The organism is uncultured Polaribacter sp. (genome assembly GCF_947495205.1).
Classification (GTDB): domain Bacteria; phylum Bacteroidota; class Bacteroidia; order Flavobacteriales; family Flavobacteriaceae; genus Polaribacter.
In genome coordinates this window covers 1-57,671 of record NZ_CANLXV010000012.1, presented here as the reverse complement: position 1 = coordinate 57,671, position 57,671 = coordinate 1, and the positions used below count along the sequence as shown (strand labels likewise).

Annotated in this window: 47 protein-coding genes and 1 pseudogene (1 of these 48 running past the window's edge); 31 read left to right on the top strand and 17 right to left on the bottom strand. The window is 31.5% G+C overall.

The features are described 5' to 3' along the window. Positions 1–314, bottom strand: the 5' portion of a protein-coding gene (locus Q0762_RS11855; RefSeq protein WP_298767114.1) for an alpha/beta fold hydrolase. It extends 442 nt beyond the left edge of the window; 314 of the gene's 756 nt are visible here — the first part of the coding sequence; its start codon is at positions 312–314; its stop codon lies off the left edge, out of view. A gap of 153 nt (positions 315–467) precedes the next feature. Here Q0762_RS11855 and Q0762_RS11850 point away from each other — a divergent pair, with 153 nt between their 5' ends. Next, on the top strand, positions 468–932 hold the full coding sequence (locus Q0762_RS11850; RefSeq protein ID WP_298767113.1) for a Na(+)-translocating NADH-quinone reductase subunit F: 465 nt from the start codon (positions 468–470) through the stop codon (positions 930–932). Positions 933–1,461: 529 nt separating this feature from the next. On the opposite strand, the gene nqrF is transcribed toward Q0762_RS11850, so the two are convergent. The 6 genes from nqrF to Q0762_RS11820 all read right to left on the bottom strand — a co-directional run bounded on the left by nqrF (position 1,462) and on the right by Q0762_RS11820 (position 7,594). Beyond that, a complete protein-coding gene (nqrF, locus tag Q0762_RS11845) occupies positions 1,462–2,772 on the bottom strand; it encodes an NADH:ubiquinone reductase (Na(+)-transporting) subunit F (protein WP_298767112.1) in 1,311 nt (436 codons plus the stop codon). A gap of 1 nt (position 2,773) precedes the next feature. Beyond that, positions 2,774–3,499, bottom strand: a complete 726-nt coding sequence (gene nqrE, locus Q0762_RS11840) for an NADH:ubiquinone reductase (Na(+)-transporting) subunit E (RefSeq protein ID WP_298767111.1) — start codon at positions 3,497–3,499, stop codon at positions 2,774–2,776. 94 nt (positions 3,500–3,593) lie between these two features. Further along, a complete protein-coding gene (locus Q0762_RS11835; RefSeq protein ID WP_298767110.1) occupies positions 3,594–4,238 on the bottom strand; it encodes an NADH:ubiquinone reductase (Na(+)-transporting) subunit D in 645 nt (214 codons plus the stop codon). 6 nt (positions 4,239–4,244) lie between these two features. Beyond that, the gene (locus tag Q0762_RS11830) at positions 4,245–5,033 is read right to left on the bottom strand and encodes a Na(+)-translocating NADH-quinone reductase subunit C (protein ID WP_298767164.1); all 789 of its coding nucleotides are present in this window, start codon (positions 5,031–5,033) and stop codon (positions 4,245–4,247) included. After that, positions 5,033–6,232 (bottom strand): NADH:ubiquinone reductase (Na(+)-transporting) subunit B, encoded by a 1,200-nt coding sequence (locus Q0762_RS11825; protein WP_298767109.1) that lies wholly within the window; start codon positions 6,230–6,232, stop codon positions 5,033–5,035. Before Q0762_RS11825 ends, Q0762_RS11830 begins: the two co-directional genes overlap by 1 nt. Before the next feature lie 12 nt (positions 6,233–6,244). Then, entirely contained in the window at positions 6,245–7,594 is a 1,350-nt protein-coding gene (locus Q0762_RS11820; protein ID WP_298767108.1) for a Na(+)-translocating NADH-quinone reductase subunit A, read from the bottom strand. Positions 7,595–8,284: 690 nt separating this feature from the next. Here Q0762_RS11820 and Q0762_RS11815 point away from each other — a divergent pair. The 4 genes and pseudogenes from Q0762_RS11815 to Q0762_RS11805 all read left to right on the top strand — a co-directional run bounded on the left by Q0762_RS11815 (position 8,285) and on the right by Q0762_RS11805 (position 11,051). Next, positions 8,285–9,502 carry a DUF5103 domain-containing protein gene (locus Q0762_RS11815; RefSeq protein WP_298767107.1) on the top strand — a complete coding sequence of 406 codons (1,218 nt, stop codon included), beginning with the start codon at positions 8,285–8,287 and terminating at the stop codon, positions 9,500–9,502. 50 nt (positions 9,503–9,552) lie between these two features. Then, entirely contained in the window at positions 9,553–9,939 is a 387-nt protein-coding gene (gene apaG / locus Q0762_RS11810) for a Co2+/Mg2+ efflux protein ApaG (RefSeq protein WP_298767106.1), read from the top strand. Continuing rightward, positions 9,927–10,232, top strand: a pseudogene (locus Q0762_RS14025) (DUF3667 domain-containing protein); the annotation flags it as partial. The gene apaG and the pseudogene Q0762_RS14025, both read left to right, overlap by 13 nt. An 87-nt stretch (positions 10,233–10,319) precedes the next feature. After that, on the top strand, positions 10,320–11,051 hold the full coding sequence (locus tag Q0762_RS11805) for a hypothetical protein (protein WP_298767105.1): 732 nt from the start codon (positions 10,320–10,322) through the stop codon (positions 11,049–11,051). Here the strand turns inward: Q0762_RS11805 and Q0762_RS11800 are convergent. Further along, positions 11,048–11,728, bottom strand: a complete 681-nt coding sequence (locus Q0762_RS11800) for an NRDE family protein (RefSeq protein ID WP_298767104.1) — start codon at positions 11,726–11,728, stop codon at positions 11,048–11,050. The genes Q0762_RS11805 and Q0762_RS11800 overlap by 4 nt on opposite strands. 151 nt (positions 11,729–11,879) lie before the next feature. On the opposite strand from Q0762_RS11800, the gene pruA reads away from it, so the two are divergent. Further along, positions 11,880–13,505: an L-glutamate gamma-semialdehyde dehydrogenase gene (gene pruA, locus Q0762_RS11795; protein ID WP_298767103.1), complete on the top strand. Its 1,626-nt coding sequence runs from the start codon at positions 11,880–11,882 to the stop codon at positions 13,503–13,505. Between the two features lie 94 nt (positions 13,506–13,599). On the opposite strand, the gene Q0762_RS11790 is transcribed toward pruA, so the two are convergent. Both Q0762_RS11790 and Q0762_RS11785 read right to left on the bottom strand, forming a co-directional pair. Then, complete coding sequence (locus tag Q0762_RS11790; RefSeq protein WP_298767102.1) at positions 13,600–13,971, bottom strand: DUF3127 domain-containing protein; 372 nt, start codon at positions 13,969–13,971, stop codon at positions 13,600–13,602. A gap of 15 nt (positions 13,972–13,986) precedes the next feature. Beyond that, positions 13,987–14,847 (bottom strand): flavin reductase family protein, encoded by an 861-nt coding sequence (locus tag Q0762_RS11785; protein WP_298767101.1) that lies wholly within the window; start codon positions 14,845–14,847, stop codon positions 13,987–13,989. 79 nt (positions 14,848–14,926) lie between these two features. Between Q0762_RS11785 and Q0762_RS11780 the strand changes: the two genes are divergently transcribed. Further along, entirely contained in the window at positions 14,927–16,078 is a 1,152-nt protein-coding gene (locus Q0762_RS11780; RefSeq protein ID WP_298767100.1) for a HAMP domain-containing sensor histidine kinase, read from the top strand. A 5-nt stretch (positions 16,079–16,083) separates the two neighbouring features. Here the strand turns inward: Q0762_RS11780 and Q0762_RS11775 are convergent, their stop codons facing one another. The 3 genes from Q0762_RS11775 to greA all read right to left on the bottom strand — a co-directional run bounded on the left by Q0762_RS11775 (position 16,084) and on the right by greA (position 17,398). Then, positions 16,084–16,296 (bottom strand): hypothetical protein, encoded by a 213-nt coding sequence (locus Q0762_RS11775; protein ID WP_298767099.1) that lies wholly within the window; start codon positions 16,294–16,296, stop codon positions 16,084–16,086. Positions 16,297–16,298: 2 nt separating this feature from the next. Further along, positions 16,299–16,688: an HIT family protein gene (locus tag Q0762_RS11770; RefSeq protein WP_298767098.1), complete on the bottom strand. Its 390-nt coding sequence runs from the start codon at positions 16,686–16,688 to the stop codon at positions 16,299–16,301. A gap of 236 nt (positions 16,689–16,924) precedes the next feature. Further along, a complete protein-coding gene (gene greA / locus Q0762_RS11765) occupies positions 16,925–17,398 on the bottom strand; it encodes a transcription elongation factor GreA (RefSeq protein WP_298767097.1) in 474 nt (157 codons plus the stop codon). Positions 17,399–17,555: 157 nt separating this feature from the next. Between greA and Q0762_RS11760 the strand changes: the two genes are divergently transcribed. The 5 genes from Q0762_RS11760 to purE are packed head-to-tail and all read left to right on the top strand — an operon-like array spanning position 17,556 to position 20,242. Beyond that, complete coding sequence (locus Q0762_RS11760) at positions 17,556–17,978, top strand: phosphoribosylaminoimidazole carboxylase (protein ID WP_298767096.1); 423 nt, start codon at positions 17,556–17,558, stop codon at positions 17,976–17,978. Between the two features lie 50 nt (positions 17,979–18,028). Continuing rightward, entirely contained in the window at positions 18,029–19,186 is a 1,158-nt protein-coding gene (locus Q0762_RS11755) for a 5-(carboxyamino)imidazole ribonucleotide synthase (RefSeq protein ID WP_298767095.1), read from the top strand. Between the two features lie 23 nt (positions 19,187–19,209). Next, the gene (locus Q0762_RS11750) at positions 19,210–19,389 is read left to right on the top strand and encodes a hypothetical protein (RefSeq protein WP_298767094.1); all 180 of its coding nucleotides are present in this window, start codon (positions 19,210–19,212) and stop codon (positions 19,387–19,389) included. Next, on the top strand, positions 19,386–19,760 hold the full coding sequence (locus Q0762_RS11745; protein ID WP_298767093.1) for a type II toxin-antitoxin system death-on-curing family toxin: 375 nt from the start codon (positions 19,386–19,388) through the stop codon (positions 19,758–19,760). Before Q0762_RS11750 ends, Q0762_RS11745 begins: the two co-directional genes overlap by 4 nt. 2 nt (positions 19,761–19,762) lie before the next feature. Beyond that, positions 19,763–20,242: a 5-(carboxyamino)imidazole ribonucleotide mutase gene (gene purE, locus Q0762_RS11740; RefSeq protein ID WP_298767092.1), complete on the top strand. Its 480-nt coding sequence runs from the start codon at positions 19,763–19,765 to the stop codon at positions 20,240–20,242. Between the two features lie 22 nt (positions 20,243–20,264). On the opposite strand, the gene Q0762_RS11735 is transcribed toward purE, so the two are convergent. Beyond that, complete coding sequence (locus Q0762_RS11735; RefSeq protein ID WP_298767091.1) at positions 20,265–23,411, bottom strand: LamG-like jellyroll fold domain-containing protein; 3,147 nt, start codon at positions 23,409–23,411, stop codon at positions 20,265–20,267. Positions 23,412–23,463: 52 nt separating this feature from the next. After that, positions 23,464–25,986, bottom strand: a complete 2,523-nt coding sequence (locus Q0762_RS11730; protein ID WP_298767090.1) for a T9SS type A sorting domain-containing protein — start codon at positions 25,984–25,986, stop codon at positions 23,464–23,466. A gap of 195 nt (positions 25,987–26,181) precedes the next feature. Between Q0762_RS11730 and Q0762_RS11725 the strand changes: the two genes are divergently transcribed. Next, positions 26,182–28,197, top strand: a complete 2,016-nt coding sequence (locus Q0762_RS11725) for a M3 family metallopeptidase (protein ID WP_298767089.1) — start codon at positions 26,182–26,184, stop codon at positions 28,195–28,197. A gap of 97 nt (positions 28,198–28,294) precedes the next feature. Here Q0762_RS11725 and Q0762_RS11720 read toward each other — a convergent pair whose 3' ends face one another. After that, on the bottom strand, positions 28,295–29,539 hold the full coding sequence (locus Q0762_RS11720) for a glycosyltransferase (RefSeq protein WP_298767088.1): 1,245 nt from the start codon (positions 29,537–29,539) through the stop codon (positions 28,295–28,297). Position 29,540: 1 nt separating this feature from the next. Continuing rightward, positions 29,541–30,014: a heme-binding domain-containing protein gene (locus tag Q0762_RS11715; protein WP_298767087.1), complete on the bottom strand. Its 474-nt coding sequence runs from the start codon at positions 30,012–30,014 to the stop codon at positions 29,541–29,543. 135 nt (positions 30,015–30,149) lie between these two features. Between Q0762_RS11715 and lpdA the strand changes: the two genes are divergently transcribed. The 18 genes from lpdA to Q0762_RS11625 all read left to right on the top strand — a co-directional run bounded on the left by lpdA (position 30,150) and on the right by Q0762_RS11625 (position 57,269). After that, complete coding sequence (lpdA, locus tag Q0762_RS11710; protein ID WP_298767086.1) at positions 30,150–31,550, top strand: dihydrolipoyl dehydrogenase; 1,401 nt, start codon at positions 30,150–30,152, stop codon at positions 31,548–31,550. 85 nt (positions 31,551–31,635) lie between these two features. Further along, positions 31,636–32,877: an acyloxyacyl hydrolase gene (locus Q0762_RS11705; RefSeq protein ID WP_298767085.1), complete on the top strand. Its 1,242-nt coding sequence runs from the start codon at positions 31,636–31,638 to the stop codon at positions 32,875–32,877. Between the two features lie 42 nt (positions 32,878–32,919). Next, complete coding sequence (locus tag Q0762_RS11700) at positions 32,920–34,224, top strand: anthranilate synthase component I family protein (protein WP_298767084.1); 1,305 nt, start codon at positions 32,920–32,922, stop codon at positions 34,222–34,224. Between the two features lie 23 nt (positions 34,225–34,247). Further along, positions 34,248–34,484 carry a hypothetical protein gene (locus Q0762_RS11695; protein WP_298767083.1) on the top strand — a complete coding sequence of 79 codons (237 nt, stop codon included), beginning with the start codon at positions 34,248–34,250 and terminating at the stop codon, positions 34,482–34,484. Next, entirely contained in the window at positions 34,484–35,794 is a 1,311-nt protein-coding gene (gene tilS / locus Q0762_RS11690) for a tRNA lysidine(34) synthetase TilS (protein ID WP_298767082.1), read from the top strand. Before Q0762_RS11695 ends, tilS begins: the two co-directional genes overlap by 1 nt. A gap of 41 nt (positions 35,795–35,835) precedes the next feature. Next, positions 35,836–37,809: a thioredoxin family protein gene (locus Q0762_RS11685; RefSeq protein WP_298767081.1), complete on the top strand. Its 1,974-nt coding sequence runs from the start codon at positions 35,836–35,838 to the stop codon at positions 37,807–37,809. 136 nt (positions 37,810–37,945) lie between these two features. After that, positions 37,946–40,525 (top strand): phosphoenolpyruvate carboxylase, encoded by a 2,580-nt coding sequence (locus Q0762_RS11680; protein WP_298767080.1) that lies wholly within the window; start codon positions 37,946–37,948, stop codon positions 40,523–40,525. Positions 40,526–40,613: 88 nt separating this feature from the next. After that, entirely contained in the window at positions 40,614–42,149 is a 1,536-nt protein-coding gene (locus tag Q0762_RS11675; RefSeq protein WP_298767079.1) for a YifB family Mg chelatase-like AAA ATPase, read from the top strand. Between the two features lie 545 nt (positions 42,150–42,694). Beyond that, positions 42,695–43,078: an HU family DNA-binding protein gene (locus Q0762_RS11670; RefSeq protein WP_298767078.1), complete on the top strand. Its 384-nt coding sequence runs from the start codon at positions 42,695–42,697 to the stop codon at positions 43,076–43,078. A gap of 617 nt (positions 43,079–43,695) precedes the next feature. Next, positions 43,696–45,261 carry a class I SAM-dependent DNA methyltransferase gene (locus Q0762_RS11665; RefSeq protein ID WP_298767077.1) on the top strand — a complete coding sequence of 522 codons (1,566 nt, stop codon included), beginning with the start codon at positions 43,696–43,698 and terminating at the stop codon, positions 45,259–45,261. Continuing rightward, complete coding sequence (locus Q0762_RS11660; protein WP_298767076.1) at positions 45,258–46,100, top strand: KilA-N domain-containing protein; 843 nt, start codon at positions 45,258–45,260, stop codon at positions 46,098–46,100. The genes Q0762_RS11665 and Q0762_RS11660 overlap by 4 nt, the downstream gene beginning before the upstream one ends. After that, positions 46,093–47,244, top strand: coding sequence for a restriction endonuclease subunit S (locus tag Q0762_RS11655; protein WP_298767075.1), 1,152 nt, complete (start codon positions 46,093–46,095; stop codon positions 47,242–47,244). Before Q0762_RS11660 ends, Q0762_RS11655 begins: the two co-directional genes overlap by 8 nt. A 42-nt stretch (positions 47,245–47,286) precedes the next feature. Beyond that, a complete protein-coding gene (locus tag Q0762_RS11650; RefSeq protein WP_298767074.1) occupies positions 47,287–47,766 on the top strand; it encodes a GxxExxY protein in 480 nt (159 codons plus the stop codon). 11 nt (positions 47,767–47,777) lie between these two features. Continuing rightward, a complete protein-coding gene (locus tag Q0762_RS11645; protein ID WP_298767073.1) occupies positions 47,778–48,806 on the top strand; it encodes a virulence RhuM family protein in 1,029 nt (342 codons plus the stop codon). Beyond that, on the top strand, positions 48,799–52,359 hold the full coding sequence (locus Q0762_RS11640; RefSeq protein WP_298767072.1) for an HsdR family type I site-specific deoxyribonuclease: 3,561 nt from the start codon (positions 48,799–48,801) through the stop codon (positions 52,357–52,359). Before Q0762_RS11645 ends, Q0762_RS11640 begins: the two co-directional genes overlap by 8 nt. 435 nt (positions 52,360–52,794) lie before the next feature. Further along, a complete protein-coding gene (locus Q0762_RS11635) occupies positions 52,795–53,115 on the top strand; it encodes a DUF6169 family protein (protein WP_298767071.1) in 321 nt (106 codons plus the stop codon). A 707-nt stretch (positions 53,116–53,822) separates the two neighbouring features. After that, positions 53,823–55,406, top strand: a complete 1,584-nt coding sequence (locus tag Q0762_RS11630) for a phosphatase (RefSeq protein ID WP_298767070.1) — start codon at positions 53,823–53,825, stop codon at positions 55,404–55,406. 15 nt (positions 55,407–55,421) lie between these two features. Then, a complete protein-coding gene (locus Q0762_RS11625) occupies positions 55,422–57,269 on the top strand; it encodes a cytochrome c peroxidase (protein WP_298767069.1) in 1,848 nt (615 codons plus the stop codon). Positions 57,270–57,671 lie beyond the last annotated feature (402 nt).

Below are 57,671 nucleotides of genomic sequence, written 5' to 3'. Positions count from 1 at the left end.
TCATCAAACTTACCTTTACTTTTACCATAACTTCTATAGTCATAAACTAGCACTTCATAATTACATTTTAGAAAGAAGTTTACCTTTTCTCCCCATTTCATCAAATTTCCTTTATTTCCATGATTAAATAGCACTACTCCCTTTGGATTTTTTAATTTAAAATGTAATGCATTTATACTACTAGATTTTGTTGTTATAAAAAGCTCTTCAAACTTAGAAGTAAACCGATAGGAATATTCCTTTGGAATAATTTTACCATTTAAAAAAATGAATTTTTCTTGAAAAACATACAAAAGCGAAAAAATTACTATCAAAAACAAGAGAAGAAAACCTATAAACACCATATTGTAAATCAATTTATGCGAAACTAATAATTTTTAACCCTTCTAGATTAAAATTTTAACAGATAGTGCTTTGGAACAATTCAATTAATATCTTATTTTTAGATTTATAAAGAGGCCCATAAAATGAATACTCCATATAGACTAGAACAAGCGCTAATTAAACTGTATAACGCTTTTCACAATAACAGACTAAATCCAGAAGATTGCACTGCTTGTGCTGTTGGTAATATTTTAGATAACCTAGACAGTTGGAAACACCTTTCAAATGATCATGGCTCATTAAATTTAAGTTATGTTGGTCGTGTTCATCAAAATCTTGGCAGAAAATTTAATGGTTATACACCTCTTGAGATTTTACAGATAGAAAAAGTATTTCTAGAAACTTGTGGTTTTGCCACACCCTTGTGCCATTATAACAAAAAGCCTGTAAACGCAAACACAAAAGAAACGCTCTTTAATGGTTTGTGTGCAGTTGTTGCCTATTTGTGTGCGTTAGAAAACATACCTAATGTAATGGATTACTCTAAACTATTTGAATTTGAAGATAATATGCCAAAATATCATTTAGATACATTACTTACCATCTAATCTACGGCCACTCAGAATCTACGTATTGTAATAATAAAAATGAATTGTTTTATTTAAGAATTCAAATTTCACTTACTTATTGGCTTTACTACCATTTTAAGACCTTTGAAATTATAGTGCATGAAGTATTAAATAACTGCTATTTTAAAATCTCTTTATAAGCTCCTTTACTAATCTCCAATATCTATTTTAAGAATTATACCTATTGCTTTCATAGCCGGCGTATATCATTCATTAAATAGCATAAACATATCATTTTAGGCTCATTTAAGAAATAATAACCTCCATCTAAATGAATATTAAATGACCTTCTAAAAGTGCTATTTTTCCTGTTTTAGTGCATTGAATTTAATATCCACTAGTTCCTTTATCAAATATTTTAAATTCTTTAGTGCCATATTAAAATCCCTTAAAACTTATGTGTCCTTCAATTTGATTGATAAGTATATCACTAAATTTACTACTTTCAATTCAAAAAAAAACCAATTCATTTCTGAATTGGTTTTACTAATTTATAAATGCCTATAGACTATCCTCCAAAGTCATCAAAACGGATATTTTCATCTGAAATACCAAAATCTTCACCCATCTTTTGAACAGCCTTGTTCATTAATGGTGGTCCACAGAAATACAATTCGATGTCTTCTGGTGATTCATGATGATTCAAATAATTTTCGATTACACAATTATGTATAAATCCAACAAATCCATCTCCTGATTCGTCATTAATATCTTTTTTAACTTTCCAGTTATCCACCTCTAAAGGTTCAGATAATGCTAAGTAAAACTTAAAATTAGGAAAATCTTTTTCTAATGCTCTAAAATGATCAATATAAAACAATTCAGCCTTAGATCGTCCACCATACCAATACGTTACTTTTCTACCGGTTTTAAGTGTTCTAAATAATTGATATAAATGCGAACGCATTGGCGCCATACCTGCTCCACCACCAACATACAACATTTCTGCGTCAGATTCATTGATAAAGAATTCTCCATAAGGACCGGAAATTACACATTTGTCTCCTTTTTTCAAGTTAAATATATAAGAAGATGCAACTCCAGGATTCACATCCATCCAGCCGCCTTTTGCTCTATCAAAAGGTGGTGTTGCAATACGAACGTTTAACATAATTTCTCTTCCTTCTGCTGGGTAAGAAGCCATAGAATATGCTCTTTCTACAGTTTCTGTATTTTTCATAACCAACGGTCTTAGATTAAACTTTTCCCATTCGCCTTCAAATTTATCTGCAGTTTCATGCTCTTCTGGGTGTGCAGTAATATCCATTTCAGAAAACTTTACTTCACAAGGTGGAATTTCAATTTGAATATAACCTCCCGCTTTATAACCCATATCTTCTGGTATTTCTACCACGAATTCTTTAATAAAAGAAGCTACGTTATAATTTCTTACTACTACTGCATCCCATTTTTTAATTCCAAAAACTTCTTCTGGAATAGAAATATTCATATTTTGTTTTACCTTAACTTGGCAAGCCAAACGTGCACCGTCTTTTAATTCTTTTCTAGAAAAATGCGGCACCTCTGTTGGTAATGCTTCTCCTCCACCTTCCGTAACATGACACTCGCATTGAATACAAGTTCCACCTCCACCACAAGCTGATGGTAAAAATATTTTATTATTTCCTAAGGTAGATAATAAAGAATCTCCAGAAGCAACTTCTATTTCTCTTTCTCCATTAATCATAATCTTTACGGGACCAGATGGAGATAATTTTTGTTTTACGACTAACAATAAAGTTATTAGTAATAAAGCGATTATTAAAAATGCGACCACTGTTGCAATAACAGTTCCTGTAGTACCTGCTGCTAAAATCATATTATTGTATCGTTTTCGTGTTTTTTGCTATTTCTTCTTTCTTATCTTCTTTTGATTCTACTTTTTTAACGGTAGCCTCTACTTTTTTAGCTGGTTTTTCTTCTTCATCTCCGCCAGTTAACATTCCTCCAAAACTTAAAAAACCAATTCCCATTAAACCTGTAATAATAAAAGTAATACCTAAACCTCTTAAAGCTGGTGGCACACTAGAATATCTAATTTTCTCACGAATAGCTGCTATCGCTAAAATTGCTAAAAACCAACCTATTCCAGATGATATACCGTAATTAAAAGCCAAACCTAAACTTTCAATTTCACGAGCTTGCATAAATAAACTTCCTCCTAAAATTGCACAGTTTACAGCAATTAATGGTAAAAATATACCTAAAGAGTTGTAAAGTGAAGGTGAAAATTTTTCGACAATAATTTCTACCAATTGGACCATGGTTGCAATAGTTGCAATAAACATGATAAAAGATAAAAAACCTAAGTCATAATCTGCATATTCTGCACCTAACCAAGATAATGCACCAGGTTGTAATAAATATTGGTCTAACAACCAGTTTAAAGGCACGGTAATTGCTAATACAAAAATTACAGCAGCACCTAAACCTACAGCTGTAGCCACCTTTTTTGATACGGCCAAGTATGAACACATACCTAAAAATACCGCAAACACCATATTATCAATAAAGATTGATTTGAAAAATAATTCTACGTGTTCCATTTTTTTATTTTTTATTCTGATTTATTTCAGAATGTTTGATAAACTATATAAAGTACTTCATTACCTTCCTGAAATGTATTCAAGAAATAATGTACTAATCTTCTATTAAACTCTTGTTTCTACTTCTTTGTACCCAAATAATAAGTCCTACAATTATTAGCGCCATTGGAGGCATTAACATAAAACCATTATTTTCATAACCTGTGGCATACAATCCTGTTTTTTCAATTGCATCTCCTAAAACAGGAATACCAAATAAAGTACCAGAACCTAATAATTCTCTAAAAAAACCTACAATTAACAAGATTACCGCGTAACCTAATGCATTACCAATTCCATCTAAGAAAGATCTCCAAGGCCCATTTGCCAAAGCAAAAGCCTCAAAACGTCCCATAATAATACAGTTGGTAATAATTAAACCAATAAAAACTGATAACGTTTTACTCAATTCAAAAGCAAAAGCTTTTAATACTTGATCTACAATAATTACTAAAGATGCAACTACAATAAGTTGTACAATAATTCTAATTTTAGATGGTATAATATTTCTCATTAGAGATATAACTACGTTACCTACACCTAATACAAACAATACAGCAATTCCCATTACTAAAGAGGCTTTTAGCTCTGCAGTAATTGCTAATGCAGAACATATACCTAATACTTGTATTGTAATTGGATTGTTATCTGCTAATGGATCTGTAATTAACTTTGCGTCTTTTTTTGAAAGTAATGCCATTTTAAATTATTTTTTTAGGTTTTTAAAGTATGGTAAGTACAATTTTAAATCTTTCTTTATCATTGCAGAAACACCATCTCCAGTGATGGTTGCACCTGCTAAAGCATCTACTTCATAATCATCTTTATCTTCATTTTTTGGATCATTATTTCCTTTAGCTACAGCAATTCCTTTAAAAACGCCTGCATCTGTAAGTAATCTTTCTCCGTAAAAATCATCCATAAAATAACGTTGCTTAATATTTGCTCCTAAACCAGGAGTTTCTCCTTTATGATCAAAATATGTACCTCTAACAATCATGTCTTTATCTAAAGCAACAAATCCCCAGATGGCATCCCAAAGACCTTTACCTCTTATAGGTGCAACGTAAACTGTTTTTCCTTCTTGCTCTCCTTTAAACAATGGTAGAAAGCGAGAACTACCATTTTTAGCTTTGGCCTGCTCCTTTTTAATATCAATTAAATAAGGTTCTTTATTATTTGCTTTAACAAACTCATCACGATTCATTTGTTTTAAAATAGCACCGTCTTTAACCTCTAAAACAATTTGTTCAGAAATTTTAGAAGCAAACACTTCAGATACCTTATCTGTAGATATAAAAGTGATATCACCTTCACCTTTATTTCCATTTATTCCCATAGCATACAAAATGTTTTGTTGCTTTTCCATTCTTTCATTCTCTTTAATGTTTGGTTTTAAAGAAGATGCAGTAAATGCTAATAAAGAACCGACAACAATTACCATTGCAATGGCAAAAATTATTGTGTATGAATTTTTATCTGTATTTGCCATAATTATGCTGTTTTTGCTTTTAAACGTTTCATTCTTTTCTTAACGTTACCTTGCACTACATAATGGTCTATGGTTGGTGCAAAAACATTCATTAATAATATTGCTAAGAAAACTCCTTCTGGATATGCTGGATTAAATACACGAATCATTATTGATAAAAATCCAATAAGGAAACCATAAATCCACTTTCCTTTATTTGTTTGAGAACCAGTTACTGGATCTGTTGCCATAAAAACAGCACCAAATGCCAAACCACCAATCATTAAATGTTCCCAAAAAGGCGTATTCATTAAGCCGTAAAATTTACTAGATTCTGTAATAACTTCTGCATTTACAACTGCATTAAAGATTAAACCCATTACAGCAGCACCTAAAAATGTAGCTAAAATTATTCTCCAACTTCCAATTTTTGTAAAGATTAAAAAAGCTGCACCTAATAATATTAATAAGGTAGAAGTTTCTCCAACAGAACCTGGAATAAAGCCCATAAACTTGTCCCAGTTAGAATACACAACTTCTGCATTTTGTGCATAACTACCTAAAATAGTTTCTCCCGAAATTGCATCTGCAGTTCCTGCTCTTTCAGTAGCTTCATAAACCCAAACTTTGTCTCCAGACATCCAAGTAGGATATGCAAAAAACAAAAACGCTCTAATAGTTAAAGCTGGGTTTAAAATATTCATTCCTGTACCACCAAAAACTTCTTTACCAATAACAACTCCAAAAACAACTGCTACTGCTAACATCCATAAAGGAGTATCTACAGGCACAATTAATGGAACTAACATACCTGTAACTAAATAGCCTTCTTCTACTTCGTGCCCTTTAATTACTGCAAAAATAAATTCTACAATAAGACCAACACCGTAAGAAACAATTACAAGTGGTAATACTTTAATAATCCCAATCCAAAGATTATCAAACGTAAAAAAGTTTGCTAATATATCTGTTCTTAACGTTGGATCTATTGCTGCATAATGCTGATAACCTGCATTAAACATACCAAAAAGCAAACACGGTATTAATGCCGTAATTACAGTATTCATGGTACGTTTTAAATCGTCTGCTGCCTTTACGTGAGTACCTCCATGAGTTACTTCATTTGGCAAATATAAAAAGGTATGGATTGCATTAAATGCAGGTGCCATTTTTTTACCTTTATACTTTTCTTTTAAATTGTGTAAGTTTTGTTTTAAGCTCATAATAGTATAATCTTATCCTAATTCTTCTCTCATTAAATCTAAACCTTCTCTAATAATCTTTTGATGTGGTTGTTTAGATACACAAATAAATTCTGTTAAAGCAAAGTCTTCTGGAGCTACTTCATAACCTCCTAAAGCTTCCATTTCATCTAAATCTTTATACATAAATGCTTTTAATAATTGCATTGGATAAATATCTAAAGGAAATACTTCTTCATAAGAACCTGTTACCACAAACGCTCTATGCTCTCCGTTTGTATTGGTATTTAAATCAAACTTTTTATTGGGTGTTAACCAAGAAAAAGTTAATGCTCTAGATGTAGACACTTTATCAAAAACAGGTTTATTCCATCCAAAAAACTCATAATCGTCCCCTTCTGGAATTGCTGTAATTTGATTGTCGTAATATCCTAAAAATTCGTCTTCTTTAACTTCTTTTCCTGAAAGCACGTTTCCACTAATAACTCTAGTATTATCGTTATTCAGATTTCCTTTTACTAAATCTGCAACGGTAGCACCTGCAATAGCAGTAACATATTGTGGTGTAGCAAATTTAGAACCGGTTAACGCAATAGTTCTCTCTAAATTTAATTTACCTGTTAAAAGTAATTCTCCAATAACCACTAAGTCTTGAGCATTCAAAGTCCAAACTACTTCCCCTTTGTTAATTGGGTCTATTTCTGCAATTTGTGTACCTACATTTCCTGATGGATGTGGACCTGAAACCTTATGAATTTCTGAACCGTTTACTTTTGCTAATGGAGAGTTTGCATTTTTCCCTACAGAAACATGAACTTTTCCAGAAGTTAATTTGGAAATTGCTGTTATGGCTTCTTGCAATTCTTTTTCTTTACCAGCTAAAGTATAATCTAAATCTGCTGCTAAAGGAGCGCTTGCATAAGCAGAAATAAAAATGGCTTTAGGCGCTTGATTTGGATCTGCAACAACATCATACGGACGTTGTTTTACAAATGGCCAACAACCAGCTGCTAAAAGATGAGTTTTAACTTCATCCGCAGACATTTTGCTTGCATCTTTAGTACCAAAATCTTTATAAGATTGTGTTGCATCTGCAGCTATTTTTACTGCTAAAACTTTTCTTCTTGCTCCACGAACTACCTCTACCACTTTTCCAGAAACAGGACTAGGAAACAAAACACTTTCGTTACTCTTATCATAAAAAAGAGTATCTCCTGCTTTTACTTCTGCGCCTTCTTTTGAAACAAGTTTTGGTATTATTCCGTGAAAGTCTTCTGGCTTAACTGCATACACACTACTTTGAGAAACCGTAGTTGTGTTTTTTTCTGCAACGCCAATAAGCTTAATATCTAAGCCTTTTTTAATACGAATGTCTTTTGACATAGTAAATTGGAATATTTAGTTAACTAAAAAAATCGATGCAAAAATAGTGGTTTTAACGATTATTTTAGATATAATTATTATTTAATATTCGTTAAAAAAACTTATTTATAATTATTCTAAATAAATGAGTTTTTAGAAAACACTATTTTACATCTAGAAGAAAAAAGCCTTAAAATTAAAGAAAAGTACCTCAAATAATTATTGTTTGAAGACTTTTTTGGTGATGGTATTTTTTCAAAAACAACTTTTACAAAGTAAACACCTTTTTTTTAAATTTTGAATATTTACAGGTTCTTCTTGAAGATTCCCTTTTACTTTTGATACATTTTATCATTTAAATCATAGAAAAATATACTTTATTTTTCGAAACTTGTTTTAATGTTAACATAACTCTTTGATGGATTAGGATACAAACTAATTGTGATTTTTTCTAAATTTTCTGTTGATAATTTTTCGTCTAAAAAAAAACAATATTAAACTCTGAAAAAAACATACATCAAAAAAACTTGAAGTCAAAAAAAAAGAAACGCCACAAAAAAAAGGATATTTGCTTTAAAAATTATGTTTTCATGAAAAAGCAACGTTTTAAACTATAAATTTGTGTTTTTCATCATTAAAAATAAAAGGGTATACTTTTTGATTTATAAAATTGCATAAAACCAAATTCTTAAACTATAATAGTACATCAACATGTTCAAAAAATTAACTTTAGTATTTATTGTATTTTTTCAAATTTCTTTTTTGGCTCAAAACATTAAAACAATTCAACTAAGACCTTTGCAAGAAAATGTATATACTGCAATAGTTCCTTTAGGCACTGTTTTAGAATTATCTTTTGACGATTTAGATGCAGATAGCAAAGATTATCAATACAAAATAGAACACATGACACACGATTGGAAAAAAAGCAGATTACTAGCTAGCCAATTTGTAAATGGTTTTGATCAAAACACCATTATAGAGGTAACCAATTCTTTTAACACTTTTCAAAATTACACGCATTATTCTGTAAAAATACCCAACGTAAATACGGTAATCACCAAAAGTGGAAATTATTTACTCTCGGTTTTAGATGCATATGATGAAGTTATTTTTACAAGACGATTTGTGCTTTATGAAGATTTAGCTACTTTAGGGGTTTCTGTAGCCAGAAGTAGAAATACCAAAACTTTAAACACACAACAAACCATTCAATTTTCTATAAATCATCCTAACATTAAAATTACCAACCCTAGTTTAGAAGTTAATGTGGCTATTATTAAAAACAACAATTGGTCTGAAATTATTACAGATTTAGAACCTACTTTTTTTAAACCCAATCAACTTTTATATACCTATACCAATAAAACAAACTTTTGGGGAGATAACGAGTATTTAAATTTTGATAGTAAAATTATTAGAAACAAAAGCTTAAATATTATTAAAGTTACACATGATGAAGTTTTTAATCACTACCTATATCCATACACCTATAATGCGTTTTTAGAATATACGTATAGCCCAGATATTAATGGGCAATTTGTAATTAGAACGCTAGAAGGGAATGACAATAATACAGAAGCAGATTATGCCTTAATGCATTTTACACTAGAAGTAGATGAAATGTTTAAGGAGAAAGAAGTTTATGTTTACGGTGCTTTTAATAATTTTGAAGTTAACGAGGTTAACAAAATGTATTACAGCCCTAAAACCAACACTTACAATGCAAATATTTTATTAAAACAAGGTTTTTACAACTACACTTATGCTACTATTGGTTTAGATAATGTAATTAACACGCATGAAATTACAGGTTCTTTTTTTGAAACTGAAAACGAATATACAGTAATAGCATACTACAAACCGTTTGGTAGCCTTTATGACAGAGTAATTGGTGTTGGAACCGGATTTTTTAACCAAAACAGGTAATTAGAAATTAGATTTGTAAATACAAATTTAAACACCTATTTTTACCTTATATGGTAGAACAAATTACAAAAGGCATTAAAATTTCTGTAGAAACTAAGTTTAACAGCATTAGCACAAGAAATAATACTGCATACTACGTTTTTTCTTACGTAATTACTATCGAAAACAATAGCCAACAAACCGTGAAACTTACAGACCGTTTTTGGAAAATTTATGATTCTTTAAATAAAACCGAAATTGTGAGTGGCGAGGGCGTTGTAGGGCAAACACCAACACTAAAACCAAATGACATTTACACGTATAGCTCTGGTTGCTTTTTACAATCTAATATTGGCGCCATGAAAGGCTTTTACACCATGATAAACCTTGATAATTTTGAACAGTTTAAAGTATACATACCTACTTTTAAACTCGTAACACCTGTATTATTAAACTAATAAAATCTAAAAAGAAACTCGCAAAAATTAAAGACCCTGCATGTTTAAACTGTGGGCACCCTTTTAACGGACAAGAAAAATTTTGTCCAGATTGTGGGCAGGCTAATAGAGGAAACCAAATAAATTTTAAAGATTTTATTCGGGAAATTTTCAATGGCTTCTTTAATTTTGATGCTAAATTTTGGAAAACTTTAATCCCCTTACTAACCAAACCAGGCAAAGTATCTACAGATTACAAAGCAGGAAAAAGAAGTCGCTATTCCAATCCGTTTCGATTTTACATAACAGTTTCTGTCATATTATTTTTAATTCTTAGTTTTTCCACGACTTATGATAAGTACAAAAAGTATTCTAAAGGCGAGAAACTCGCAAAAATAAACTTGGAAGATGCTTTAAATAACAAACAGGTTACACCAGATTCTATTAAAAAAATAGTAGCTAAAGAATTAAATGAATCTTTTATACCTTTATCTAAAGCTTATAAAAAAGAAATTTTAGCTAAGATAGAAGAACAGGCCAAAGATTCTACCAAAAGAAAAGAATTAAAGAAAAACAAGATTTCTTTTAAAGGAACTAGGTTTGATGATTTTATAACTTTTCAAAAGAAAAATCCAAAATTAAGCATAGATTTTGCTCTAGACTCTTTAAAACAGCAGAAAAATTTTAAAAACAGATTTCTTTATCAAAAATCTAAAACTATAAATGAGCTTTCTAATAATAAAGATGCCACTGACAGATTTGTAAAAGAAGCCCTGTCTTATAGTTCTATTTCCTTATTTATTTTTCTTCCTATTTTTACCTTATTTCTTAAACTATTATACATAAGAAGAAAATACACTTATGTAGACCATTTAATTTTCGTTTTTCATACACAAACCGTTTTATTTATACTATTAACAATTGCAGCTTTTGTAGGCATTTTTATTGACAGTAATCCCTGGGGGTTCTTTTTACTTGTGTTTTTAATGTATCTATTTTTCGCAATGAAAAAATTTTACAAACAAAAATATGGCAAAACACTACTAAAATTTTTACTATTAAATTTTATTTATTCTATAGTAGGTGCTTTAGGTATTGTTTTAGTAGCAATAGTTTCTTTTGCTTTATTTTAACATAACAAATCTAAATACAACATATTTACAGCAGTTGCTTCTTTTTTCACAGAAGTAACACTTACTGTTTCTACAAATTCCCTCTTCATTTTTGGTGAAGTTCCCTTTGTACCTAAACTTTCATTTTGATGAAACTTTAAAATTTCCTCTTGAGAGAAATCTGGATTATTTTGTATCCAATTTGCAAACCAATCTTGTCTTTGTTCCTTCATTTCTTCTGTATACAAAGTGCTAGAAGACCAAATTTTTGGTTCTTGAGGCAATGCTTTAAAATACTTTTTTGTTCCGTCCCAAACCAATTCATAAGTATTTAAATCTACTTCCCAATCTACTAAAACCAAAGTAAAAGGTTCTATATCAGAAAAATTAAACTCCTCTATAAAAGATACTGCATTTTGGGCGCCTAAAATTTGCTTCACAATAACACCTCTACTCATTTTATAAGATGGTTTTCTAGTGTGAATTTTAAAGCCACCATTTAACAAACAAACCAAACGTTTTTTCTCACTTAAACCAATCCAAGTTCCGCCTGCTAATTCGTCTTTTGGGTAAGTTAAGCTTACGCCATTTTCCGCATAATCTTTTGGCGGTATTGTTTTTCGCAATGGAGTTTCATCTCTATTAGACGTTAAAATAAAATTATTATCCTTTAAAGGTAAATAGGTTACTGTACACATTAGTTTATTAATATTGAATTTAATATAGCATTTTAAACAAAACTTTACATTTTCGTTAACAAATACCGTTAAACATACGCTAAAATTATTGAAACAAAAATTGTAATTTTGATTCTTCAAAACTAATTGATAATTTTTAAATAAACATATAATGACAAGAGGATTTTTTAATGTTCCTGTAGCAACTAACGAACCTGTTAAAAGTTACAAAGCAAATTCACCAGAAAGAAACGAAGTTTTAGCAACTTACAAAGCAATGTATAATGGTAAGGTAGATATACCAATGCATATAAACGGCGAAGAAATTAAAACAGGAAACATTAGAAATATAACACCTCCACACGATCATAAACATATTGTAGGACAATATCATATTGCAGAAAAAACACATGTAGAAAGTGCAATTAGTACTGCTTTAGCAGCAAGAGCAGCTTGGTCTTCTGTTTCTTGGATGGAAAGAGCCTCTATCTTTTTAAAAGCTGCGGAATTATTAGCAGGTCCTTACAGAGCAAAAATGAATGCTGCTACCATGATTGCGCAATCTAAAAATGTTTTTCAGGCAGAAATAGATGCTGCTTGTGAAATGATAGATTTCTTTAAATTTAACGTGCAATACATGACAGATATTTTTAAAGATCAGCCAGCATCTGCACCAGGAATTTGGAACAGAGTAGAATACAGACCTTTAGAAGGTTTTGTATATGCAATTTCTCCTTTTAACTTTACGTCTATTGCCGCAAACTTACCAGCAGCAGCAGCTTTAATGGGTAATGTTGTGGTTTGGAAACCATCTGACCACCAAGCCTATTCCGCACAAGTTATTGTAGATTTATTTAAAGAAGCAGGTTTGCCAGATGGTGTAATTAATGTGGTTTATGGAGATCCTGTTATGATTTCTGATACAATTTTAGCATCGCCAGATTTTTCTGGATTGCATTTTACAGGTTCTACCTTTGTATTTAAAGAATTATGGAAACAAATTGGTAACAACATTCATACTTACAAAACATACCCAAGAATTGTAGGAGAAACTGGTGGTAAAGATTTTATTTGGGCACACAATTCTGCAAATCCTTTACAAATAGCAACAGCAATTACAAGAGGTGCTTTTGAATATCAAGGTCAGAAATGTTCTGCTGCTTCACGTGCTTACATTCCTGCTTCTATCTGGAATAGTGTAAAAGAACATTTAACAAACCAAGTTAACGAACTTAAAATGGGTTCTCCAGAAGATACAAGCAACTTTGTAAATGCTGTAATACACGAAGGTTCTTTTGATAAAATTGCTTCTTACATAGATGCTGCAAAAAAAGATAATGATGCAGAAGTTATTTTAGGTGGAAATTATGATAAATCTGTTGGATATTTTATTGAACCAACGGTAATTTTAGCAAAATCGCCAACATATGCAACAATGACTACAGAGCTTTTTGGTCCTGTAATTACAATTTACATCTATGAAGATGAAGCCTGGGAAGATTCTTTAAAATTAGTTGATGAGTCTACAGAATACGCTTTAACTGGCGCCATTTTTTCTAAAGATAGATATATTGTAGAAAAAGCATCTAAAGCTTTAGAAAATGCTGCGGGTAACTTTTATATAAATGACAAACCAACTGGTGCTGTTGTTGGGCAACAACCTTTTGGTGGTGCCAGAGCATCTGGTACTAATGATAAAGCAGGTTCTGCACAAAATCTTTTAAGATGGACTTCTGTAAGATTAATTAAAGAAACTTTTGTAAGTCCAGAAGATTACAAATATCCTTTCTTAGGATAGAAATCTAATTTAGGCAATAAAAAAGAGAGTATTCATTTTATGAATACTCTCTTTTTTATCTTACTACTTTGTACTAAAAACTTAATACTTATAATTAAAATGGTAAATCATCTGGCTCTTCATCAGAAACACTAGTTGCTTCTTTAAATTGATCTACTGGTGGTAAATTACTTGCTTGTGGTGCACCTTGAGATAAATTTTCTATTCTCCAACCTTGCACAGAGTTAAAATATTTAGCTTCACCTTGTGGGTTAATCCACTCTCTACCTCTTAAATTAATAGAAACCTTTACATCTTGCCCAACTTTATAACTATTTAACAAATCTGTTTTATCTTGAACAAACTCAATCATAATCATTTGTGGATATTGCTCATCTGTAGTAACTACTAATTCTCTTTTTCTAAAACCATTAGCACCAAAAGTTTGTACGTCTCCAATTAATTTAACTTTACCAATAACTTCCATAATATAAAATCTTAACTATTTAATTAAAAGCACTTTCCAAGCACTTTCTACATCATTCTCTTTTAAAAACTCTTGCGCAAATGTATGTTTTTTTGTGGTTTCTAACCCAATAAAATTTGCGTGTTCTTTCGCAAAGTTATCAACACTTTCTTGTGATGGTAGTTGCCCTACATTGCCTAACATTCCTAAATTATTACCTGTTAAAACCAAACTATTTCTAATTTCTTGTGGTATAGCATCTATACCAATACCTAAATTTGCACTAGGTTTTGGTATTTCAAAAAAACCTTCTTTAGCTCTTGTATAATAATTGCCTCCTGCTCTTGCTACCAAATCTATTTTATGTTGGTCTATTGCTCCTTTATCATCTAAAACAGCATCTTGAATATGTATTTTAACAACTTCGCAAATTATTAAATTTCCTGCACCACCTTCTTCACCTGTAAAAATTACATCTTTTACCTTACACTCAAATTGAACGGGAGATTCTGCCACTCTAAAAGGTTTTACAAAATCAGATTTTAACATGGTAAAGCCTGCTTTTTCAAACTCATTTACACCTTTAACATACTCTGTACTGCTTAAAGACATTTGTTGTACAATGGCGTAATTAACTACATTTATTACTACTTCTTTTGTTTCTAAAGCATTTTCTAATGTATGTTTTATTGTATTGTCTCTTACTCTTCTGGCAGGAGAAAAAATTAATGTTGGCGGATTTGAACCAAAAACATTAAAAAAACTGTACGGAGACAAATTAGGGTTGCCTTTAGCATCTATAGTACTTGCAAATGCAATAGGTCTTGGCGCTATAGCACCTAACAAATAACCGTGCAATTTACTGGTAGAAATTTCTTTTGGATTTATGCTGAGCATCTCTTTTAAAATTTTATCTCTAAATATACTATCAAAATTACAAATGAGTTATATAATCTAAACCTTTATATTTGTTTTAATGAAATTTTTAACAAACACCATTTTATTTAAAAGAATTGCAATTTTTGCATCGCTTACAATTGTCTCTTTAATTTTATGGAACACTTATGTTTTCTTTCAAAAATTTAAGGTTGAAGAACGCTTAAAAATAGAGGTTTTTGCAGAAGCACAAAAAGAATTGGCTACCAATACCAATTTAAATGCAAGTGTAGATTTACCACTTAAAATACTAGAATTTAGCAATAACATTCCAATGATTTTGGTAGATGAAAACAATACCATTATTGAAGTACAGAATTTAGATTCTATTAAATCTTTAGACGCAGCTTATGTTAAAGAACAGTTAGCCATAATGAAATCGGAAAATAAACCGATTGAAATGAGCTACCAAGGAAAAAACAAACAGTTTATCTATTATAAAGATTCTAATTTACTAAATAAACTAACTTATTATCCTTTAGCATTAATTTTAATCTTAATTCTTTTTTTAAGTGTTATTTATTTGTTTTACAACTCTAACAAAGCTTCTGAAACCAATAAATTATGGACAGGAATGGCCAAAGAAACTGCACACCAAATTGGCACACCTTTATCTTCTCTATTAGGTTGGATAGCTATTTTAAAAATGGAAAGAGTAGACGAAACCTACATTGCAGAAATAGAAAAGGATGTGGAAAGGCTAAACACAATTGCCAACAGATTTTCTAAAATTGGTTCTGTACCAGAATTAAAAAAAGAAAATATTGTGGCCATTACCAAAACTGCATTTGATTATTTAGAGTCTAGAAGTTCTAAACAAATTACGTTTTCTTTTACAAGCAATACAGACATTATTAATGCAAACCTAAATGTAGAGTTGTTTGGTTGGGTTATAGAAAATCTTATTAAAAATGCTATAGATGCCATGTTGGGCAAAGGAAAACTTAAATTAAATATTGATGATGTTGGCAAAAAAGTTAAAATTAGTATTTCTGATACTGGTAAAGGAATGCCAAAAAAATTGTTTAAACAAATTTTTAACCCTGGCTTTACTACTAAAAAGCGTGGTTGGGGCTTAGGTTTGTCTTTATCTAAAAGAATTGTAGAAGACTACCATAAAGGTAAAATTTACGTGAAAAAATCTGAAATTGACAAGGGAACTAACTTCGAAATTTTACTTGATAAAATTTAAGGGTTTCATTTCTTATTTGGATGAATTACATGTTTGTATTTTTTGTATTTGTGCTGCAAATAACCTAAAACTAAACCCGAAATTAAATTAAAAACAAATTTAAAAATTACATTATTAAAAGTAATTTCTAGACTATTATCTAACAAAGGCCAAATAAAAGCCATTGCCACAAACATGTAAAGCCCCCAACCTAAACCAAATTTAACCCAAGGTTTCATTTTTATTGAAAGTTTTTAGCTATTTTTTCTGCTAAAGCAGAAAATTCTTCTTTAGATAATTGTACCTTTTCTGTAAACTGCATGTCTGCCATTTTATTGGTTGGCACAAGATGCACATGCACGTGTGGTACTTCTAAACCAATAACACTCATACCAACTCTTAAACAAGGTACTGCTTTTTCTAAGGCTTTTGCTACTTGGTAAGAAAATGCCATTAATTTTGTATATTCCGTTGTAGATAAATCAAAAATTTTATTTTCTTCCTTTTTTGGCACTACCAAAGTATGGCCTTTTGCATTGGGATTAATGTCTAAAAAAGCAATAAAATCTTCGTTTTCTGCTACTTTATAACTTGGTATTTCTCCGGTAATTATTTTGGTAAAAATGCTCATTGTTTTTGGTTGATGGTTTTTGGTTGATGGTTTTTTGTCTTAAAAGAATCTTATTTCTTAAATGCGCTAAAACCAAATTTAGCTATTTTAAAAATAAAATTATTTGTGGTTGCTCTAAATGTTTGCAAACAGATTTAGCCCCGATTGAAACGGCATCCTTTTTTCTAAGACCCTGATTTTTTTCAGGGTCTTAGAAAAAAGATATAGTGAAAAGCGGGAAACAGCTTCTAAAAAAACTATCGCGAAATGTCTATAACCTCAAATTTCATAACACCACTTGGTACTTGAATTTCTGCCACGTCGCCCACTTTTTTACCTAATAAACCTTTGCCTATTGGCGAGTTTACAGAAAGTTTACCATTTCTAACATCTGTTTCTGAATCTGCAACCAGCCTGTATGTAAACTCCATATTATTAGTAGTATTTTTAATAACTACGTTAGAATGGATTAATATTTTTGAGGTATCTAATTGACTTTCATCTAAAATACGTGCGTTTGCTACTACATTTTTTAGTTTGGCAATTTTGGTTTCTAAGTGAGATTGTTCTTCTTTTGCGGCATGGTATTCTGCATTTTCACTCAAATCTCCTTTATCTCTAGCGTCTGCAATTTCTTGGGTAACTCTAGGTCTTTCTACTTGCTCTAATTGCGCTAACTCATCTTTTAACTTTTTTAAGCCTTCTGGTGAATAGTAAGATATATCGCTCATTTTTATTTTCTTTTAGATTTGTACTACTTTTTCTAATAAATAACTTTTGTACGTTAAATTAAAAATCTCATTGCCTGTTAAAGGAATGAGATTGTGTAACAAATGTACAAAATATTTGTAACTTGTTGGCGTTTTTAAAGTATTACTGTTTTTAACTATGATAAAAAAAATAATCTATTTCTGTTGCTTTCTTAGTATTTTAAGTTGTTCTGAAACAGAATTACCCCCAAATTGTATTCGGGTAGATTTGCCCTTAAACTTAACAACAGATTTAAATAACCCGCAGTTAATAAATGCACAGGTACCTGGTGGTTTTGCAGATTTAAATGGTGGTATAAAAGGTGTATTGCTGTTTAATTTAAATGGTAGAGATTTTGTTGCTTATGATAAAATTTGCCCACAAAATGATTGTGATGCTCCAATGACTTTTGAAAAAGGCTTGGTTTTAAAATGTAGTTGTGATGCTAGTGAATATAGTGTTCACTTTGGTGGCGCACCACAAACCGATGGATTTGAGTGCCCTGCAAGAGAATACAGAGTTTTGCAAAGCGGCTCTGTAATTAGAATAACTAATTTTTAGTGAAAGTGGGTAGAGTTGTGTATTTTTGCTGAAATACAACAATTTTACTCGTGATAAATTACTTTTCTTCAGATTTTAAATTGGGCGTTCTTGGTGGTGGCCAATTAGGTAGAATGCTACTTACAGAAACTCAAAAACTAGACATACATACGTCTATTTTAGACGGAAATAAAAATGCACCTTGTGCAGAAATATGCAACAGATTTGTAGTTGGCGATTTATTAGATTTTGATGCTGTTTACAATTTTGGTAAAACAGTAGATTTGCTAACTATAGAAATAGAAAACGTAAATCTAGACGCGTTAGATAAACTAGAAAAAGAAGGTTTACCAATTTACCCAAAACCAAAGGATTTACGAATTATACAAAGTAAAGCAAGGCAAAAAAACTTTTACACAGATAACCAAATACCTACTGCCCCTTTTTCTCATTATGCTTATGTAGAGGAGCTCATTCATTCTTTTAATAATGACATAATTACATTTCCTTTTGTGTGGAAAGCTGCGCGTTTTGGTTATGATGGTAATGGTGTAAAAATTGTTAGAACTTTAGCAGATTTAAATAGTTTACCAAACGTAGAGTGCATCACAGAAAAATTGATTCCGTTTAAAAACGAATTGGCGGTAATTGTTGCTAAAAATGCTAGTGGAGCAACCGAAACTTATCCTGTTGTAGAAATGGAGTTTCATCCAGAAGCAAACCAGGTTGAGTATGTAATTTGTCCTGCAAGAATTGATGCTGACGTTGCCAAAAAAGCAAGAGCAACTGCTTTAAAAGTAGTTGAAAAATTAGATTTTGTAGGTTTACTGGCTGTGGAAATGTTTCAAACAGCAAACGATGAAATTTTAGTAAATGAAGTTGCTCCAAGACCTCATAATTCTGGGCATTATTCTATAGAAGCTAGTTATACTAGCCAATTTGAACAACATTTACGTGCTATTTTAAACCTTCCTTTAGGAAATACAGCAAGTAAAGTTGCTGGTATTATGGTAAATTTAGTAGGTGCAGCAGGTTTTTCTGGTGATGTAGTTTATAAAAATATAGAAGAAATTTTAAAAATTGATGGGGTTACACCACACATTTATGGTAAAAAAGAAACTCGTCCTTTTAGAAAAATGGGGCATGTAACTATAGTAAATAAAGATATTGATAAAGCTAGAGCAATTGCTCAAGAAGTTAAAGAGACTATTAAAGTGATAAGTAAATAAGTTTTTTGTATTTTTGATTTATTATGACAGTTATTGAAAAAAAGAAAAATATAAAAAAAATTATTGATAAACTTTCTAATGAAAATTTAGAAGAAGTTTTCAATTATTTAAAGCAACTTTCTGTAAAAGATAAAAACCGAATTTCCATCGTTAAAAATCTTTTAGATGAAGAAAAATGGTTGTTTGAAGAATTAGCAAAATGATATCAAAAAAACTTGCTATTGAATTAAATAAAATTATTTCTGAAAAATCTGGAGGTTCATATGGCTTAAGAGATGAAACTCTACTTTTATCAGCATTAAACAGAACTTTTCAAACTTTTGATGGCAATGATTTATATCCCTCAACAATAGATAAATCTACAGCACTTTTTCAAAGCCTTATCATAAATCATACATTTATAGATGTTAATAAAAGAATGGCATATGCATTCATGAAAATGCTACTTATAGAGGATGGTTTATTTATTGATGCTCAAAAAGAAGAAACTTATAAATTTGTGATTAAAGCCTCTGAAGGCAAAATGACTTTTGATGAAATTAAAGCTTGGTTAATAAACCATCTCAAAAAATAATTATGGTAGGAATAATAATGGGAAGCGATTCTGATCTTCCAGTAATGCAAGAAGCAATAGATGTTTTAGAAAGTATGGATATCGTAATTGAAGTAGATATTGTATCTGCTCATAGAACTCCAGAAAAATTGGTAGCTTATTCTAAAAACGCGCATTTACGTGGTATAAAAGTAATTATTGCAGGTGCTGGTGGGGCAGCTCATTTACCTGGAATGGTAGCAAGCATGAGCCCTTTACCTGTAATTGGTGTTCCTGTAAAAAGCAGAAATTCTATAGATGGTTGGGATTCTATTTTATCTATTTTACAAATGCCAGGTGGCGTGCCTGTAGCAACTGTTGCTTTAGATGGTGCTAAAAATGCTGGTATTTTAGCGGCACAAATTATTGGCGCTTCAGACAAATGTGTTTTAGATAAAATTATAGCCTATAAAGAAGGGTTAAAAATTAAAGTAGAAAAAGCTGCGGAACGCGTTAAGAAATAAAACTAATTAAAAATAGTGATTGCTAATGTGCAATCACTATTTTTTTTGTGATTGCTTTATTGTCTTTTAAATACGTTTTAACCAGATAAACGCCAGTTTCTAAATTAGCAACATTTTTTGTTTGATTAGGTTGAAATACCGCTACTTCTGTACCTAAAATAGAATACAAACTTATTTTTTCTATTGCTTCTGGATTAGAATAATTGATAATTAATTCTTTTTTTGAATTTGCGTAAACTGATAAATGATGCGCTAAGGTAAAATCTGTAGCTACAGACAATACTTCTTTTTTGTTTTTAGTGTATATAATTCTAAATCTTGTATTGTTTTCTCCCGTTGTATTTATATTAAATAGGTAGTTTTTTTGAGTGCGTAAATCTATAAATGTATTGTTCTTTGTATCTTCTAAATAAATAAAATAATCCTCATTTATATATTCTTCTGACAACTCAATAGAATACTCTCCTGTTTGATCAACTTCAAAACCTAAATGAATTACTTTTTCATTTTCTGTTAATATTGGTAATCCTTGTATGGTTGCTTTTTTAGTTTCTTCTACTAAAGAGTAAAAACCTAAAGATTTTTGATCAATATCAAAAGGACCGTCATAAATTCTATCGTAATTTTCTGTTGCTCCTTTAACAAAACCAATTAAAATAGAATTGTATAAATTACCTCTTTTCAATCGAAACCAAGACCTTCCTTTTTGTTTATTAGTAACTTTTCTCTTTAAGTTATTCGTTTTATAAAACGTAGCAGAAGTATTGTTACCTGCCACTTGGTGCGTAGCTTTTAATTTAAAAGTAGTGGTATTCCCAGCACCTACGCTTGCATCAGCTCTTACAAAAAAACCTTGAGCTGTTCCTATTTCTCCTGTTGCTGTATTTGATGCACCACCTGTTGGATTGTATTGTAAATAATCAGAAACATTGTTATCGCCTACTTCTGCAGTTTGCTGGTTCCATAAATACATGGTTCCTTCAATATTTTCGTTATCTGTATCTCCAATAACTAAATCCCAATCTAATGCTGCTGCATATGGATTACCTACTAAATTATCGCCTGCTGTAGACCAGGTATTTCCTACTTCTCCTTGATCTTCGTTGGTATTAAAAAATAAGGTTTTATTAAAAGCTCCATTATTTAAATCTCCAATAAAATTTCTTGTTTGCCCTCCTAATCCTTCATTTTGTATCGCATAACCAGTACCTTCCTCCATATTTATAGCGCCTGCTAGAACCCAATTTGCATTGCTAGTGCTAGCATCATAAGCATAAATTAATTCTGCATCTGGAAAAATTGTACTTATAGCTGCATCTGCTTGCGCTACTGGAGCACTCCAATAAGAATAAAAATCATTACTAGCATAAGTTCTGGTATTTCTAATAATATTAAAAGTTCCTGTTCCTGAAATAGGGTTTTCACAATTATGATAGATTAATGAAGCACCATTTTCTACAGTTATAGTGCCATTATTTGCCAATTCATAATACACGTTTAAGGTTGCACCACTTTGTACCACCAAATTTACACCAGTACTAATAGTTAAAAAACCAACATTTGTATTTACAGCTATAACAGGGTTTGTGCCATCATTTGTAATAATTACCCTTTGAGCTCTTGTAATGTCTGGAGCGGTATCTGAAATCCAATTTCCTGGTGTTGTATAATCATTACTATCACTACCATCCCAAGTAATTAAACCAACAGCTTGCTCTGATTCAGATGGTGAAGTACCACCAGTTGGCTGGTAATTGATTTGTGTACCACTTTGGTAAGCTACTAGCTGTGTTCCTGAATCTAAAAAAGTATTTTTGTTGGTATCTATTTCTAAAGGTGTTCTAACAACATTCCAAATTCTAAATAAATCAATATCTCCCGAATAATTATAAGGATTAGTATCATTATCTGTTGTTATTCCATCATAAGTTTCTGAATCTGATGCCATAATTGAACTATCATCCCAGTCTGTATCTGCTAAACTAGCGGGATAACGCATTCCTCCTCCAGATCTACCAATATTAATATCTCCAGTATGCCTATCTACGACAAAACCCGCTTGAGAGTCTTGTTCTACACCATCTAAAAACCATTTTAAAGTGGTGGCATTATCTAAAGTTAAAGCAATATGATACCATTCTCCCACGGAAAGTATACCTGCCGCCGACCTAAAATAACGCCTTCTTGCTGCATTGTTTGCATTACGCCTATAAACACTAAAATAGACTCTTCCTCCGTCTAAAAAAATTTTGAATGCGTTTGTATTTCCTCCTTCTTCATAAAGTACTTGCCTAGTAGTTAAATCTGTTGCTCTAAACCTTAACTCTATAGTTCTATCTCTTGTATCTTGATCGTTAATTGCAGTTGTAACAGGTATTGTTGTAAATTGTGTATCTACAGAAACAAATGCTGTTTCAGAAATGTTTGTTGCGCCATTTGGTACGTAATAAATACGATCTAAATCTGCGTAAGCCACTAAATCTGTTTCGTTTGTTAAAAGTACAGCTTTATTCGTATCTATCTCTGTTTCTGTTCTGGCAACATTCCAAATTCTAAATAAATTTATGTTTCCTGTAAAAGGATAAGTAGTATTTGAAGAGTTTGTAAACGTAGAATTGTAAGTTTCCGAAGATTCACCACCATTGGGTGTCCAATTATTTACTAAATCTGATGGATATCTTAAACCATCTCCATTTCTACCATAAGAAATTGAACCTGAATGACTATCAACGATAAAACCTGCTTGAGAATCTTGTTCTACTCCATTTAAAAACCATTTTAAAGTTGTGGCATTATCTAAAGTTAGTGCTACATGATACCATCTATCAACTTCTATGATGTTTGCTAAAGATCTAAAAAACCTTCTATCTGCTGCATTGGTTGTTTCATTCCTATATGCACCTAAGTAAATTCTACCTCCTTCTATAAAAAAGACGAAAGCACGAGTTCCTCCGCCTTCTTCGTAAATAACTTGTCTTGTTGTAATATCTGGAGCTTTAAACCAAAACTCAATGGTTCTATCTGTTACATTTTGTAAGTTAATTGCATCTGTATTAGGTACTGTAATAAATTCAGCTGCACCATTTGCATTAAATCCTGTAGAACATGGGAATTGAGCCACCATAAAACCAGAACAAAGCAAAAACATGAGGGGGAATATGTTTTTCATTTTGACTATTTTCTTTCCTTTAACTTAACAAAGGTAAAGAAAAAGTACAACATTATTCCATTATTACTATTTTTTTACTTAAAATCTTGCTGTTTTCTAATATTGCTTTTAGAATATAAACACCTTTAGGTAAACTAGAAACCTCTTTGGTTTGATTTCCTTTAAAAGATTTTATTTGTCTTCCTTGAATATCAAATAAAAACACTTCACTTACATTATCTTCATCAAAATCATAAGTTACAATTAACTCTTTAGTGCTATCTACATAAGCTGCAAAATCTTTAGTATCTATTTCTTCTACAAATAAAGATTCTTTTTCATTCGCTTTTAAATTAGAAGCTCTTCTTCTCTTTTTTGTATATACCAATTTAAATCTTGTTGTGTTTTCTCCCAAAGAATCTATAGTAAATGTATATTTTCTCTTTCTTAAATCTATGGTTACTTTCTTTTCTGTATCTCTTAAATATATGTAATAATCTGTATTGATATGCTCTTCTTGAATACCAATTGAATACTCACCAATCTCATCAACAATAAAACCTAATTTTACTACTTTTTTAGCCCTTCTTAATTTAGGCAAACCTTGTATAGATGCTTTTTGACCACCTTTTACGATAGAATAAAAACCTAAAGATTTTTGATTGATATTAAAAGGAGCATCGTATATTCTATCATATCTATTTGTTGCGCCTTTTAAAAATCCAACTAATAAAGTATTTGTTTTATCACCTCTATTAAAAGTAAACCAAGATCTACCTTCTTTTTTTGGTGTTTTGTTAGAAGTTCCCTTAAAAAACTGATTGTTATTTGCTACTACTTGGTGTGTAGTTTTAAAAGTAATTTTACTATTACTGGCTGTTCTCACAAAAAATCCTTGTGCAGTTCCAATTTTTCCAGAAGCTGTATTTGATGAACCTCCTGTTGGATTGTATTGCAAATAATCTGATACATTATTTTCTCCTGCTTCAGATGTATTTTGGTTCCAAAAATAAATTTCTCCACTTAATTCTGTGTTATCAGGATCTGAGACAACTAAATCCCAATCTATAGCTGCTGGGTAAGGATTCCCTATTAAATTATCTCCACTTGTAGACCAAGCATCACCATCATTATCTGTTCCTGCTAAATTTGAAGTGTTATAAACATTTATTGCAATATCTCTAGAATTAACTTTACCAGAAAAAAGTCTTAATTGTCCGCCTGTTCCTTCATTTTGAACTGCATAACCTACTGCTTGTTCAAAATTAGATTTTCCATGAAATGCCCAATCAGAATTTGATGCACTTGATGCAAACGCATATATTAGTTCTGCATCAGAAAAAACAGTTGCAATATTAGAATCTGCACTTACAACCGGAGAACTCCAGTAAGAATAAAAATCATTACCAGCATATGTAGGTGTGTTTCTTTCTACATTATAAATTCCATTACCAATTAGTGCTTTCTTTTCTCTTAAAATTAAACTCCCGCTTTCATTAACATTCACTGTTCCTTCATTATCTATATCATAACTTACCTCTAAAGTACCACCACTTTGTATTGTAACGCTTGCGTTAGCTTGTACTTCTAAATCTCCTGTTACAATATGTAACCCTGGTGTAATTATTGGATAAACAGCTATGTTAGATTGTTGTATGATTGCTGTTTCTTTTTTAAGTGCACTTGGCACAACACCACCTACCCAATTAGCACCCGTGTTCCAATCTGTAGAGCCTGCATTAGCACTCCAGATTACAGTATCTACAGGAGAAACTGTAGCTTCCGAAGTTGTAATATTGTCATTATTTAAATATGTAAAACTATCTCCATCTAAAACAGCAACTAAATCATCTGTTCCTACAGTTGTAATAATATCTGCTTTGTAAGCGTCTATTTCTTGTTGCGTTCTTACCCTGTTCCAAACTCTAAAACCCCATAAATATCCTTCAAAATAATTAGTTCCTACAAAATTTGTTAAAGCTGTTGCACTGAAAAAATACTCAGAGTTTAATTGATTTGTCCATCCTGTTGCAGTGATACTTGGAAATCTTACACTTGCATCTTTATACCCAAGTCTCATTGTATTATGCCCTCCAAACTGATAACCAGAATTTTCTCCGATTAAAACACCATCTAAATAAAACTTTAAAGCTGTATTTTGATTTGCACCCATAGGGTTTGTAGTATTATTAGGTGCTAAAGCATTGTCTAAAACTAAAGCCACATGGAACCACGTACCAGCTGTAATTGCTTTTCTAAAAAAAGTACCTTCCCATCGTGGAGTGTAATCTGCTCTATTATAACCTCCAGCAACAATATACCCATTTTCTATGTAAATAATAACTGCTCTTGTACCAGCTCCTTCTTTCATAATAAATTGTCTAGAAGTAACCTCTTCTGCTTTAAACCAAGTTTCATAAGTTCTGTTATTTGTAGTTCTGCTATTAATATTTCTAATATTGGTATTCGCGGCATCACCAACATTAATAAAGTCATCTACTCCGTCAAAGTAAAAACCATCATTTGCTGTTTGCGCAACAATAAAATAACTGATAAATAATAATAAAACTGGGAAATGTGTTTTTATAAATTTCATAATGTTATAGTTTTTAGTAAGTTTAGTTTCAAAAAGACATGCTGTCTATTTTGCTATATAAAACTACAAAAACATTATCTTATGCTAATAATTATTAGATAAAGTACAGATATTCATCGTTAAAAGAATATTTCTAATAGTTAGATTTAAAACTACTTGAATAATATTTATCTTTGTTTTAAATAAAAATAAACTATGAATCCACTTTTACAAGATTTTGATATTGCCCCATTTTCTAAAATTTCTAATGAAGATTACAAACCCGCAATAAAAAAGGCTATTGAGATAGCTAAAACAGAAATAGAAGCTATAGTGGGTAATACGGCAAAACCTAATTTTAAAAACACAACGGAAGCCTTAGATTATTCTGGAGAAAAATTAGGCCGAATAACTAGTATATTTTTCAATTTAAATTCTGCAGAAACGAATGATGAAATTCAAAAAATTGCACAAGAAGTTTCACCTTGGCTTAGTGAATTTAGAAATGATATTACTTTAAACGAACATCTATTTAAAAGAGTAAAAAATGTTTTTGACAATCGTAAAAACTTAGATTTAAATCCTGAGCAAGCAACACTTTTAGAGAAGCAATACAAAGGTTTTGCAAGAAATGGCGCCAATTTATCTGAAGAAAATAAAAACGAGTTGCGTAAAATAGATGCTAAACTTTCTAAACTTTCCTTACAATTTGGCGAAAATGTGTTGGCAGAAACCAATGCTTTTGAAATGCATTTAACAAATGAAAGTGATGTTACTGGTTTACCAGAATCTGTAAAAGAAGCTGCACAAGAATTGGCTAAAGAAAAAAATAAAGAAGGTTATATTTTTACCTTACACTACCCAAGTTACATACCATTTATGACCTATGCAGACAATAGAGATTTGCGTAAAAAAATGGCCATAGCTGCTGGTAAAAAAGGTTTCCAAAACAACGCACAAAACAATGAAAACATTGTTTTAGAAATTGTAAACCTTCGTTATAACAGAGCAAAATTGTTGGGTTATAAATCTCATGCAGCTTTTGTATTAGAAGAAAGAATGGCAGAAAAACCAGAAAATGTATTTAACTTTTCTAATGAATTACTAGAAAAAGCAAAACCTGCAGCTTTAAAAGAATTTAATAATTTAACGGCTTTTGCTACAAAAACAGATGGCATTCAAAAGCTAGAAAAATGGGATGCATCCTATTATTCAGAAAAACTAAAAAAAGAAATTTTCAATTTAGACCAAGAGGTTTTAAAACCTTATTTTAAATTGGAAAACGTAATTGATGGTGTTTTTACAATTGCTAACAAATTATTTGATTTAAAGTTTGAAGAAATTTTTACAATTGATAAATATCACGAAGATGTAAAAACTTACAATGTAACAGATTCAGAAAATAATTTTGTGGCTGTTTTTTATGCCGATTTTCATCCAAGAAAAGGGAAAAGAAACGGCGCTTGGATGACGTCTTATAAACCGCAACAAATTAAAAATGGTAAAAATGAAAGACCACATGTGTCTATTGTTTGTAATTTTACAAAGCCAACACCCACAAAACCTTCACTTTTAACCTTTAATGAAGTTACCACTTTGTTTCATGAATTTGGGCATGCTTTACATGGCATGCTTGCAAACACAACTTACAACAGTTTATCTGGAACTTCTGTTTCTTGGGATTTTGTAGAATTGCCAAGTCAAGTATTAGAGAATTGGTGTTATGAAAAAGAAGCCCTAGAGCTGTTTGCCAAACACTATAAAACAGGCGAAACTATTCCTATGGAATATATCATAAAAATAAAAGAATCTGCAAGCTTTCATCAAGGTATGCAAACCCTAAGACAGTTAAGTTTTGGTTTGTTAGATATGAAATGGCACTCGCAAGATCCAGCAAACATAACTTCTTTAAAAGCATTTGAAAACGAGGCATTTAAAGACACTAAATTGTACCCTGATGTTGAAGAAAACGCAATGAGCACCGCTTTTTCTCACATTTTTCAAGGTGGTTATGCTGCGGGATACTATTCTTACAAATGGGCAGAAGTATTAGATGCAGATGCTTTTGAATACTTTTTAGAAACTGGTATTTTTAATAAAGAAACCGCTACAAAATTTAAAAATTACGTTTTATCTCAAGGTGGTACAGAAAAACCAATGGAATTGTACAAACGTTTTAGAGGCGCAGCACCAAAACCAGATGCACTTTTAAAAAGAGCAGGTTTAATTTAGTGTACTGTTTTTTGGTAAAAAAATAATTACAACAATTGGTTTATAGTATTCAGTTAGCAGTAGATAATACGTTTCTTACTGCTAACTGAAAACTATTTTACTGAAGCCTGTTTTTAACCTCAATCCACTTACTCATGTATTTAGTAGCTTGTAATGTTTGGTGTTGCAACAAACTTCCTATAAAATTACGAGTTCTGTGTTTTTCTAAGCTTTGCTGAATTTCCTCTAAATAATTAAAAAACAAGTTTGCATTTTTCTCTTTATTGTAAATGTGATTTATGATGTCAAATCCATTTAATTGGCTTCCTTTCCACAGGTTTTTACTTTTATAAAGTTCAGAAGCCATTAAAGCAAAATCAGCATAGTTGTCTTCTACAAAACCATTCCAAGGAAAATTACCACACATACCTTCTGCTCCAACAGAAGTGGTTACGCTTGGTGTGCCACAAAGCATTGCTTCTGTAAGCTTACCTTTAATGCCTGCGCCAAAATTTAAAGGAGCTAAAACTACTTTAGCATTTTCTACAACTTTATTCGCATTTTCTGCAAAACCTTTAATTATAAAACCTTCTTTTTTATTGTGTAACTCTTGTATTTGCTGGTTTATATACGCTCCATAAATATGCATTTCTGCCTCTGGAAGGTATGCTCTAATCTCATTCCAAATATTATTTTTTAAGGTTAAAACAGCATCTACATTAGGTTTGTGAAAAAAATTACCGATAAACACAAAGTGCGCTCTTTCTTTAAAAGTTTTTAATTTTTTCTGTTGATGTTTGCCAATCTCATCCAATAAAAACGGCAAGTACCATAAGATTTTTTTATCAATTTTAAAAACAGACTCCAGCAACTCCATCTCAAAAGTAGAAATAATTAGCGATAAATCGCATCTTAAAATGGCTGCAATTTCTCTTTTGGTAATGTCTTGTTTTAGTAATATTTCAGTAGAAAAATTAATGTTTTTTTTATAACAAATTTCTCTTGTTTTGCGCAAACAATGCAAATCTTCTGTATCCAAAACCTTTACCGAATTTGGGCAATGTTCTGCAACACGCCAACCAAATTGCTCTTCTGTCATAAAACGATCAAACAAAACAATATTGGGCTGTAATTCTTTTACAAAATCATCAAAAGAAGACGCATTAAGCGCTATAGAAACCTCTTTAATTTGTAAAGAAGTTAAATCTAAAGCATTTGTAGTTTTTTGCGCAGTTGTGGCAAAAACAATTTCAAAATTCTTTTTTCTAAATGCTGCAATCAATTGCAACATTCTTTTGCCTGCAGCAGAAGATTGTGGCTCTACCCAAACAGCACCAATTATTAAAAGCGTTTGTCTTTGCAATTTATTTCGCCATCATTTGTGCTTTGTAACTTCCTTGTACTTTTTTTCCCCAAGCAACAACTGCATCAATTTGTGCAGGCGTTAATTTGGCGTCTCCGTGTGTCCATGTGTAAGAATTTAATGGCATTTCTCCTTCTTCTACTTCTTCATACAGTTCATCCATTTTGTGCTCTTTTTTCTTTAAGGAATAAGAACGCCACTTAGAAAAATCTAAATGTTTTTTACCGTCTTTTATATGAGATGCTAACCAATAATTTACAGGTGTAATGCTGTTATACCAAGGATAGTTTGTTTTATCAGAATGACAATCAAAACAAGTAGTTTCTAAAATCTTTTTAACATTTTCTGGCGGATTAGTTTCTGCTATAAAAGAATTTATAGTGGTTAAATCGCCATTATTTTTTTCTGGTTTAAAAAATTGAGCAATTACAAATGCAATCAATAAGAAAACCAGTATTTTTTTTAAATTTTTCATCTTTTAACTATTAAGAATAATTTATGCAGTAAAACTACTAAATTCTATCATTATTTAATGATAATATCCTTATTTTTGCTTACTATTATTAAAATTTAAATCGAAAGATTAAAAAATACGCAAAAAAACGTACTCATGAAATACGATATTATTGTTATTGGTTCTGGTCCTGGAGGATACATTGCAGGTGTTAGAGCTTCTCAATTAGGTAAAAAAGTGGCATTGGTAGAAAAATATTCAACTTTAGGCGGTACATGTCTAAATGTAGGTTGTATTCCTTCTAAAGCTTTGTTAGATTCTTCACATCATTTTTATGATGCTGTAAATCATTTTGAAGAACATGGTATTTCTGTAGGAAAACCAAGTTTTGATTTTGGTAAAATGATAGACAGAAAAGCCAAAGTGGTAGAAACCACAACAGGCGGAATTAAATACTTAATGGACAAAAATAATATTGATATTTATGAAGGTTTAGGGTCTTTTAAAGATGCTACACATGTAAATATTGCAAAAAATGATGGTTCTTCAGAAGTTATAGAAGGGACTAATATTATAATTGCAACAGGTTCTAAACCTGGAAATTTACCTTTTATCAACATAGATAAAGAACGTATTATTACTTCTACAGAAGCTTTAAAATTAAAAGAAGTTCCTAAAGATTTAGTAGTAATTGGTGGTGGTGTTATTGGTTTAGAATTAGGTTCTGTTTATGCAAGATTAGGCGCAAACGTTACTGTGGTTGAGTATATGGACAAGATTGTACCAGGAATGGATACAGATGTTTCTAAAGAACTACAAAAGGTTTTCAAAAAACAAGGTGTAAAATTTGCAACAAGTCATAAAGTAAAATCTGTAGAAAGAAATGGAGATATAATTACCATTAAAGCTACAGACAAAAAAGATAGAGAAGTAGAATTTACGGCAGACTATTGTTTAGTAGCTGTTGGTAGAAAAGCCTACACAGAAGGTTTAGGTTTAGAAAAAGTTGGCGTAGAAGTTAATGAACGTGGGCAAGTAACTGTAAACGATCATTTACAAACTAATGTACCTAACATTTATGCCATTGGAGATGTTGTAAAAGGTGCAATGTTAGCACACAAAGCAGAAGAAGAAGGCGTTGTTGTTGCAGAATATTTAGCTGGCGAAAAACCACATATTGATTATAATTTAATTCCTGGTATTGTGTACACATGGCCAGAAGCTGCTGCTGTTGGTAAAACAGAGCAAGAATTAAAAGATGCTGGTGTTGCTTACAAAGCAGGTAAATTTTCTATGCGTGCTTTAGGTAGATCTAGAGCTAGTGGAGACATAGATGGTTTTGTAAAAATTTTAGCAGATAAAAATACAGATGAAATTTTAGGTGTGCACATGGTTGGTGCTAGGGTTGCAGATTTAATTATGGAAACTGCTGTAGCTATGGAGTATAGAGCCTCTGCAGAAGATTTGGCAAGAATCTGTCATGGTCATCCAACCTACTCAGAAGCAGTTAAAGAAGCTGCAAAAGCTGCTTGGGATGGCAAACCTTTAAATGCTTAAAAATAAGATTAATATAAATTAAGACCTTATAAGTACACCAACTTATAAGGTCTTTTTTTTTGAAAACTTTTCTTATTTTTATACCATGAAAAAAATTGTTTTAAGCACGCTATTATTGTTGCTCTTCGCCAACTTGCAAGCACAAGAAATAAAGAAAAATAAAAACATTGCATCTTTAAAAACACAACCCAATGCTTTTTTATCAAAATTTTACTACACCATAAATTTTGGTGCTATTTTTTACCCTTTTTCTAATGATAATTTAATTGATGGCTATGCTACAGACACCTTTTCTAAAAATTATTTCTCGGGTAAATTAGGTTTTGGCTACAAAATAAAAGAAAATGTAGCACTACAATTTGGCGTAATAAGACCTGCTGCTTGGTTTAAATATGATAATGTAAATAATATTGGCTATGACAGAAGTGTATGGATTAATGCTTGGTATTTATCCTTGAAAAAAAACATAAAACTTACAGAAAAACTTTCTGTTTTTGGTGAAGTTGGTGCTGCCAATGTAACCAGAGTTGGGTTTTCTATAAATGATAAAGTAATTTATCCTGATGCGCATTTTGGTAATTTCTTATACGGTTTTGGTTTCAATTATAAGCTAAACCAAAAATGGCGTTTGGCTTTAAACGGAACATTTATGCCCAAATCTGCCAAACACAACCAACCGTCTATTTCACAAACTACGTTTGGTTTTGAATATCATTTGCAAAAACTAGACGCTACAGTTGCACTAGATTATGCCAATGATAAAAAATACTTTTTTCCAAAAAACTTGCTGCAAGTTAGTTATGGCACAAGTGCTATTGGTTTTGGTGCAAATCGTTTTTTTAGCATGAATTTAAAAGTAGGTAATTTTGAAAGCTTTGGCGTTCCTGTTTTTTGGTTGGGAGATGTTAAAGCGTCGCAATCTTTTTCTATTACTTATCAAAGATTAGCTTATCGTTCTCAAAAAATATTTTCTTTAGATTGGGGTGTTAGTGCTACCTATTTTAAAACGGAAGCCACAGCACAAGATGTTTTTGCTTTTTCTATTTTTCCTTCTATGCGTTTTTATTTGTTAAGAAAACCAAAGTTTGATATGTATGCCAATTACTCTTTAATAGGTCCAACATTATTAACAGTAAGTAATATAGATGGTTTAGAAACAGGGCCAAAAGCTACCTTTCAAGATAAAATGGGCTTGGGCTTTTTCTTCGGAAAAAATAGAGATTATAATTTTGAAATGCGAATTATGCACTATTCTAATGGTAATATCTTTACCAGAAATGCAGGTGTTGCAGTTCCTATTCAATTCACTTTCGGAAAAACCTTTTAAAGCACAATTTTAAAAGATAAGTATTGTATTTTTGTAAGAGATATGCAAAGAACTATTCAAGCTTTTTCTGTTGATAAAATTGTAAATTTCAAAGAAAATTTACTGCTTTGGGCGCAGCAATTTAGCACCGCAATTTGGTTAGATTCTAACAATTACCAACAACAATACACCAACTTTAATTGCGCTTTGGCTGTAGAAGAATTTACAGCTATTAAAACAGATTATTACAATGCTTTTGATAAGCTAGAAGAATACCAACAAACTACAAAAGATTATATTTTTGGTTACATTACGTATGATGTTAAAAATGATGTAGAAAAACTGTCTTCGAATAATTTTGATGGTTTACATTTTCCTGATTTGTATTTTTTTCAACCTCAAAAGTTAATTTTTATAAAAGAAAATAAGGTTGAATTTCATTATCTAAAAATGGTAGATGATGAAATTGAGAAAGATTTTAAAGAAATTCAAGAACAAAAACCGTTAGATCTTCAAACAGATAACAAAGCTAGTATTAAAATAAAACTGCGCATTCATAAGGATGAATACCATAAAAAAGTAACTAAAGTTTTAGAACATATTAAAAGAGGCAACATTTATGAAGCCAATTTTTGCCAAGAATTTTATGCAGAAAACAGCACCATTAATCCAGTTTGCATTTACAACCATTTAAATAAAATTTCTGAACCACCTTTTGCTTCATTTTTAAAAATAGAACACCAATACGCCTTATGCGCATCACCAGAAAGGTATCTTAAAAAAGAAGGTCAAAAAATAATTTCACAACCTATTAAAGGAACCGCAAAAAGATTGGTAAGCCCAATTGACGATGCTAAAATTGCAGCAGATTTGGCAAGAGATATTAAAGAACGTGCAGAAAATGTAATGATTGTAGATTTGGTAAGAAACGACTTGTCTAAAACCGCCAAAAAAGGAACTGTAAAAGTAGAAGAATTGTGCAAAGTATATCCTTTTAAGCAAGTGCATCAAATGATTTCTACCGTAGTTTCTGAAATTAAAGAAACCACAAGTCCTATTACCATTTTAAAAGACACTTTCCCAATGGGAAGTATGACAGGTGCACCAAAATTTTCTGCAATGCAAATTATAGAAAACTTAGAAGAAACCAAGCGTGGTTTGTATTCTGGTACCATTGGTTATTTTACGCCAAATGGCGATTTTGATTTTAACGTTGTTATTAGAAGCATTTTGTATAACGAAGAAAAAAAGTACATTTCCTACTCGGTTGGTGGTGCAATTACCGCAAAATCTATTCCTGAAAAAGAATATGAAGAATGTTTATTAAAGGCAAAAGCTATGAAATATGTACTTTTAAATGCTGAATAATTTTAGCACCAAACAAAGAAAATATGATTTTAAATAAAGAAGAATTGTTTCAAAAAACATTAGAAAGTTTAACCGAAAAACCGGGCGAGCAAAACATGTTTAACAAATTTTTAGAGTTATACCCTAAAGAGTGGAAACAATTAAAAATCACTTTTTCTAAATTTAATAGAAGCAAACAATTTGGTAAAACCATTCCGTTGCCAAAACCAGAAGTTTCTTTGCGCAAAGAAATTAGAGTTTGGTTAAAAAAACAGCAATAATGCTTCAAAAACTGCAACATCATATCAATAATAATCTTCCTTTTTTAAAGGATAAAAAACTATTAATTGCCATTTCTGGTGGTGTAGATTCTGTTGTTTTAACGCATTTATTATCATCTTTAAACTTTAATATTTCTTTAGCGCATTGCAATTTTAATCTTAGAGGAAAAGAGAGCGATTTAGATGAAGATTTTGTAGCTGATTTGGCAAAAAAATTAAAAATTGAATCGCATATTGCACAAATCTGTATAAATCCTGTGGGCTCTATACAGTTGGCAGCAAGAGAATTGCGTTACGAATGGTTTCAAGATTTAATAGAAAAACACAGTTATGATTTTGTTTTAACGGCACATCATGCAGATGATAATTTAGAAACTTTTTTAATTAATTTAACCAGAGGCTCTGGTTTAGATGGTTTTACAGGCATTCCAGAAAAAAACAACCACATTGTTAGACCTCTTTTACCTTTTTCTAGAGCAAGCATCGTAATGTTTGCCAAAGAAAACAACATTACCTGGAGAGAAGATCTAAGTAATGCATCAACCAAATATACTCGCAATAAAATTCGTCATAAAATTGCGCCTGTTTTAAAGGAAATTAATCCTAATTTATTAGAAAGTTTTGCAAAAACCATTGCCCATTTAAAACAAAGCCAGCAATTGGTTAAAGATCGTATAGAAGAAATTTCAGCACGAATAATTACCAAAGAAAAGGCAAACGGAAATAAAATTATAAAATTAAATATTGCCGAAATAAACAAATTATCCGATCCAAAAGCCTATTTATATCAACTTTTAAAAAAATATAAATTTAAAGCGTTTCATGATGTTTACAACTTGCTTAGCGCGCAATCTGGAAAAAAAGTATTGTCTAAAAAACACGTTTTACTTAAAGATAGAGGGTTTTTAATACTCTCTAAAAAAACAATTGGTATTACAAAAGCAACAGACGAATATGAAATTCAAGAAAATACATCAGAAATTATAAAACCAATTCACTTAACCTTTGAAGAAGTTACAAACCTATCAGAAAAAAACAACAACACCATTTATGTTGCAAAAGAAAAGTTAAGCTATCCTTTAATTGTAAGAAAATGGCAAAATGGCGACTATTTTTATCCATCAGGAATGCAAGGCAAAAAGAAATTGAGCAAGTATTTTAAAGACGAAAAATTATCGCTTTTAGAAAAAGAACAAACTTGGTTGCTTTGTAATAGAGACAACAAAATTCTTTGGGTTATTGGCAAAAGACAAGACCAAAGGTTTCAATCAAAAACCACAATAAATCGTTTAAAAATAACTTTAAAATAAGTGTATTTTTGTAACTTTAAATTTTATAAAAACAAGAATTTATGAAGCAGCTATTTTTTACATTCTTTTTATTCTTATCGCTTGCTATAGTTTCTCAAACAGCAGAAGACCCAATAAAAATAACTACTTCAGTAAAAAAAATAACAGCCACTACGTTTGATGTTGTTTTTAGCGCAAAACTGTACAAAGGTTGGTATTTGTACTCACAATACAACCCTGAAGGTGCTTCTTTGCCATTGGTAATTAGCTTGCAAGAAAATGAAACGGGTTATGCTTTAGTTGGAAAAGCAAAAGAAAAAACAACCTTTAAAAAATACAGTCCCATTTGGGAAAAAGAGGAAATTGTTTTTAAAGACAAAGCAACCATAACCCAAAGAATTCAGCTGACCAATGCAGCAATTACCACGATAAAACTAAATTTCTTTGGACAAGTTTGTGAAACAGCTTGCATAAATATTGATGAAAATTTTACCATTTCTTTAGACGGTAAAAAAAAAGCATTTGAACAGATAAAATTAGATGAAAAAAGTAAAATTTTATCAGAGCAATTAAAATTAGATTTAAAAAACACAGCCTTATTAAAGCAAACCACAAACAATACCGAAAGCGAAAACTCTTTGTTTAGTATTTTCTTATTAGGTTTTGCTGGTGGCTTATTGGCGCTATTAACACCCTGTGTTTTCCCGATGATTCCGCTTACGGTTTCATTTTTTACCAAACAATCTCAAAGTAAAAGCAAAGGTATTTTTAATGCGATTTTATACGGGCTTTTCATTGTTTTTATTTACATTCTTTTAAGTGTTCCTTTTCATTTAATAGATGGTTTAGATCCTAGTATTTTAAATACCATTTCTACCAACGTTTGGTTAAATATTTTCTTTTTTATAATTCTAGTATTTTTTGCATTTTCATTTTTTGGGTTTTATGAAATTACCTTACCAAGTTCTTGGGGAAATAAAATGGATTCTGCATCTGAAGTTGGTGGTTTTGTAGGTATTTTTTTCATGGCATTAACTTTAGCCATTGTTTCTTTTTCTTGTACGGGCCCAATTTTAGGTTCACTTTTAGCAGGTTCTTTAGGTACATTTGGTAATCCTGCTTTTCAACTTACAGCAGGTATGGCAGGTTTTGGGTTGGCTTTGGCATTGCCTTTTGCTTTGTTTGCATTGTTTCCTAATTTATTAAATGCTTTACCAAAATCTGGTGGTTGGTTAAACACAACCAAAGTAGTTTTAGGTTTTTTAGAACTGGCTTTTGCGTTTAAATTTCTTTCTAACTCTGACTTGGTTGGGCATTGGGGCATTTTTAAAAGAGAAATTTTTATAGGAATATGGATTGTAATTTTTATAGGTTTAGCACTCTATTTATTTGCTAAAATTAGATTTCCGCATGATTCTCCTATTCAAAAACTATCGTTTTCTAGAATTTCTTTTGGCGTTTTGGTTGCCGCTTTTGCAATTTATCTAATACCTGGCACTTTTAAAACACCCAATTATAATTTAAGTCTGTTAAGTGGTTTTGCACCACCACAATTTTATAGCATTTATGAACAAGAATCTGACTGCCCATTGGGTTTAGATTGTTATAAAGATTTTGATAAAGGTTTACAAATTGCCAAAGCAACCAACAAACCTATATTGTTAGATTTTACAGGTTGGGCTTGTGTAAATTGTCGTAAAATGGAAGAAAATGTTTGGAGTGACCCAAGCATTTATCAACTTTTAAAAGAAGAATTTATCTTAATATCTTTATATGTAGATGATTACGAAAAAGAATTGCCAATAACAGCACAATTCAACTTTAAAAAAGCGAATGGTAGTATTAAAAAGATTAAAACTTATGGAGACAAATGGTCTACCTTTCAAATAATTAATTTTAAAAATGCATCACAACCGTATTATGTATTGCTAAATGCAGAGTTAGAAATTTTAAATACACCACAACAATATACAGATAAAGCTACGTATTTAAATTGGCTTCAAGAAAGCTTAGCAAAACATCAAAATACACCATAAATACAGAATTTACTAAATTGATTATTTTTACTTAAAATTTCTATCGTTTTCGTAATTAAAATACCAATTATTAGTAAAAACACAAGTTCTGTAGCCACTCTTTTTTGTAACTTTACTATACATAAATTCAAAAAGAATGTCAAGCCTTCCAAAATTATCTCGTTTTAACGATAACGTACTATCTAAATACCAAATTTACAATAGTATTTTTACAACTTTACCTTTTGATACTATAGGCGATACTGCTGTTTTATTACCCTTACTACACAAAGTTTGTGAAGAAGGTTTTAAACTTGGCAAAAATCCTACGGAAATTATAAATCACTTTTTTAAGAAGTATCAAGAAAATCCTTCAGAAAAAGAAAAAACAGATATTCTTTTTCATTTTATTCAGTTTATAGAACGCCAAGTAGTATTGTTTGATGCTATTGAAGACGCTGCTTTCTCTGAAGTAAATAATATGGATGGTTTTGGTACCTTAAGAGGTTCTAAAGAAGCTGCCTCTTTAAATAACAAAAAAGAAGAACTTAAAGCATATCTAGAAGATTTTAAAGTACGTATTGTATTAACTGCGCATCCTACACAATTTTACCCAGGTTCTGTTTTAGGAATTATTACAGATTTAGATGAAGCCATACAAAAAGACGATTTACTTTTAATTAAGAAATTACTAGCACAATTGGGTAAAACCCCTTTTTATAAAAAAGCAAAACCGTCTCCATTTGATGAAGCTGTAAGTTTAGTTTGGTATTTAGAACATGTTTTTTACCACTCTGTACCAAAAATTTACAACTACATACAAAATAATGTTTATGATGGTGAGCCGTTAGATAATGAAATTATAGATCTTGGTTTTTGGCCAGGTGGCGATAGAGATGGTAACCCATTTGTAACTACAGAAATTACATTAAATGTTGCAGAAAGACTGCGCCAATCTATACTTAGAAACTATTACAGAGATGTAAGACGTTTAAAAAGACGTTTTACTTTTGATGGTGTTCAAGAAATTTTAGCAAGAATAGAAAAGAGATTGTACAAGCATGTGGTTAGAAGTTACAGCAAAGTAAACTTCTCTCAAAAAATATTACTAGAAGAACTTAGTGCTGCTAGAGAAATTATAAAAACAAAACACGATTCTTTATTTATTGAAGAATTAGACGATTTTATTAACAAAGTAAGAATTTTTGGTTTTCACTTTGCATCTTTAGATATTAGACAAGACAGTAGAGTGCACCACCAAGCTTTTACCCAAATTGTAGAAGACTTACAAAAGATTGGCGATACAACTTTCCCTGAGAATTTTAACAATTTAACAGAAGCGGAACAAATTAAAATATTAGCTGTTGTAAAAGGTAAAATAGACCCTACAACATTAACAGATAAGATTTCTATAGACACTATAGAATCTATGTATGCACTTAAAGAAATCCAGAAAAGAAATGGAGAACGTGGTGCAAACAGATATATTATTAGCAACAACCAAACTGCATTAAATGTAATGCAAACGTTTGCAATGCTAAATTTATGTGGCTTTGAAAATGAATTGCCTGTAGATGTTATTCCACTTTTTGAGACTGTAGAAGATCTTAAAAATGCAGAAGACGTTATGCGCACATTATACACAAACAGAAGCTACAGATATCATTTAGAGAAAAGAAAAAACAAGCAAACTATTATGTTAGGTTTTTCTGATGGAACTAAAGATGGTGGTTATTTAATGGCAAACTGGGGAATCTTTAAAGCAAAAGAAGCTTTAACTAAAGTCTCTAGAGAGTTTGATATTGAAGTAATTTTCTTTGACGGCCGTGGAGGACCACCTGCAAGAGGTGGTGGTAAAACACACCAATTTTATGCTTCTTTAGGTCCAACAATAGAAGATAAAGAAATACAATTAACCATACAAGGGCAAACCATTAGCTCTAACTTTGGTACAAAAGCATCTTCTCAATACAATTTAGAACAATTGTTAAGTTCTGGTATTAAAAATGATATTTTTACCAAAGATCAGTTAAATGATGAGCATAGAAAATTAATGGAAGATTTGGCAGAAAACAGCTACCAAACTTATGTTGATTTTAAAAAGCATCCTAAATTTTTACCGTATTTAGAAAAAATGAGTACGTTAAAATATTATGCAAAAACAAATATTGGTAGTAGACCAAGTAAACGTTCTAACTCAGATACTTTAGATTTTTCTGCACTTAGAGCCATACCTTTTGTGGGTAGTTGGAGCCAATTAAAACAAAATGTACCCGGATTTTTTGGTGTAGGTACTGCTCTTAAAAAATATGAAGATGAAGGTAGGTTTGATGAAATTGTAGCGTTTTACAATGCCTCTGATTTCTTTAGAACTTTGTTAGAAAACAGTATGATGAGTTTAACAAAATCTTTCTTTGGCTTAACTGCATACATGGCAGAAGACCCAGAATATGGTGCTTTTTGGAATATTATTCATGATGAATATAAAACCACCAAAAGATTACTTTTAAAATTAGCAGGTCATACAGAATTAATGGAAAACTTCCCTGTTGGTAAGGCTTCTATAGAAATGAGAGAACAAATTGTATTGCCATTGTTAACCATTCAGCAATATGCATTAAAACAAATACAAGAATTGCAAAAAAGTGAGGGTAATGAAAAAGAACTAGAAATTTACGAGAAAATGGTAATGCGTTCTTTATTTGGTAATATTAACGCGAGTAGAAATTCTGCTTAAAATAACGTTTCAAAATTTTAAAAATGCAATCAATCTTTTGATTGCATTTTTTTTATGCCTTTTTTTTAGTTATTTTTAAAGAAAAAAAATGCTAACAAAAGTTTACGGTTCTGCCGTTTTTGGTATAGAAGCCACCACAATTACTGTAGAAGTAAATATAGACAAAGGCGTGGGCTACCACTTGGTAGGTTTGCCAGATAAAGCCGTAAGCGAGAGTTCTTACAGAATTTCTGCCGCTTTAAATAACAACAACTACAAACTTCCGGGTAAAAAAATAATTATTAATATGGCGCCTGCAGATATTAGAAAAGAAGGCGCTTCTTATGATTTAACCTTGGCAGTAGGTATTCTTGCAGCATCCAACCAAATACAATCAGAAAAAATAGATGAATATATTATTATGGGAGAACTTTCTTTAGACGGAAGTTTACAACCCATAAGAGGTGCCTTACCCATTGCTATAAAAGCAAGAGAAGAAGGTTTTAAATACCTTATTTTACCAAAAGCAAATGCCAAAGAAGCTGCCATTGTAGATAATGTGGCAATTTTAGGTGTAGAAAATATTATGGAAGTAATCAACCATTTTAATGGTGATAAAAAAATTGAACCTACGGTTGTAGATACAAGAGCAGAATTTTATAAAAACATAGATTTCCCTGAATTTGATTTTTCTGATGTAAAAGGGCAAGAATCTATAAAACGTTGTATGGAAATTGCTGCTGCTGGCGGTCATAATATTATTTTGATTGGCCCTCCAGGATCTGGAAAAACCATGTTAGCAAAACGGTTGCCAAGTATTTTACCACCTATGACGTTGCACGAGGCTTTAGAAACCACAAAAATACATTCTGTAGTGGGCAATACAAAAAACGAAGGCTTGTTATACGCAAGACCTTTTAGAAGTCCTCACCATACCATTTCTAATGTTGCACTAGTTGGTGGCGGGCAATATCCAAAACCAGGAGAAATTTCTTTATCTCATAATGGTGTGTTGTTTTTAGATGAATTACCAGAATTTAAAAGAGACGTTTTAGAAGTAATGCGGCAACCTTTAGAAGATAGAGAAGTTACCATTTCTAGAGCAAAATTTACAGTTACCTACCCAAGTAGTTTTATGTTGGTGGCAAGCATGAATCCTAGTCCGTCTGGTTTTTTTAACGATCCCAACAGTCCAATGACTTCTTCTCCACAAGAAATGCAACGTTATTTAAGTAAAATATCTGGCCCATTGTTAGACAGAATAGACATTCATATAGAAGTTACACCTGTGCCCTTTGCTAAACTTTCTGAAGAACGCAAAGGAGAATCTTCCGTAGCAATTAGAAAACGTGTTACAACTGCTAGAGAAATTCAATCTAAAAGATTTACAGATTTTAAAAACGTACACTACAATGCGCAAATGCGTGTGAAGCAAATTCGTGAATTTTGTAAATTATCGGCAGAGAGTTTATCGCTTTTAAAAACAGCCATGGAAAAATTAAATCTTTCTGCCAGGGCTTATGACCGGATTTTAAAAGTATCTAGAACCATTGCAGATTTGGCAAATTCTAAAGACATTTTGCCAGATCATATTGCAGAAGCTATACAATACAGAAGTTTAGATAGAGATGGCTGGTTGGGTTAACACGCTTTAAATTCCTTATTTTTAGAAACCATAAAATAAAATGAATAACTCTCCTTGTTTTGTGAATAACTATGGCTTCCATTTTACTACAAAAACGTGTATTTTGCACTCAGAAATTTTAACATTTATGTAACGTTTATAAATCATCAACAAAATGCTTATAATCTGTTAATAGATTAATTATTAAAACTTAAAGAAACCTATTATCTTTGTTAAAACAAAAAAGCCTTAAAGATGTTGCTTTAAGACTTTTTTAAAACGGTAACACTTTAAAAGTATTCGTTTTGTAGTGGAATTCAAAATTACAATACTTCTTAAAACTTACCAAAAAAATTGTACAATTTTTAAAGCAGGCCAACACCCTGCACTTGGTAACAGCATGATTTAATTTTTTTACAAACTCCTACAAACAAAACACTTGTTTGTAGTTTAACACCCTAAAAACGTAGGTGTTTGGCAAGGTATTGCAGAGTTTTTAAAGCGTGTTTTAAGAGGTTTCTGTAGGGCTACCTTTACAAAAGTCTTACACTATAAATAACATAATTATGAGTATATCATATAAAGTTATACCGAGGAAAAATCCTCAAGATTTTACAGCAGCAGAAAAATATTATGCTACTGTAACCCACAACGGAAGCATAGATTTTGAATCTTTAGCAGAAATAATTTCTAACCAATGTACGGTAACAGAAACAGACTGTATTGCTGTATTAACGGTTTTAGAACAAAACATTATTAGAGAACTTAAAGAGGGCCGCATTGTACGTTTGGGCAAATTAGGTAATTTTCAAGTGGGTTTAAGTTCTAAAGGTTTTGAAACGCCTGCAGAAGTAACTGCAAATGCGATTACTAAAAGTAGAATTTTATTTAGACCGGCTAAAAAAATGAAAGAATTGTTAAACACCTTAAACTATCGTAAAGTGAGTTAAAACTACATTCTTATTTTTTTCGTAAAACCCTAAAAAAACAAGCTTTTTTTAGGGTTTTATTTTGTCTTTTTTTAAAAATAATTGGCTATTGCATAAGGACGCAACTTTTATTGCGTGCGGGTGCAGTTGCTATTGCATCCTTACACAATAAAACTCATATAAAAAACCAGTTTTACACCAACGTTTTCTGTATAAGACCCATATTACAAGGGTAATATTATAACAATTACCCCTAGTAAATTCTGATAAAATTCTTGAAATTCAAGTGAATAACACTCTTAAAAACAAGAAAAATTTGTTCTAAATAAAGAATTTTAGCGTTAAAACTGTACGCTAAAAATTAGAGAAATAAGGGGGTAATTCCATATTCACAATACAGCATAAGTTTTATTATAAATAGCTATTATTAAGTTGTTACTAGAAAACAATTATTTTAATGATAAAGCGAAGGAGTATACAGCGCACTTAAATATGCTAAAGAATATGGATATATAATAATATTATACTATTTTTAATGCTTAAAAGCTATGATATACAATATGATTATTCCTATTATTAGGGTTTTCTTTATGGTCATATCGTTTTCTAAATAACAATAAATACATCTACCAATAATAATGGCAAAAAAAGACACCAGTAGTTTTGAACAAAAACTTTTTAAAGCCGCAGATAAACTGCGTAAAAACATAGATGCTGCCGAGTACAAGCACGTAGTTTTAGGCTTAATTTTCTTAAAATATATCTCAGAATCCTTTACAGAGCTCTACCACAAACTAGAAGCAGACGAATGGTCTGACCCAGAAGATAGAGACGAATACATTGCCGAAAATACTTTTTTTGTACCTAAGCTAGCACGTTGGTCTCACGTACACGCACAAGCCAAATTACCTTCTATTGGGCAAACTATAGACGAGGCTATGGAAGCGGTAGAAAAAGAAAACAAAGAACTAAAAAATGTATTGCCACAAGTATATGGTAAAGCTAATTTAGATAAAACCTCTTTGGGTGAACTCATTGACTTAATATCTAACACCGAACTACAAGCCGAAAACGAAAACTCTAAAGACCTTTTTGGTAGGGTTTACGAATACTTTTTAGGAGAGTTTGCCAATGCCGAAGGAAAAAAAGGCGGACAATTTTACACACCTAAAGCCATTGTAAAACTAATGGTAGAAATGATAGAACCTTATAAAGGCAGAGTGTACGACCCAGCAAGTGGTTCTGGTGGAATGTTTGTAATGAGTGAAAAGTTTGTAACCGAACATAGCGGAAACATAAAAGACATTACCGTTTACGGGCAGGAAAGCAACCAAACTACTTGGAAACTCTCTAAAATGAACCTTGCCATACGTAACATAAACAGCAAGTTTGTTGCTTGGAATACAGAAGGCACCTTTTTAAAAAATGCACACCCCGATTTAAAAGCCGATTTTATTTTGGCAAACCCACCTTTTAACCAAAAAGAATGGGGCGTTGATATTTTACAAGAAGATGGACGTTGGAAATACGGAACACCACCTAACGGTAATGCCAATTACGGTTGGATGCAACATATGCTATACCATTTAGCACCCAATGGCGTAATGGCTACTGTTTTATCTAACGGTTCTTTAAGCTCAAACACCTCTGGTGAAGGTGATATTCGTAAAAATTTAGTAGATAATGATTTAGTAGAGTGTATTGTTGCTTTACCAAAACAACTGTTTTACAACACAGGCATACCTGCGTGTATTTGGTTTTTACGTAGAGGTCTTTCTCCCAATGGGAGAAACGGAAATGAGGGGCACGAAGTGCTATTTATTGATGCTTCTGACCTTGGCTTTATGAAATCTCGTGTACACCGTGATTTTGCGGAAGAAGACATTGCCAAAATACGAGACACCTACCTAAATTGGCGTAACGTCATTGCAAGGACGAAGGACGAAGCAATCTCAGCATCGCAACCTCTTTACCAAGATATAAAAGGCTTCTGTAAATCTGCAACCCTAGAAGCCATACAAAAACACAGTTACGTACTCACACCCGGGCGTTATGTTGGCATACCCGATGAAGAGGACGATGGCATCCCATTTGAAGATAAAATGCAGTCATTGACTGTTTTATTGAAGGAGCAAATGGACAAAGAGCAAGAGTTAAACAAAGAAATTGCTACACAATTGGCTAAAATAGGGATGAGTTTATGAGTAAAACGAAGAAAATAATAGAGGTAAAAGGACAGGAAATTACCATTTTTAAAACCAAAGAACAAGATTTTATCTCATTAACTGATATTGCCAAGCATAAGTCTGAAGACCCAAGTGCGGTTATTGGAAACTGGATGCGAAATAGAAATACCATTGAATTTTTAGGAATTTGGGAATCCCTTTATAATCCTAATTTTAAACCCCTCGAATTCGAGGGGTTTAAAAAGCAAGCAGGTTTAAATGCCTTTACGCTTTCGCCTAAAAAATGGACAGAAACCACCAATGCCAAAGGATTTATTGTAAAGGCAGGTCGTTATGGAGGCACTTATGCCCACAAAGACATTGCCTTTAAATTTGCCAGTTGGGTTTCTGTGGAGTTTGAATTGTATGTAGTAAAAGAGTTTCAACGTCTAAAAGAGGCAGAAGCTAAAGACTTAGAATGGACTATAAAACGACAACTTACCAAAATAAACTATCGCATACATACCGATGCTATTAAAGAAAACTTAATCCCTAAACACCTTACCAACAAACAAATTTCTTTTGTGTATGCCAGCGAAGCAGATGTGTTAAATATGGCACTGTTTGGTAAAACAGCCAAACAATGGCGAGACAATAACCCTCATAAAAAGGGCAACATAAGAGATGATGCCAATATTTCACAATTGGTATGTTTGGCCAATTTAGAAAATATAAATGCGGTGTTTATTACTGAAGAAATCTCACAGAGTGAACGCCTTGTAAAACTCAATCAAATTGCCATAAACCAAATGCAAATACTTTTGCAACAGGATATGCCTAAAGTTTTGGAAGCTAAAAACAAAAATGATAATGAGTAGTGTAAACGAAATACCAAATGGTTGGACAGAAACTACTTTGGGAGATGTATGCAAAATAAAATATGGTAAAGACCATAAAAAATTAGAAGATGGGGACATTCCTTGCTATGGTTCTGGAGGAATTATGAGATATGTTGATTCAATTTTGTATGATAAACCTTCAGTATTGATACCTCGAAAAGGAACATTATCTAATTTGTTTTTTATTGATGAACCTTTTTGGACAGTTGATACTTTGTTCTACACACAGATTGATGAATCTATAATCAAGTCAAATTATTTATACTATAAACTAAAGACATATAACCTTGCAGACTTAAACGTTGGTTCAGCTGTCCCTAGTCTAACTACAGCTGTTTTGAATCAATTTCCCTTTTCTATTCCCAAAGACATAGAAGAACAAAAAGCCATAGCCAACATCCTCACCGCTTTTGATGATAAAATAGAAAACCTGCAAGCACAAAACAAAACCCTAGAGCAAACCGCACAAACTATTTTTGCAGCATGGTTTGGTAAATACCAAGTAGGTGATGAACTGCCTGATGGGTGGAGAGTTGGAAAGATTACAGAGTTATTTGAAATAAGAGATGGTACTCACGATTCGCCAAAACAAAAAAAAACAGGTTATAAACTAATCACTTCTAAACATCTTGGAAATAATCGGATTAAACTTGAAGATGCTTATTTAATTTCGGAAGAAGACTATATAAATGTAAATAAACGAAGTAGAGTTGAACAATTCGATATATTGGTTTCAATGATAGGAACTATTGGTTTAACTTATCTCGAACAAAATGAGCTAATTAACTACGCTATCAAAAATGTTGCTTTGTTTAAGACTTCACAAAACAAGATTTTTTCCATTTATTCATATTTATGGTTAAAAAGTTCATTTGGAAAATACTTCTTTGAAACAAGTAAAAGTGGAACTACACAGGAATATATTTCATTAAAAAGTTTTAGAGGTATAGAATTGGCTATCCCTAATGACAAAATTATAAATAGATTCAACGATATAGTCTTTAATTTATTTGGTAAAATAAAGAACAATGCGGACCAAATTCAATCTCTAAAGAAAACAAGAAACACCTTATTGCCAAAATTAATGAGTGGGCAGTTGCGTGTAAAAATGTCTGAACTATGATTTTAATGATTGTTTGATTAATATGATTTATTAAGGAATGATATGATAAACGAAAAGTATAAATATTCTGATTTAACCTCCAAGATTATTGGGTTGGCTATGGAAGTGCATAGGCAATTAGGTAATGGATTTACTCATTATGTTAATATATTTTTCAATGGTATTCGTGATTGCTTCGCAATTCAAGAGGTTATTTATCAACGAGCGTTAGAGATTGAGTTTAGAAATAATGATATTTCTTTTTCTAGAGAACACGAAATGCCTGTTTATTATAAAGAACAGCAAATAGGTTTACGCAGAGTCGATTTTTTAGTAGGAAATATTATTTCATTAGAATTAAAAGCCATAATAGAATTACAAGAGGTGCATTTGGCGCAAGCCATAAATTACTTAGAAGCCTATGATTTAGAAGTAGGTTTGTTAATCAATTTTGGAGCAAAGAGTTTACAGTTTAAAAGATTGAGCAATAAATCATTCAAACAACAAAATCAAGGCAATCCTAAAATCAATAAAAAATCATAGTTCAGACGATTATGGCAAAAAACAAACGAATACGCAATAGCACTGCCGAGTTTTTAATATTTACAGCACAAGCTGGTGAAAACAGTATAGAAGCACGCTATGAAGATGAAACCATTTGGTTGTCTCAAAAACTAATGGGTACGTTATTTGCTGTAGCCTCTAACACCATAAACTATCATTTAAAGGAAATTTTTAAAAGTGGTGAAGCAGATGAAAACCGAACGACTCGAAAATTTCGAATAGTTCAAACAGAAGGAAAAAGACAGGTAGAAAGAGCGGTTGAGTTTTATAATTTAGATGCCATTATATCTGTAGGTTATCGTGTAAACTCCATACGTGCCACACAGTTTAGGCAATGGGCTACTAAAGTATTAAAAGACTTTGCTATAAAAGGCTTTGTATTAGATAAAAAACGCTTAGAAAACGGTTCGTATCTCAACAAAGATTATTTTGAAGAACTACTTGCCGAAATACGAGAAATACGATTAAGCGAACGTAAATTCTACCAAAAAATAACCGATATATATGCCACAAGTGTAGATTATAATAGAGATGCCACCACTACACGCCATTTTTTTGCAAAAGTGCAGAACAAACTACATTTTGGTATTCACGGCAATACTGCTGCAGAATTAATACATAAACGTGTAGATAGTAGTAAAGATAAAATGGGTTTAACCAATTGGAAAAACGCACCAGATGGCAAAATTATTAAAACAGATGTTTCTATTGCTAAAAATTACTTGAACAAAGTAGAGTTAGAATCTTTAGGAAAAATTGTGAATGCCTTTTTAGATTTAGCCGAAAACAGGGCACAAAGAAACATACCAATGACTATGGAAGATTGGGCAAAACGAATAGATGCTTTTTTAGAATTTGACGAAAGAGAGATACTACAAGATGGCGGCAAAATATCTACCCAAATAGCCAAAGAAAAAGCCGAAACAGAATTTGAAAAATATAGAATAATTCAGGATAAATTATTTGAATCTGATTTTGACAAAGAAATAAAACACTTAAAAGAAAAAGGAAATGAGTAAACTTTCCGAAAACACCATAGAACTAGCCTTAATAGACCAATTAGTAAGTCAAGGCTATACCTACTTTAACGGCACAGATATTTCGCCTATTGGTTCAACTCCACAGCGTGAAAGTTTTAGTTCTGTATTATTAGAAAATCATTTTAAAGATTCGCTAAAAAAATTAAATCCAACACTTCCAGAGTCAGCTCGTTTAGAAGCCTACCAAAAGGTAATTAATCTTGGTACAGAAGATATAATGGAAAACAACGAACGTTTCCATACATTATTAACCAATGGCGTTACTGTAGAATATACTAAAGAGGGAAGAACAAAAGGAATTAATGTAAAACTCTTAGATGCAGAAAACCCCGATAATAATAGTTTTTGGGCGGTTAATCAATTGGTAGTTAAAGAGAATAATAACGAAAAACGTTTTGATGTAGTAATCTATGTAAACGGTTTGCCATTAGTGTTTATAGAGCTTAAAAGTGCCACAAGCGAAAAAGCAACATTACGTAGAGCCTACGACCAAATACAAAATTACAAAAAAGCAGTACCGAGTATTTTTTATTACAATGCCATTTGTGTGATTTCAGATGGTATAGATGCTGGTACCTCAAGTGTATCCGCACCATTTTCAAGGTACTTGTCTTGGAAAGCACCCAAAGAAGTAGCCAATGAAGTAAGAACTGAATTGCAAATGCTGACTGAATATATGCTCAATAAAAAAACATTGGTTGAGCTGATTAGGTATTGTACCGTTTTTGAAAAAGAAGAAAAGAAAGACGATAAAACAGGCATCATTTTTCAAGTTAACATCAAAAAAGTGGGTGCTTATCATCAATATTATGCAGTTCAAAAAGCAGTAGCCCAAACCTTACGGGCAACAGCAAAACTGCCCTCTTCTAACTTCTCCCAAAGGGAGAAGAAAACGGTTAATTATAGAGGTAATTATAGTTTTTCGGGTTTGGTAAAAACGGCAAGAGAATTTAGAAAAAAAGGAACACCAGTAGAAAAAATACTTTGGGAAATATTAAGAAATAGACAAGTTCTAGACTTAAAATTTAGAAGACAACATCAAATAGGAGATTATATCGTTGATTTCTATTGTAATGAATTAAAATTAATCATTGAATTAGATGGAGCATATCATTTTACAGAAACCCAACAACGTAAAGATAAGAAGAGAGAAGCTTACTTAACAACGATAGGTAATACCGTAATTAGATTTAAAAATGAAACGGTTGAAAATGATATAGAACAAGTACTATTAAAAATTAAAGCTGCTAAAGATGGTTTCTCTCCCGCTGGGAGAGACGGAAGTGAGGGAAACGGCAATCGTAAGATTGGCGTGGTTTGGCACACGCAAGGTTCTGGTAAATCGTTGTCAATGGTTTTTTATAGTGGTCAAATTATTACGCATCCACAAATGGGAAATCCAACTATTGTAATGCTTACAGATAGAAATGATTTAGACGACCAACTATTTGGAACTTTTGGCAATTGCGTTGGCTTATTAAGACAAACGCCAGTACAAGCAGATAGCAGAGAACATATTAAAGAACTATTAAAAGTTTCTGGTGGTGGTGTAATATTCACAACTATTCAAAAATTTGCACCAGCAGAAGGCAATGTGTACGAAACCTTATCTGACCGAACGAATATTGTTGTTGTAGCAGATGAAGCCCACAGAAGTCAATATGGGTTTTCGGGTCGTGTGGTAGAAACTGATGATGGTTCAGAAATAAGATATGGAAACGCAAAGTATTTAAGAGATGCCTTGCCAAATGCATCATACATTGGTTTTACAGGAACACCCATTGAAAAAGAAGATAAATCTACTCCCGCGGTTTTTGGCGATTATATTGATGTATATGACATTAAACAAGCCGTTGATGATGGGGCAACCGTTCCTATTAGTTATGAATCGCGTTTAATAAAAATTAAACTAGATGAACAAAAAGCGGCAGCGCTAGATGATGAAATTAACAGCATTGAAGGTGCAACTGAAGAACAATTAGAAAAAGCCAAAAAGAAAACAGTAACTATTGACGCTATAGTAGGCGATCCAGACCGTTTAAAAGATGTTGCAAAGGATATTGTTACCCATTTTGAAGCACGTCAAACGGTATTTGAAGGAAAAGCAATGATTGTAGGTATGACACGAAATATTTGTGTAAGACTATTTAATGAGATTGTTGCTTTAAAACCAGATTGGCATAATGATGATTTAGACAAGGGAACCATTAAAGTCATCATGACGAGTGCTACAGACGACCCAGAAATTTTTCAACCACACCATACCACCAAAAACCAAAGAAAGGACTTAGCTACACGAATGAAAGATGTAAATGATGCGCTAAAATTAGTCATTGTTCGTGATATGTGGTTAACTGGTTTTGATGCACCAAGTATGCATACGCTGTATGTAGATAAGAAAATGCAAGGAGCCAATTTAATGCAAGCCATTGCACGAGTAAATAGAGTTTATAAAGACAAACCAGGCGGTTTAGTAGTAGATTATATAGGTATTGGTCAAGACTTACGTAAAGCAATGGCAACTTATTTACAAAGTGGTGGCGAAGGTTCGCCTGTTGTAGATATTAAAGAAGCGATTGCAGGTATGAAAGAGAAGTTTGAAATTGTAGAGCAAATGTTCAACGGTTTTGACTTTAAGCAATATTTTAAAGTAGATACTGCTCAAAAATTGCAAGTATTATTAGGTGCTCAAAACTTTATTTTAGCAGACCAAAAATTAAAAGACCGCTTTTTAAAAGAAGTGACGTTGTTATCAAAGTTATTTGCAATGTCAATTCCAAGTCCAGAAGCTGAAGTGTTGAAAGACGGAGTTGCATTTTTTCAAGCCGTAAAGGCACGATTAAATAAGTTTACGGGAAGTGGCGTAAAATCGGACTATGAAGTAGAAACAGCTATCAAGCAAATTGTAGATGATGCCCTTTCAAGTGATGGCGTAATTGATGTTTTTGAAGCAGCAGGGGTAGAAACCCCTTCGGTTAGTATTCTTTCAGATGAGTTTTTATTAGAAGTAAAAAACATGCAACAAAAGAACGTTGCTTTTGAACTTTTGAAAAAGCTATTGAGTGATGAAGTAAGTATTCGTAAATCTAAAAATATAGCACAAGGAAAAAAGTTTTCCGAAATGTTAGAATCTGTTGTAAAACGCTACCACAATAATCAAATAGATTCGGCACAAGTTTTGGCAGAACTTTCTGAGATCGCTAAAGAAATGCGTTTAGAAGATTCTAAATCGGAAGAGTTGGGATTAACAACTGAAGAGTATGCATTTTACAGTGTTTTAAAACAAAATGACTCTACAAGCTTTTTAGAGGATCATAAAATGAAAGAATTGATTCATACAATTGTAGATGTAATCAGAAAAAACGCGACTGTAGATTGGAGTAAAAGAGATGATGTTAGAGCAAAATTAAGGTTAGCGGTTAAGAAAATATTAATGCGTTATGGTTACCCACCAGATTTAGCAAAAATGGAGGCAGATCGGGTATTAAGACAAGGTGAAAATTTGGCTGAAATGTTCTCTTCTAACAATTAGAGAATAGATGTTTCTATATAAATCACTTATAAGAATAAATAATATTTTGTAACTAATCAAAGTAATAACCGTCTAATTTATAAAAGTAATTATATAGTTAAGTATAACGTTTACAATATAATAAATGGTATAATAGTTGCTTTAGATAAAGAAATTATACATTTTTGTATAAGAAATAAAAGTGTTATGATACAAACTGTTAACATAAAACCTTCTAAAAAAATAGTTTCAACATTAAAAAGAATGATGGAACTTAAAGAAGAACGTCGTAAAAAAGTATTGGCTAAAGTAAAGGAAAACTAAACTTTAGTAGTAAATGTATACATATAAACTAATAGAGGATGCAATCCTCTTTTTTCTTTTATTACTGATTCTGGTGTAAAATATGTTTTAGAACTTTTAAAACAAGATTTTAATAATATTTACTTTAAAGATTTGTATATATTAAGCTTTTATCCTGTTGTTAATGAAGGTGTAAAGTTATCGAACGATATTAAAATAAAAGCAACAATTTCTCAAATTATCATTGATTTTTTAGACAATAATAAAGATGCGTTAATACATTATGTATGTGATTCTAGTGATAAAAGACAATATTCTAGAAATAAATTATTTAGTAAATGGTTTAACGAATCTAATACAATTAATGTTTACAGTAAATTTAATCTTAACTACCCAACAGAAGACCTTTTTTATACTTTAGAATTCTTATTTATTACAAATACTTATCAAATAAAAGAATTAGAAAAAAGGTAAAACAACAGATGAATTCCTTTTCTGATTTTAAATAGATTCAATATCCCCAACACTAAACCTAATTTAGCGCAAAAATAATAAGCCTCTGTAGTTTATATCAACCCACGCTTTCCTGCATAGTTGGTTTTATATAGCAACCCCTGTAACCAATAATATAATAGCACATTGCTTGTTTCATTTAAATTTTATAATTTTTTAAAATGGATACAATAAAAAAGAGCCATTACCAACACTAAAACAATCATTTTACTATAAAACCAACCCAAAACTAAGTTATATAATGTGCTATTATACTGCTCTTCTACAAAAGTTCCAAGCACTATAACACCATCAAATATAATAGCTTCACAACAATCGTGCACTTAAACTATTCATAATACCATTTAAATATTTTAACAACGTGTAATAGTTCATACATTTATTTTTATAAGTACTTATAATTTCTAGGGCTACTTTAAAACAACAATACATTTCTAAAAAAGTAACGATTATTTTCTTCTAAGAAACTCGTTTTATTTAAATGTAAATTAAACTTTAAAAAATTGATTTTAAGGTAGTTTAGATTGTTTTTAATTATTAAACTTCTCATAATCTTGATAACATTAATTCAACAAAATTGTAACGGTATCATTTTAATTAGTTAACAGCGTAAGCGTTTTTTACAGATACTTTTGAGGCACTAATTAAAAACTCTTATACAATTAAAAATGAAAAATTTATTCAAAATTACTTTTCTATCACTCTCAATCTTAGCAAGCTCAATGTTTGTAGGTTGTGCAGAAGATGGTATTGACGGCGTTAACGGAGTTGATGGCGTAGACGGAACAAATGGAAATGATGGACAGGATTTTACTCCTGCTACATTAGAATTACAGCCTTTAGCAGCATCTGTAGTGCCTAATACTGTGTTTAAATTAGTTGACCCTTCTGTAAAGGTTGATATGCTACTAACTTCTCAAGACATTCTTCCTTCAGATTCTACATTTGTTTATGGTTCTTTTACAGATGGTTGTGCTTTATTTGATAATGGAGATGATACCTACTCTTTTATCGTAAACTTAGAAAGAGATTATTCTATTGCAAGAATTAAAATGAATGCTGATTTACAGCCTTTAGAAGGAGACTACATTGTAAACTCAACTGCAACAGCGTTTACTGCAATGTGTTCTGGTTCTGGAATTACCAAAGAAGAACACGGTTTTGGTCCAATGTATTTATCTGGTGGCGAATGGGTAGGCCAAGGAGCAGGAGCACAAGGTGTTTATGTTGTAGATCCTTACAAAGATGCAGGTTTAGCTTCTTTTGCTACAAGATCTGCAGCTATGGGAGAATGGTCTACAGAAAATGCAGTTGTAGTTGGTAAAAATGCATATCCTAATAGAACTGTAGCTATAATTGGTGATGATGATAGCAACAACTCATATCCAGAAGGTCATCTAGGAATGTATGTAGGTGCAAGAGGAGATTTATTTGGTGGAGATTTATTTGTTTTAAAAGGAAAAAATGCTACTGAAACTGAACCAGGTCAAGGAGGTCAATTATTTGAGATGGGCATGGCAGAAGGTGTTACCTATGATGCTGAGTGGATTGAAATGACAGAAAGAAATAAAGACGAATTAAACCAAGAAGCCATAGATTCTTTAGTTATCGGTTTTCAAAGAATTGAAGATATTGATTGGAGAAAAGGTTCTGCAGATAATGAAAGAGCATTGTTTTTCTGTGTTACAGGACGTTACAGAGCAGATAATCCTGATTTAGCAAAAAGAGGAACTACTTTTGGTCGTATTTATATGGTAGAGTTAAACGATAATGATCCAACAGGAGATTGTAAGATAACTTGTATTTTAGATGGTGACAAAGTTGGTGGTAAAGCAGATGGTTTTCACAGTCCAGATAACATTTTGGTTACAGAAAACTTTGTATACATTCAAGAAGATCCAAATGGATATTTTGATCAAAACCCTGCAATTCAAGGTTGGGCAAAACTATACAAGTATGAAATTGCTACAGGTAATTTAACTACAGTTTTAGAGTGTGATGAAGACAACAATCCTCAATATGGTGGAGGTGGTAAATGGGAAATTACTGGTATGATAGATGTTACGGATGTTACTGGTGCTTCTGAACCAACTTTCTTATGTGGTGTTCAAGTACATGGCTGGGAGCTAGATAAGATTGATACTGCAATAAGAGCAGATGGTCAAGCATTTTTTGATCCTACTGCAATTGCAGAAGGTCTTTCTGATCTTGAAGGTTCTTTCTTATTTAAAATTACGGGGTTACCTAGATAGTTTAAAATGTATAAAATGAAAATAAATGCTTATAAAACAGGGACTTTAGTAGAGTTCCTGTTTCTATTTTTTTTGATGTTTATAACTGTTTCTTGCCATAAAGAAAACAAAGCAAATAACGTTTCTTACAAAAAAGTAGGTTCAGTTTTTACAGAAGATTTAAGAAATTACTACTTACAGAGTTTAGATAGTTTGGCAACAAACATTAACAAATTAGACACACTAAAAACTGTAGAAGAAAATAAAGCTATTTTTAAAACGGTAAGAAAATGGTACAAATTTGCAGAACCATTTATGATAGCCTTTGACAATAATAATTACCTAACCATTAACGGGCCAAACTTACTTATTGTTCATGCAGAAGATTATACGGATATTAAAAAACTAAAACCTAAAAGTTTACAAGTTGTAGAAGAATTATTATATGATGATGAAGGTTTAAATAGAAAAGAATTAGAATTGCAACTTATTTTTTTACGCTCTAGAGTTCCTTTTATGGCGCACAATCATATGATATACAAGCAAAAAGATAGGCATTATCTTAAAATGATAAGAGATGCCATTATTACAATTGCTACCAAAGGTATTACAGGTTTTGATTCGCCAATGCAATTAAATTCCACAGAAGAATCTGCTTACGTGTATCAATCTTTAAGTGAAATTTTAAGATATATGGAAAGTTCTTTTGGAGAAACAGAAGAATATCAGCAATTATTAAAAGAATTTAAAGCTAGTGAAGATGTATTAATAAATTCAGAATTTGAAAGTTTTGATCGGTATTCATTCATAAAAAACCATACCAATAAACAACTATCATTATTAGCAAAAGGGTGTAAAAAATGGAATGTAGCAATGGCAGAAAATCATGAGCTGAATCCTTATGCAGAAAATTTATTTCAAAAAGATTTTTTTAACCTTGCTAATTTTGCACCTCAAGGATCTCCAGCCAGTAATGAGGAGTATATTAAGCTTGGTAAAAAATTATTTAACGATACATCTTTATCTAATAAAGGTGATATGAGTTGTGCAACTTGTCATAATAACAAAAAAGCATTTACAGATGGTCTAGCAGTAGGCATTGGAAAAAATGGTGTAAAATTACAACGAAATACGCCAACATTAACCTATGCAGGCTATCAACGTACATTTTTTTATGACGGTAGAGGCGATGGTCTAGAAGGGCAAATTGTTGGAGTTACCAACAACAAAAATGAGTTTCATATAGATATGAAAACTCTAGAAAAACGCGTTAAAGAAAATCCAGAGTATTTAAAAGCGTTTAATGCATTGTACAAACGTAATGTTACCAGTAGAAATATTAGACTAGCCATAGCAACCTACATTAGAAGCTTAGCCCCTTTTAATTCTAAATTTGATAAAAATATGTTAGGTTTAGAAACTACACTAACTACTGAAGAAAAGCAAGGTTTTAATTTATTTATGGGAAAAGCAGCTTGTGCTACTTGCCATTTTCCTCCTGTATTTAATGGTTTAGTACCTCCAAAATTTTCAGAAAGCGAATTTGAACATTTGGGTGTTACCAAAACTGATGATTTTAATAATCCTATTTTAGACGATGATCCAGGAATGTTTTATCCTTATGAAGTGGAAGAAAGAAGAGGTTTCTTTAAAACATCTACAGTTAGAAATGCTGAATTAACTGCGCCTTATATGCATAATGGTGCCTACAAAACTTTAGACAAACTCGTAGCATTTTACAATAATGGAGGTGGTGCAGGAATGGGATTAGAAGTACCTTACCAAACCTTGCCCCCAGATTCTTTAAACTTAAACAAAAAAGAAAAAGCCACTATTATAGCTTTTATAAAAACATTAACCGATGCAGATTATTTAAAGAATTAATTCTTTAACCCAAATTTTCATAACTTTAAAACATCAATCTTAAAAATTATAAGGTTAGTTGTTTATAATGAGTTTGTATGTACAAGAAATTCTGGTTTCTAAAGCATTTTATGAAAAATTGGGTTTTTCTGTTTTAGACAAATCACACAAACCAGCATCTTTAATTCTAAAAATGGAAGTGCTTTAATCATCAATTCACAACGCTTTAAATGTAAAATATGCCATAAGTAAAGAAGTTATTATCAAACCCCACAACTTTATGGCTTGATCCATTAAAATGAAGTATTCCCTCTAAATAGGGATAAAAAAAAAGTCTCAATTCGGATGAATTGAGACTTAGAAATAAGAAAGGCGGCGACCTACTCTCCCACATAAATGCAGTACCATCGGCGCTATTGGGCT

Coding starts and splice junctions, on each gene's coding strand:
- Q0762_RS11850 (WP_298767113.1), top strand. CDS start 468: ATGAATACTCCATATAGACTAGAACAAGCGCTAATTAAACTGTATAAC.
- nqrF (WP_298767112.1), bottom strand. CDS start 2,772: ATGATTTTAGCAGCAGGTACTACAGGAACTGTTATTGCAACAGTGGTC.
- nqrE (WP_298767111.1), bottom strand. CDS start 3,499: ATGGAACACGTAGAATTATTTTTCAAATCAATCTTTATTGATAATATG.
- Q0762_RS11835 (WP_298767110.1), bottom strand. CDS start 4,238: ATGGCATTACTTTCAAAAAAAGACGCAAAGTTAATTACAGATCCATTA.
- Q0762_RS11825 (WP_298767109.1), bottom strand. CDS start 6,232: ATGAGCTTAAAACAAAACTTACACAATTTAAAAGAAAAGTATAAAGGT.
- Q0762_RS11820 (WP_298767108.1), bottom strand. CDS start 7,594: ATGTCAAAAGACATTCGTATTAAAAAAGGCTTAGATATTAAGCTTATT.
- Q0762_RS11815 (WP_298767107.1), top strand. CDS start 8,285: ATGTTCAAAAAATTAACTTTAGTATTTATTGTATTTTTTCAAATTTCT.
- apaG (WP_298767106.1), top strand. CDS start 9,553: ATGGTAGAACAAATTACAAAAGGCATTAAAATTTCTGTAGAAACTAAG.
- Q0762_RS11800 (WP_298767104.1), bottom strand. CDS start 11,728: ATGTGTACAGTAACCTATTTACCTTTAAAGGATAATAATTTTATTTTA.
- pruA (WP_298767103.1), top strand. CDS start 11,880: ATGACAAGAGGATTTTTTAATGTTCCTGTAGCAACTAACGAACCTGTT.
- Q0762_RS11790 (WP_298767102.1), bottom strand. CDS start 13,971: ATGGAAGTTATTGGTAAAGTTAAATTAATTGGAGACGTACAAACTTTT.
- Q0762_RS11785 (WP_298767101.1), bottom strand. CDS start 14,847: ATGCTCAGCATAAATCCAAAAGAAATTTCTACCAGTAAATTGCACGGT.
- Q0762_RS11780 (WP_298767100.1), top strand. CDS start 14,927: ATGAAATTTTTAACAAACACCATTTTATTTAAAAGAATTGCAATTTTT.
- Q0762_RS11775 (WP_298767099.1), bottom strand. CDS start 16,296: ATGAAACCTTGGGTTAAATTTGGTTTAGGTTGGGGGCTTTACATGTTT.
- Q0762_RS11770 (WP_298767098.1), bottom strand. CDS start 16,688: ATGAGCATTTTTACCAAAATAATTACCGGAGAAATACCAAGTTATAAA.
- greA (WP_298767097.1), bottom strand. CDS start 17,398: ATGAGCGATATATCTTACTATTCACCAGAAGGCTTAAAAAAGTTAAAA.
- Q0762_RS11760 (WP_298767096.1), top strand. CDS start 17,556: ATGATAAAAAAAATAATCTATTTCTGTTGCTTTCTTAGTATTTTAAGT.
- Q0762_RS11750 (WP_298767094.1), top strand. CDS start 19,210: ATGACAGTTATTGAAAAAAAGAAAAATATAAAAAAAATTATTGATAAA.
- Q0762_RS11745 (WP_298767093.1), top strand. CDS start 19,386: ATGATATCAAAAAAACTTGCTATTGAATTAAATAAAATTATTTCTGAA.
- purE (WP_298767092.1), top strand. CDS start 19,763: ATGGTAGGAATAATAATGGGAAGCGATTCTGATCTTCCAGTAATGCAA.
- Q0762_RS11735 (WP_298767091.1), bottom strand. CDS start 23,411: ATGAAAAACATATTCCCCCTCATGTTTTTGCTTTGTTCTGGTTTTATG.
- Q0762_RS11730 (WP_298767090.1), bottom strand. CDS start 25,986: ATGAAATTTATAAAAACACATTTCCCAGTTTTATTATTATTTATCAGT.
- Q0762_RS11725 (WP_298767089.1), top strand. CDS start 26,182: ATGAATCCACTTTTACAAGATTTTGATATTGCCCCATTTTCTAAAATT.
- Q0762_RS11715 (WP_298767087.1), bottom strand. CDS start 30,014: ATGAAAAATTTAAAAAAAATACTGGTTTTCTTATTGATTGCATTTGTA.
- lpdA (WP_298767086.1), top strand. CDS start 30,150: ATGAAATACGATATTATTGTTATTGGTTCTGGTCCTGGAGGATACATT.
- Q0762_RS11705 (WP_298767085.1), top strand. CDS start 31,636: ATGAAAAAAATTGTTTTAAGCACGCTATTATTGTTGCTCTTCGCCAAC.
- Q0762_RS11700 (WP_298767084.1), top strand. CDS start 32,920: ATGCAAAGAACTATTCAAGCTTTTTCTGTTGATAAAATTGTAAATTTC.
- Q0762_RS11695 (WP_298767083.1), top strand. CDS start 34,248: ATGATTTTAAATAAAGAAGAATTGTTTCAAAAAACATTAGAAAGTTTA.
- tilS (WP_298767082.1), top strand. CDS start 34,484: ATGCTTCAAAAACTGCAACATCATATCAATAATAATCTTCCTTTTTTA.
- Q0762_RS11685 (WP_298767081.1), top strand. CDS start 35,836: ATGAAGCAGCTATTTTTTACATTCTTTTTATTCTTATCGCTTGCTATA.
- Q0762_RS11680 (WP_298767080.1), top strand. CDS start 37,946: ATGTCAAGCCTTCCAAAATTATCTCGTTTTAACGATAACGTACTATCT.
- Q0762_RS11675 (WP_298767079.1), top strand. CDS start 40,614: ATGCTAACAAAAGTTTACGGTTCTGCCGTTTTTGGTATAGAAGCCACC.
- Q0762_RS11670 (WP_298767078.1), top strand. CDS start 42,695: ATGAGTATATCATATAAAGTTATACCGAGGAAAAATCCTCAAGATTTT.
- Q0762_RS11665 (WP_298767077.1), top strand. CDS start 43,696: ATGGCAAAAAAAGACACCAGTAGTTTTGAACAAAAACTTTTTAAAGCC.
- Q0762_RS11660 (WP_298767076.1), top strand. CDS start 45,258: ATGAGTAAAACGAAGAAAATAATAGAGGTAAAAGGACAGGAAATTACC.
- Q0762_RS11655 (WP_298767075.1), top strand. CDS start 46,093: ATGAGTAGTGTAAACGAAATACCAAATGGTTGGACAGAAACTACTTTG.
- Q0762_RS11650 (WP_298767074.1), top strand. CDS start 47,287: ATGATAAACGAAAAGTATAAATATTCTGATTTAACCTCCAAGATTATT.
- Q0762_RS11645 (WP_298767073.1), top strand. CDS start 47,778: ATGGCAAAAAACAAACGAATACGCAATAGCACTGCCGAGTTTTTAATA.
- Q0762_RS11640 (WP_298767072.1), top strand. CDS start 48,799: ATGAGTAAACTTTCCGAAAACACCATAGAACTAGCCTTAATAGACCAA.
- Q0762_RS11630 (WP_298767070.1), top strand. CDS start 53,823: ATGAAAAATTTATTCAAAATTACTTTTCTATCACTCTCAATCTTAGCA.
- Q0762_RS11625 (WP_298767069.1), top strand. CDS start 55,422: ATGAAAATAAATGCTTATAAAACAGGGACTTTAGTAGAGTTCCTGTTT.